Source organism: Sphaerimonospora cavernae (assembly GCF_042435035.1).
GTDB classification, from domain to species: domain Bacteria; phylum Actinomycetota; class Actinomycetes; order Streptosporangiales; family Streptosporangiaceae; genus Sphaerimonospora; species Sphaerimonospora cavernae.
In genome coordinates, this window is record NZ_JBHMQT010000040.1 from 1 (window position 1) to 55,794 (window position 55,794).

Consider the following 55,794-nt stretch of genomic DNA (forward strand, 5'->3'; position numbering starts at 1 on the left):
CGCGCCGCCTGCCGGCCGCCGAACATCCGCACGAACCACGGGAACCGCGCCTCGATCGCCGGTACCTGCACCAGTCCGGTGAGGATCTGGAACGGCGCCAGCAGGAAGATCACCGCGGCGTAGCTCAGCTTCTGCAGCGCGTCGAACGGCTCACCCGGAATCATCGGCGGCAGCCGGAACTCGGTGTAGGTCACGATGTCGCGCCATGCCTCAGGCAAGATGTCCCACGAGGTGGGGAGATAGCGGCGCCACTGGCCGGTGGCGAACAGCAGGACCCAGTACGAGATGCCGAGCAGGAGCCAGCCCATCACGGTGAAGAAGTGCCAGTGCCGGCCCATCCCGAGCTTCCTGTGGCCGGGCAGCGACACGATCGCGGAATACGACTCCTCCTCGTCCAGCGTGTCGTACAGCTTGTCCTTCGGCATGGTCTTGCGGGTGAACCTCGCCCACTCGGTCCCCGGCCTGCTGTGGTCGCGCCAGTAGAGCTTCGGGTGGGCGGCGAGGATCTCGATCCCGCTGCGGATGAGCAGGGTGACGAACAGCACGTTCAGCCAGTGCTCGATCCGCAGCCAGACCGGAAAGTCGTTCTGCATCGTGTGGTGGCCCTCCTGCGCAGACTCCCTTGTGCGGCTTCCACCAGCGGATCCGGCCAGTAGTGCTCTCTGGTTTGACCTGCCGATGCATGGGCAGTGCCCGCATCGAGAAGGGGAAACCATGGTTGAGGACAAGGAACTGCACGACCTGCGACGTCGCGCGCACGAGGCGGGCATCGAGGGCAACTCGAAGATGACCGCCGAGGAGCTCCGCAAGGCGCTCGGCGAGGTCGAGAAGGGCAAGGACCCGCAGGAGGCCAAGGCCCATGCGAAGCAGGCCTCCCACCGCTGAGTGCGGCACCCCACCTTCAGGTCGGCGGCATCGGACCCTGGCCGGACCCTGGTAGGCGATGTGATGGTGCTGAACTCGTTTTCAAAGTTCGTGGTCGTCGTCACCGGCGCGTCCAGCGGGATCGGACGCGCCACAGCGCTCGCGTTCGCGGATCAGGGCAGCGCCGTGGTGGTCGCGGCGCGGCGGAAAGAGCCACTGGACGAGTTGGTCGAGGAATGCCGGCAGCGGGGTACCACGGCGATCGCCGTGCCGACCGACGTCGTCGACGAGGAGGCCGTACGGCAACTCGCCCGCACGGCCGTCGATCGGTTGGGCCGGATCGACGTGTGGGTCAACAACGCCGCGGTGACGCTGTTCGCACGGATCGAGGACGCGCCGATGGACGCCTTCCGTCGCGTCATCGACACCAACCTGTTCGGGTACCTGCACGGTGCCCGGGCCGTACTCCCGATCTTCCGGGAACAGGGCAGCGGGGTGCTGATCAACGTCGGCTCGGTCATGTCGGTGCTGTCCCAGCCGTATGCCGCCGCCTACGTGCTGAGCAAGCACGCGGTCAGGGCGTTGTCGATGGCGCTGCGCCAGGAACTCGCCCTGGACGGAGGCCACGGCATCGACGTGTGCACGGTGATGCCGGCGACGATCGACACCCCGCTTTTCCAGCACGCGGGGAACTTCACCGGGCGGGCGGTCAGGGCGATGCCCCCGGTCCACCCGCCGAAGCAGGTCGCCCGCACCATCGTCAACCTGGCCCGCCTGCCCCGGCGCGAGGTGTACGTCGGCAACGCCGGCCGGTTCCAGGCCTACCAGGCCCGTCTCGCCCCCGGCCTGGTCGAGTCGATGCTCGCGACGCTGGCCGACCGGATGCACCTCGACCGCCTCCGGCCCGCGCCGCCCAGCCCGGGCAACCTGTTCACCCCGATGGCCGAGGGAACCGACACCACCGGCGGCTGGAGCGGCGGATTGTTGACCAGGCTTCGCCGGTCCGCCGAGATCGCCACCGCACTCGGCGTCGGCGCCGCCACCGCTCTGCCCCGGGCCGCGGCGGGCGCGTTCATCCTGGCGCTTCGCGGTCTCACCCGGTGGGCCTGGCAACCCGGGGATCCGGTACGGCCTGGCGTGCATGGCCCCTCCCCTTCGGGGTACGGCGCCGCCCAGGAAGCGAGGGGAAGTGGACCGCGACGACTGTGCGTGAGCCCGGCCGCCGAAGGCCGCGCCGCACGTACGGCACCGCGAGGAGGAGACCATGACCACGGGACCGCAGTACCCGACCTCGAGCCCGGGTGACCGGGACGAGGTGCAATCCCCTACACCGAGCCCATCGAGCGAGCCCATCGAGCAGGGCGGAGAAGAGGTGGAATCCCCATACACCCAGCGCAGCCGGCAAGGCCGGGAGCAGGCCCGGACGCCCACCCACCTCACCCCCACCTGTCAGCTATCCCAGATCGGGTTCGGACTCCTGGGAGCGCAGATCGCCGAGGCCGAACAGGCCCACCAGGGTGCCGTCGGCCTTGGTCACGACCACGTGCTGGAGTTCGGCCCGGTCCATGCGCTTGGTCAGCAGCGCCGCCCCCTCACTCGGACGCACCGTGGGAGCGTCGACGCGCATGGCGTCTTCGGCCGTGGCCGCCGAGTCGGCGCCCTCCAGTTCGGGTGCGCCGACGACCCCCTGGACGACGTCGTCTTCGTCGACCACCACAGCCAGCCCCGCCGGATCCGCGATGATCCTGTCGGCCACCTCCTCCAGCGGGTCGTCCAGGTAGGCGGTCACCGGATCACGCCGCATCCTCCGGACGACCAGGTCGGCGTTCCCCTCATAGGGCAGATCGGCGCTGAGCCAGTCCAGCTTGCCGGCGACGTAGTCGTACGCCTCCCCGAACCCCAGGCGTTCCAGCCGGTGCGCGGCACGCGAGCTCATGTCGCACAGCCAGTCATGGCAGTAGACGATGACCGGACGCGAGCGGTCCAGCCCGGCCGCCGACGTCGCCAACTCCGATAACGGCACGTTGACCGCGCCGGGCAGATGCGCCCACTCGTACTGCTCGGGCGGCAGGACCTCGATCAACTGCGCCTGCCGAGTGGCGTGAAGGTCCTGTACGGCCTCCCGGTCGATGACATGCACCATAGGTCAGCCGTACCCATCTCTCATCGAATATTCCTGGCACCGGCCACCGGTGCCGGCCCCCGCGGCCTGAGGGACCGGTCCCCTTGGTCACCCCAGCGGTCCGCCGATCCCGGGGCCGATCTCCGCGATCAGTTGATCGATGCGGTGGGCCAGCTCGACATCGAGCGCGGTGACAGCTGAGATGGAGGCCGTTTGAACGGTCAACTCCAGGCCGTCCGGCACCTGATGGACCTGCGGCTTGCGGCCGAAGGCCTCCCGGAGCCGGTCGAGCCCTGCTCGCAGCGCCTCGGTGTTGTCGGGAGGGAGGGAGATCGTTCGCCGTAGCGCCGTGCGGTCTCCGGTCCAGTCCGGCAACGTCGACAGCGCCCCGTCGAGCTCCTCCTGGACGAGCGGCGCGGTGCCGCCCGTCGGGCCGGTGACGCCGCCGCCGACGTTCGGCGGCTGGAAGATCCCGTGGAGCTCGCCCGACAGGTGCAGCTCTGCGACCAATTCGGGTTCCTGCTCTTTCAAGGTGGTCAGGACGGCCTGCGTGTGGAGGCGGGCCTGTTCGGGCGGGCGCCGTTCCAGGCGGGACACCTCGGTGACGAAGTCCGCCTCGGTCCGCTGCCGCGGCTCGTCTGTCAGGGGGAAGGCGCCGGGGATCTGCCCGGGAAGCACCTCCAGCAGGCGTCGGCGTTCGGGCTCGTCCAGGGTTCGGGCGAGAACGGCCAGCGTGGCATCCGCCGCGGTCCGCGCCGACTGCGAATCCAGCCCGGTCATTTCACTGATGGACGACAGCATTTCGCTGTAGTGGATGGTCATAGCGATTCACCCCAATGCCTCCCCCGTGCCCAGCTCGTCGGCGTCGACACGTGGATCGGGCACGCGCGCGGGTAGGGATTGCGAAACCGAAACCCCGACCATCGAGATGACCGGAAGCTCCAGGTAGCGGGTCGGAGGCCCGCGCGACGAAAGGCAGACCATGACGTTGACCATGGGCGGCGGGCCGCTGTCGACGACGCCTCCCGCCACCGTGAACTACGAGATCACCGGCCCGGAACACCGCCTGTTCTTCCAGGACTTCCCGCGCCGCGTCCGCGCCGTGCTCGGCGGAGAGGTGATCGTCGACACCGGCGAGGCCAAGCTGCTGCACGAAAGCGAGATGCTGCCCCAGCTGTACGTCCCGGAAAAGGGGCTGCGCACCGAACTGCTCCAGCCGAGCGAGCACACCACCACCTGCCCGTTCAAGGGGCAGGCCCGCTACTGGTCTGTTCGGGCGGGGGACCGGGTGGTCGACAACGCGGCATGGGCCTACGACGAGCTGTGGTGGATGCGCGGGTACGTCGCGATCGCCTGGGAGGCCATGGACGCCTGGTACGACGAGGCCGAGGTGGTCCACGGCCACCTCCGGGATCCGTACCACCGGGTGGACGTACGCGCCTCCAGCCGCCGCGTCCGGGTGCGCCTGGACGGCCAGATCATCGCCGACACCACGGCGCCGATGGTGCTGTCGGAGACCGGGCTGCCCAACCGCCTGTACATCGCGCAGAAGGACATCCGCATGGACGTTTTGGAAGCCAGCCCCACACGGACCTTCTGCCCCTACAAGGGTGAGGCCGCCTACTGGTCGCTCCGCCTGGGCGAGGAGCACCTGGACGACGTCGCCTGGTCCTATCCCGACCCCTTGGAGAACGCCCTGAAGGCGGCACGGCACCTGTGCTTCGCACACGAGCGGCTCACGATCGAGGAGCTCCTCGTATGACCATGGCGGCCTCCTGGATCCCCGCGCCCCGTTTCAGGGCCAGCCGACGGGTGGCGCCGGCGAGGTCGGTGTGATGATGCGGAGCCGTTCGAGCAGCGTGACGAACGTCGACGCGTACGGCGACGGCGCCACGATGGCGGCGACCCGGTCCCAGTCCACCTGCTCCCGCATCGCGCGGATCACCGGCAGCAGCGATCCGTAGTCACAGCTGTGCTCCGACAATGGCAGGATCCAGGAGACCACCAGGTCGGTGGCCTCGAGCACGGGAAGGCTGATCGCCGCGGTGGTGATCGGCTGTGCCCGCGCGATCAGCTCCTCGGTGACCGGCCGCTCGGCGATCGAGAAAATCATGTCGACGAGCACGCCCTCCCCGTTGTAAGCCTTGACCAGCCAGTCCTCTGGCGGCTTGACGATTTGGAAGCCGAGCCCGTCGAGGGCCTTGAGGGCGAGCGGGACGTCCTCCTCCACGAGCGCGAAGTCGACGTCGTGAAGCGACGGCGCGGCGCCTCTGGCATACCCGGCACAGCCTCCCGCCAGGGCGAACCGCACTCCCGCCTCCTTGAGACCGGCGCCGGCACGCTTCAGCGTCTCCAGGATGGCGTCGGTGACCGCATGATTGTGGCTACCCATTTATCACGTTTGCCCTCGCATGTCCGGCGTAAACAATCGTGACGAGTAGGCGATGGACGACAGTCGAGGCGGACCGAGACCTGCCCCACAGTTCAGGGCAGGTCGAACCGGCCCCCGCTTCTCCCCGCCGGCCCCGGGAGTTTGGTGTCCAGCAGAGCCCGCACGCCCGGGATGACGGTCGCACGGAACGCGGCATCCAACTCGGCCGGGGTGGCGGTGATCTCTCCGTCCACCCATGAGCGCACGAGCGCCGCGAACGCCCCGACGACGCAGGTCACCACGAGATCGAGTGAGGCCGAGGCACGTGCGCCGCGGCCGAGCAGCTCGTCGCGGATGACCTCGGCCAGCATCCGCTCCCCGTGCGCCATGACCACCCCGCCGCCGCCACGCCGCCCGACCAGGGCCCGCACCAGCCGGTGCCGCTCCCGCACGTGTTCCAACATCGGCAGGCTGAACGCGAACAGTTCCCCCTCGGCCGTCGGCGCCGGATGTATGAAGGCGAGCTCGTCCAGGAGGCCGAACAGCACCGTCTGCTTGTCCGCGAAGTGCGCGTAGAACGTCGAACGGCCCACATTGGCGCGGTCGATGATGTCGCTGACGGTCACCGCCTGGTAGCCACGCTCCAGGATCAGCTCCGTCAGCGCCTCCTGGATCGCCCGCCGGGTCCGCCGCACCCGTCGATCTCCTGTATTACCGGACAATTTCCCCGATCCTGTTCGATACGGCACAGCCGGGCAGAACTGGTTGTTGACCGGCATCGCCGACCCCTGCAGGCTAGCGTACAGATCATCCGTAAACGAACACTATGTTCAGTAAAGGGAGATAGCGATGGGACTGGGCAAGCTGCTGCACGATCATGCCGAGCATGCTGAGGAGGGCGGGACGATCGATCATCCCCGGGCCTACGATGTCTTCGCGTCCATCGGCTTCGCCGGCCGACGGCGAGAGGTCTTCACCCGCCTGGCAGCCTTGTCAGGCGTCCGCCCTGGTCACAGAATCCTCGACGTCGGCTGCGGCACCGGCTATCTGACCCGGATCCTGGCACCGGTCGTCGGTCCCGCCGGGCAGGTGACCGGCGTCGACCCGGCACAGCCGATGGTCGAGTACGCCCGCCGGCGTGCGCCCAAGAACTGCTTCTATCTGGTCGGTGACGGGCAGACGATGAATCTGCCCGATGAGTCGTTCGACGTGGTGGTCTCCAGCCTGGCGATCCACCACATGCCCGTCGACGCGCGAGGCAGTGCCGTACGGCAGATGTTCCGCGTGCTGCGGCCCGGTGGCCGCCTGCTGATCGCCGAATTCCGACCGCCCACCAATCCGCTGGCGGCCCGCCTGGTCGGCCTGCTGTCCGGCCCCGCGATGCGGCACAGCCCCCGCGAGTTGCTCGGCGACCTGATCCCCGCAGCGGGATTCCAGGTCGTGGACGACGGGACGCTCAAGCCCTTCTTCTACTACGTGCGCGCGGTACGGCCACAGGAGTGAGGCCCGCCTACGCGGACAGATCCTCCCTTGACGGGGGTGGTCGTCTCGGGTCTAATGACGGATTGTGTCGCGTGTCATCGAACAGGTGGACGTCGGTGGCATGGAGGCACCTTTACATCCGGGGAGTGCATTGTGAGTCCACACATCACGCGCCTCGTCTGACACCGCCTTAGGCTGCGTGGCCGTCTCGCCACGCTCTCGGCATCGTCGCTGCTTCCGTTGACGCTCACGCGTCCCCGGGCGCGCCTCCCGTGTTTCTGGTCGCCGCTTCTCGCGCGGATTTCCGTACGTCCGCATGCGGCGCATCGGCGCGCCCGCCACGAAGAGATCCAACAGAGCCGTCGAAGAGACCGTCAGGATCTCGCGTTCGAAACCGTGCGCCAAGGAGAAATCCGGCTTGTCACAGGCCCAGAACCAGCCCAAGGCCCAGCCTCAGAACCCGTACCTGCGGGCCGAACCGCACATCAGTGAGTTCAACCGTCCGATCGTCGAGGAGTTCCGCGCCAACGGCGGACGCGTCGGCGGGCCCTTCGAAGGGGGTGATCTGCTGCTGCTGACCACGGTGGGGGCGAAGTCAGGCCGGGAGCACACGACTCCCCTCGGTTACGTCCGTGAGGGTGACCGGCTGCTCGTCGTCGCCTCGGCCGGCGGCTCACCCCGCCACCCTGCCTGGTATCACAACCTGCTCGAACATCCCATGGTGGAGGTGGAGGTCGGCACCGAGACCTTCGGCGCGATCGCCGTCCCGGCGGAGGGCGCCGAGCGCGACCGGCTGTTCGAGGAGATCGTGCGGGTGGCGCCCGGCTACGCGGACTACCAGGTCGGCGTCGAGCGACGGCTGCCGGTGGTGGCGCTGGAGCGCTCCTTCACCGAGGCCGGTCCCGATGAGATCGCCAACCTCGCCGACAAACTCGTCGAGATCCATCGGTGGCTGCGTGACCAGCTGCGCCGCGTCCGGGCCGAGGCGGATGCGTACTTCGCCGAGAGGGAGGCCGGTGATGTCCGTCCGGTCGGCCTCAACCTCCAGCTCAGGCAGCACTGCCTGGCCTTCTGCGAGTCCCTTCACTTCCACCACACGGGTGAGGACGCGCAGCTGCTGCCCGAGATGGAGCGGCGGCATCCGCACCTGCGTGAGGCGATCGGGCGACTGCGCGCCGAGCATCGCACCGTGGACCGGATCCGGGGCGAGCTCGAGAGACTGCTGGCCGACGTGACCACCGCCGACCCCGACCGGTTCCGGGCCGAGCTGGACCGGATGACCGGCGAGTTGGAGGCGCACCTGGACTTCGAGGAGGAGACGCTCATCCCCGTCCTCGCCGCCATCCCCTTCCCGCCGGAGCCGCCCGGCGTCTGAACCACTCCCCAGGTCTGGGCGCTCAGGTAAAGGGGCGGGCCGCGAGGGCGGGATGCGTGAGAACGGGGGTCTGTCCCCCGACGCGCCGGCGGCGGCCCGTCCCCCTGGACCGCGGCCGGTCGCGTCGAGGATGCGTGTCGTCAGGTCGGCTGGGCCGTACCGCGTTGATCGATGCTCGCGAAGATCAGTGGGTGGAGGGCGGTATGGGCGAGGCGGGCGGCGAACGATGCCGTGATCCCGTGCAGGGCCACCACGACGAGCAGGCCCAGTGCCGCCCCGGTGAGCAGACCGGCCGCCACGTCCAACGGGTAGTGCACGCCGACATAGACGCGGCCGAACGCCATCAGCACGGCCAGCACGGCGGCCAGCACGCCCAGTTTGCGGTCCAGGAGGAACAGCCCGGCGGCGAAGGCCCCGGCGATGACGCTGTGGTCGCTGGGCATCGAGAAATCATGGCCGCAGCGGAGCAGCACCAACGCGTGGTGGACCGCGTTGCATGGGCGGGCCCGTGAGATGAGAGGCGAGATCAGTTCCTGGTTAACCTCGAGGGCGACCACAGTGGACAGACCGGTGAGGACCGTGGTCGCGACCGCGCCAGGCGGGTAGAAGCGCTGCCGGGCTCGCCACCACCCGATGAGCAGGAGCAGCGTGAGCGCGGTCAGCCCACCCCACCAGGCGTAGGCGGACATGGCGCCCTGAAGCCAAGGGGTGGACCGGGCAAATCCGTTGATCTTGAGGTATATCGTCGTATCGACGTCCATGGTTATTGGATTTCCCGCCGTAGCTTCCGGTCTCGCCCCGCCGCGGGCTTCGGGTCGGTCAGGAACTCCTCGAGGTAGGTGCGCCGGGTGATGACGCCGAGGGGTGGGTCGATCGGCATGCGCCGGCCCGTTCCTGACTGTATTTAGGTGCGTGTGTTAGCGTTGGTACATGTCGATGAAGAGGACGAACGTCTACGCCGATCCCGAAGACCTCGCTCTCATCAAGGAAGCCGCCCGACGTCGGGGTGTTTCCGAGGCGGAAATCATCCGTGAGGGGATCCATCTGGCCGCCATGGCGAATCGGGTGTGGGACGAGCCCTTGGAGTGGCCGACTTTCAAGGGAGGTGGCAAGCCGGTCGGCGGTGACGAGGTCACGGCTGTGATCGCCGGAGAGGTTGGGGCCGATGATTGTCATCGGTGACACCTCCGGCATCATCGCCGCGTCTGATGAGGACGCGGCTGAGAGCATCGATTGTCAGCGTGTGCTTCGCGAGGCTGGAACCGTCGTCATCTCTCCCCTGGTGTTGGCAGAAGTCGACCATTTGGCGAAGGCCCGTTTCGGATCAGCGGCGAGGACGCAGATCATCGCGTTCCTCCTTGCCAATGCTCGCCAACTGCGATTTCAGATCCCCGAGCTGACCACGGAGATCCTCGAATCGGCCACGGCGGTGCGGCGACGCTACGACAGTCTGGACTTGGACCTCGCTGACGCGGTGAATGTCGTCTTGGCCGCGGACTACCGTACAGACGCGGTCCTCACTCTCGATCGCCGTGATTTCCGGGTGATCCGGCCCCTCACACCCCACAAGGCGTACCGGCTGTTGCCCGACGATATGTGAGCACGCCCGGTGTGGGTCCCGGGCATGCCCACATCGATGGCGCGTCAGCCCATGGTCTTCTGACCATCGATGGCCTCTCGGAGGATGTCGGCATGCCCAGCGTGCTGGGCGGTCTCCGCGATGATGTGCAGCAGCACCCGGCGCACCGACCAGCTCGCCCCGGGTTCGAACCACGGGGCTTCCGGCAGCGGATGAGCGGCGTCCAGGTCAAAGGTGCGCACCAGTTCGTCGGTGCGCCCGGCGACCTGGTGGGGGAGTCACCTGAACCGGCGCAGCCGGAGGCTGTTGCTGACCACGAAGACGCTGGAGAACGCCATCGCGGCACCGGCGATCATCGGGTTGAGCAGTCCGGCGGCGGCCAGCGGCAGCGCGGCCACGTTGTAGGCGAACGCCCAGAACAGGTTCCCCTTGATCGTCCGTAGCGTGCGGCGAGACAGCCGGATCGCGTCCGCCGCCACCCGCAGGTCACCGCGGACCAGGGTGAGGTCGGCGGCTTGGATCGCGACATCGGTTCCGGTGCCCATGGCCAGCCCGAGATCGGCCTGCGCGAGCGCCGCCGCGTCGTTGATCCCGTCACCGACCATGGCGACCTTCCTGCCCTCGGCCTGTAGCCGCTTGACCACGTCGACCTTGCCGGCGGGCAGCACTTCGGCGATCACCTCGTCGATCCCGACCTCGGCGGCCACCGACCTCGCGGCGGCCTCGTTGTCGCCGGTGAGCAGCACCGGGGTCAGCCCCTGCGCGCGCAGCAACCTGATCGCCTCGGCGCTGGTCGGCTTGACGGTGTCGGCGACCACGAGGATCGCGCGTGCCGCGCCGTCCCAGCCGACCGCGACAGCCGTACGGCCGGCCTCCTGGGCGGCCCGCAGCGCACGCTCCAGGTCGGCGGGCAGGTGCTGGGACCACTCGGCGAGCAGCCGGGGCCGCCCGACCAGCACGGCGTGGCCGTCGACCACACCCTGCACGCCCAGGCCCTCGACGTTGGCGAAGTCCTCCGGTGCGGGCAGGTCTCCCACCCGCTTGGCCGCCGCGCGGGCGATCGCCCTGGCGATCGGGTGTTCGGAGGCGTGCTCCAGCGCGCCGGCCAGGCGCAGCACCTCCTTCTCCGCCACGCCTTCGGCGGTGACGACCTCGACCAGCTTCATCTTGCCCTCGGTGACCGTGCCGGTCTTGTCCAGCACGACCGTGTCGATGCCGTGGGTGGACTCCAGCGCCTCCGGGCCCTTGATGAGGATGCCGAGCTGGGCGCCGCGACCGGTGCCGACCAGCAGTGCGGTCGGCGTGGCCAGTCCGAGTGCGCAGGGGCACGCGATGATCAGTACGGCTACCGCCGCGGTGAAGGCCGCCCCCGCGCCCTGACCGGTGCCGAGCCAGAAGCCCAGCGTGCCGACGGCCAGCGCGATCACGATGGGCACGAAGATCCCGGAGATCCGGTCGGCGAGGCGCTGCACCTGTGCCTTGCCGGTCTGGGCCTCCTCCACGAGGCGGGCCATCTGGGCGAGCTGGGTGTCGGCCCCCACCCGGGTCGCGCGGACCACCAGCCGTCCCCCGGCGTTGACCGTGGCTCCGGTCACCTGGTCGCCGGGCCGTACCTCCACCGGGACCGACTCGCCGGTCAGCATGGAGGCGTCGACCGCGGACGTCCCCTCCTCGACGGCTCCGTCGGTGGCGATCTTCTCGCCGGGCCGTACGACGAACCGGTCTCCCACCGCGAGCCGATCGGTCGGGATCCTGACCTCCCGGCCGTCGCGCAGCACGGCGACCTCCTTGGCGCCCAGCTGCAGCAGGGCCCGCAGCGCGGCGCCGGCGCGGCGCTTGGAGCGGGCCTCGAAGTAGCGCCCGGCAAGGATGAACGCCGTCACTCCGGCGGCGGCCTCCAGGTAGATGTTGCCCGAGCCGTCGGTGCGTTCGATCGTCAGCGCGAACGGGTGGGTCATGCCCGGCGTGCCCGCGGTGCCGAAGAACAGCGCCCACAGCGACCAGCCCAGCGCGGCGATCGTGCCGAGCGAGACGAGCGTGTCCATGGTGGCCGTGCCGTGCCGCAGGTTGGTCCACGCGGCCCGGTGGAACGGCAGGCCGGCGTAGACCACGACGGGGGCGGCGAGCGTGAGCGACAGCCACTGCCAGTTCGTGAACTGCAGCGCCGGGATCATCGCCATCGCGATCACCGGTACGGCGAGCGCCACGGCGGTGATCAGCCGGTTGCGCAGCGGCCCGAGCTCGTCGTCCCGGTCGGCTCCGTCCTCCTGCCCGGATCGGGGGATCGGCGGCGCCTCAGCCGTACGGACCTCGGCCGCGACCGTCTCATCCGGCCTGGCTTTCTCGGGCAGCTTGGCCCGGTAACCGGCCTTCTCCACCTCGGCGACGAGCAGCGCGGGGTCCAGGCCCCCGGGATAGCTGACCTTCGCCTTCTCCGTGGCGTAGTTGACCGTGGCGGTCACGCCCTCCAGCTTGTTCAGCTTGCGCTCGATCCGGTTGGCGCATGAGGCGCAGGTCATGCCGCTGATCGAGAGTTCGACCGTGCCGTCGGCGGGGCCCGTGCCACCGGACCCCGAAGGCCTGCCATCGGTGATGGAAGCCATCACCACTCCTTTCTCGCGTCGTCCCTGCGTCAGTGGCCGTGGCCGTCGGAATCGTGGGCGCCGGAATCGTGGCTCCCGGAGCCCTGCTCCGCGTGGACGGTGAAGGCGGCCGTGTGCACGGTCCCCTCGTGCTTGAAGTCCAGGAACAGACGGTAGCCGCCGGGGCTCGGCGCCTTCGCGTGGAACGCGACTCGCGAGGCGGCCGCGTCGTCTCCGGCGGCCGGCGCCGTACCCTCCGGGTGCACGTGAAGGTAGGCGAGGTCACCCGCGCGCAGCGCGACCAGGTGGCCGAAGGCGCCCAGGTAGGGCTGCAGATCGGTGACGGGCCTGCCGTCCCTGCTCACCTCGAAGTCGAGCGTACCCGCCTCGCCTGAGGCGAGGGTCCCGGTCATCGTGACCGTGTAGCCGTCGACCGTGGCCGTACGGCTCGGCTCGGGCAGCGCCCGCGGTGTCTGATCGCCCGGTGCGAACAGGTCGACGCCGAGCGTCAGTCCGGCCGCTCCCTCCGGGGCGAAGTCGGCGAACGCCCGGTACGCCCCGGGGCGGGGCAGCGTCAGCTTGACCGACCAGATCCCGTCGCCGGCCTCGGCGGGGTGCAGGTGCCGGAACTCACCGAGATCACGCGAGACGACGATCAGGTGCAGCTTCTTCTCGTGCTGGACCTGATAGGCGGTGAGCGGGGAGCCGTCCGGCCCGGTGACGGTGAACCGGAAGTCGACCGGCTCGCCCGGCGTGAGCACGGTGGTTTCGGGGACGAGGGTGTAACCGTTCTGGGACACCTGCAGACCTCCTGGCAGGTCGGCCGCCGCGGGGGTGTCGGCGGCCGTTTGAGCTTGTGTGACGTGGGCGTCGTCGGTGGGGGTGGCGCCATGACCCTTGGGGGACAGGTTTGCGGGGGTCGCATGAGTCACCACCGGGTCGGTGATCGCGTCACCCGCCGCGCTGCCGACGCCCAGGGCCGCGGCGAAGATCACGGTCAGCCCGAGGCCGTACGCGCCCAGCTTCACAAGGGCCTCGTTCATTGGTTCACCACTTCGTAGCCGGCCTCCCGGACGGCGGCCTCGACCGCCGCGTCATCGGCCGGGCCCTCGCCGGCGACCTCCATCAGGCCGGTCTCCAACTCGACCTTCACCCCGGTGACACCGGGGACGGCCTCGACCTCCTCGGTCACCGAGCGGACGCAGTGGCCGCAGGTCATGCCCTTGATGGTGTAGGTGCTGGTAGCCATCTCAATTACTCCTCTTTGTCCGGAAAATTCAGGGTTTAACCCGGCGATGCCCACCCTAACACCCTACCCCCCTAGGGTATTCCGAGGGATGGGAGTCCGGATGGTTTTCCGGACTCTCGGCAGCTCTCCGAACCCTCGGGCCTTTCGGAGGAGCGCTCAGAGGAGGTAGCGCAGCCAGAGGTACGGCACGGCCAGCGCGACGGTGACCAGGGTGACCACCAGGCCGTACTTGGTGAACTGCCAGAAGCTGATCCGCGCGCCGTTGCGCTCGGCGAGGCCGAGGATGACGACGTTGGCCGAGGCGCCGATGGCCGTGGCGTTCCCGCCGAGGTCGGCGCCGAGCGCGAGCGCCCACCACAGCACCTGTGCTCCCCCGTCGGGGAACTGGTGCACGAGGTCGGACACGATCGGGCTCATCGTCGCGACGTAGGGGATGTTGTCCACGATCGCGGACAGGGCCGCCGAGGCCCAGAGCAGGACCATGGTCGTGACACCGAGGTCGCCCCCGGTGGCCTCGGCGGCGGCGGCGGAGAGGCGGCCGATGATCCCCGTCTCCACCAGTGCGCCGACCATGACGAAGAGCCCCGCGAAGAACACCAGCGTGGGCCACTCGACCTCGCGGATGGCGTCCTGGGTCGTCACCTTGGTCACCAGCACCAGCAGTCCGGCGCCGAGCAGCGCCACGATCGACGGCTCGTAGTGCAGCACGGGATGCAGCAGGAAGGCGGCGATCACCAGGCCGAGCACGGCCAGGCTCTGGACGAGCATGACCCGGTCCTCGATGGCCGCCTTCTCGTCGAGTTTCATGATCTCGGCGGCCCGGCCGGGGTCGTACCGGAACGCCTTGCGGAACAGCACCCGGCACAGCCCGATGAAGACCGCCATCAGCACGACGACCAGCGGCGCGAGATGGACGAGGAAGTCGTTGAAGGTCAGGCCGGCCCGGCTGGCGATGATGATGTTCGGGGGATCGCCGACGAGCGTCGCCGTACCACCGATGTTGGACGCCAGGGCCTCGGCGATGAGGAAGGGCGCGACGGGCAGGGCCAGCCGCTCGCACACGAGGAACGTGACCGGGGCGATCAGCAGCACGGTCGTGACGTTGTCAAGCAGCGCCGACGCCACCGCGGTGATCACGAGCAGCAGCACCATGAGCCGGAAGGGCCGCCCCCTGGCGCGTTTGGCCGCCCAGATCGCGAGGTATTCGAACACGCCGGTCTGCCGGAGCACTCCGACGATCACCATCATGCCGAGCAGCAGGAAGATGACGTTCCAGTCCACGCCCGAGTGCTCGGAGAAGAAAGCCGACTTGGCGTCGGTCGCGTGGATGAGCAGCAGGATCCCGCCGCCGACCAGCGCGGCCTTGGTCCGGTGCACCTTCTCGCTGGCGATGAGGATGTACGTGGCGACGAAAACGGCCGCCGCCACCCATGCGGTCAGCGTCATGCGCCGACCAACCGGCTCATCAACGCGTTGAGCGTGACCGCGCCCAGCAGTCGGCCGGCGTCGACGACGGCGACGAGCGGGCTGCGGGTACGCGCCATCAGCGCCGCGACCTCCAGCACCGTGGCGTCCGGATCGGTCACCGGGAGTTCGCGCGGCCGGTCGGGCAGGGCCCGGCGGACGGTGAGGCCGCCGAGGGCGCGTAGGAACTCGTCTGCGTGCGCCTCGTCGATCACCCGGGCCAGCGCGGGGTCGTCCTGGCAGTAGTGCGGCACGGCCAGGCGGAGCACCTGGGTGCCGGGGAGGATCGTGAACGGCCTCCCCAGCTCGTCGAGCACGATCAGCCCGGGCAGGTCCCGCTCGACCATGAGGTGCGCCGCCTCGACGACCGGGGCGTCCACAGCGATGGTGGGAATCTGGGCGACGAGATCACGGGCGCGCATGGTTCACCTGCCCGTGGCATACGGTTGTGCGGGTCACTTTTCGCCTTTTCGACAGTTTCGACACTAAGGACAGAGCTGTTCGCCGACCAGGCTTCCCGGCACACCTGGCTTCACCCTATCGGCCCCCGGTGGTCCGGCGAGACCGGGGCTCGGGTCATCGGCACTCGCTGCCGTCCAGAAGCCGCAGCAGGCGCTCCAGGTACGGCGGCACGTTGCGCAGCCGCACACCTTCCCCGCCCGGGCCCCCGCCCGGGCCCGACTGCCTGAGGCTGGGATGGAGCAACGCGCGGAGCCCCGACAGGTCGATGAAGCGCAGTTCCGCGGCGTCGACGACGATCCCGCGATCGGGATCGCGCACCCGGGCCAGTGCCGAGGCCAGCGCGGCGCTGTTGGAGACGTCGACCTCTCCGCTCAGCACGACCGATGAATCAAGGGGCGACCAGGTGACGTGCAGGTGCCGGTCCGTGTAGAGAACGACCTGTCGAGGGTCGCCGCGTTCCGGGTTCCCGCCGATGTCGGCGGGCGGGCTCGCAGGCGGCGTCACGGCTCCCTCACGCGACCCGATCTCGCGTGGAGAGGGAGATCCCGGTGCGGCGGTGAATGTCGATCCTCGTCACAGCCCTACCTTTCTGAGGGGCAGGATCAGATCAGTAATGCCGAGAGTGGAGTGGAGGCAGATGCGTGTCAATGGCTGGGTGCCATGATGTCGCGCACGTATCCGATCACGTCGGCCGATGAGATGGGGCCCTCAGGTGAGGTCGCGCGGCGTGATGCTCTCCATCCGGGCCTTCCCGCTGGTGAAGCCCGCCCAGACGGCCTTTCCCCGGGGGCGGATCGGCGACCAGCCCCACATCTCACTCACCCCCGCCACGACCTGCAGCCCACGGCCGGTCTCCGCCACGTAATCCGGCTCACGCAGGAGCGGAGGTTCGTCGCTGGGATCGGTGACCACGCAGAGCAGCGCGCGGTGCGAGCCGAACAGCAGCAGCCGAACCGGGCAGGGCGGGACGATCGGTCGGCTGAGCCCATGCCGTACCGCGTTGGTCACCAGTTCGCACACCGCGAGCGCCGCGTCGTCGGCGACCTCCGACATCGACCAGCCGCGTAGAACGGTCGCTGTGAAGTGCCGTGCCGTACGGGCGGCCAGGATCTCACGGTTGAACTCCTGCCCGGCGACCCGTAGCGAGTCGTACCGTTCGGCCTCGGAAGGCTGGTCCTCCAGCGGAAGCCAAGGCCATCGGGTTCCGCGAGGAAAGACCTGCTCAAGGATGGTTTGCCACAGTTTCCAGCCGTCGTTATCGGCTTCTGCGAGGGAAGCGCTGTCTGCCCGATAACCAGTCATTGAGAGCCCTACGAGGTTGCTGTCGGAGATGTGGCTGGATGACTCAGTTAGTCATACTGCTCCCATTGGTGTCAGTGTGCAAGTACGGATGCACGTGCAACCGCACAAACTTTTTGTAACTTGACTGTGTCCACGACGAAGCGAGGCGTTGGATGACCGCGAGCGACAACGGAATGCCCTCCGCCCGGCCGGGGAAACCCGACTGGCGGAAGAGCCGTCACAGCAATCCCAACGGCAACTGCGTGGAACTCGCCGTGCTGCCCGATGGCCGGGTGGGGATGCGCAACTCCCGTTACCCGGCCGGACCGGTGCTTGTTTACGGCATACCGGACATAGGGAGCTTCATCCGGGCGGCCAAGGAGGGTGAGTTCGATGACCTCATCCGTTGATTTGCCAGACACTGGTCCAGTGGCCTGGGAAAACAATTGACAGCTTGCGTGACGGAACGTTCGGGGTATCGTGAACCGGGCCTCTGTGACCGGTGCTCGTAAGGACCTGACCATGATCGCCGCCTCGCCAGAAGGTGCGTCTCCCCTCCCGAACCCCCTGCCCACACAGCAAAGTCAGAGCCCCACCGTCCTGCGGATCATGCTGGGTTCTCAGCTGCGGCGCCTGCGGGAGCGCAGCCACATCACGCTCGAAGAGGCGGGGCGGGCGATCCGCGCATCCCATTCCAAGATCAGCCGGATGGAGCTCGGCCGCGTCGGCTTCCGCATCCGGGACGTCGCCGACCTCCTCACGTTGTACGGCGTACGCGACAGCGGTGAGCGGGACGCGCTGCTGTCGCTGGTCCCCCGGGCGAAGGCCCCCGGCTGGTGGCACAACTACGACGACGTGCTGCCATCGTGGTTCGAGACGTACGTCGGCCTGGAGGAGGCCGCCGGCGGCATACGGAACTACGAGGTCCAGTTCGTTCCCGGGCTGCTGCAGACCGAGGAATACGCCCAGGCGGTGGTACGGCTCGGCAACGCCGACGCGACGGCCGAGGACGTCGAGCGGCGAGTGCGCCTGCGCATGCTGCGGCAGGCGGTGCTGACGCGGCCGGATCCGCCTCATCTGTGGGCCGTTGTGGACGAGGCCGTCGTGCGCCGTCCGCTCGGCGGCCGGGCCGTGATGCGCGCCCAACTCGAGCACCTGCTGGAGTCGGTCGAGTTGCCCAATGTGACGCTCCAGGTCGTGCCGTTCCTCGCGGGCGGCCTCGCGGCGGCGGGCGGGCCGTTCAGCATCCTCCGCTTCGCGGAGGCGTCCCTGCCCGACGTCGTCTACCTGGAACAGCTCACCAGCGCTGTGTACCTGGACAAGCGGGAAGACGTCGACCGCTACCTGCTGGTCATGGACCGGCTGTGCGTCGCGGCCAAGTCGGCTTCCGAGACCAAGGACATGCTGCGCCGGCTCGTCGCCGAGCTCTGACCATCAGCTGTCGTGTTCGGTCATCTGAGATAAGTCGTACCGGAATGTGACGTAAGCGGTACGAGGCAATATGTGTCAGGCGCGAATCTCCGGTAAGTGAACTACTGACCATAAAGGGCGCACCGAGGGAAACCGAGGGGCGGTGGGGGACATTGCCGGGCAGCCTGCTCAGTTTGGAGTTCGACCAGGACTCAGTCACCCGGGTGCGACATCTCGTCGCCAGATCCGCGCGGGACGCAGGCCTGGCCGGCATCACGTTGGAGGACTTCGTCCTGGCGGTGCACGAGGCGGTCACCAATGCGGTCAGGTACGGCATACCACCCCGCGGTATGGCCTTGTGGCGGGAGCCGGAAGCGCTCGTCTGTGAGATCACGGACAGCGGACCGGGAATCCCCCCCGAGGTCTTCCAGCGGGTCGAGCCGGTCAAGCGGTTCGACTACGGGGGACGTGGGTTGTGGCTGATGGACCTCCTGGCCGACCTCGACGTCAGGGGTGGAGCCGACGGAACGATCATCCGGCTGTCCGTTCCGGTTGATCGTTTCCGCTGACAGCGGAGCTTGGGTCGCCCTCCTAGATCTGGCCTGAATCTGGTCGGCAAACGCATTTGCCCTGCTCTGGGATGCTCTGGGGTGAGGATTAACGCCGGTACGACCTGGGCATTTCTGATCTCATCGACCCGAAGTGTGAGTCGTATGGCATGCCCAGCGGGCTACCCGTGACCGGCACATTCAGTTCACCCGATTACCGCGCAATCCGGGTCAGTGGCCGATCACTTGCTAGGCTGCAGGGAGCCGAAGAACCGGGGCGTTGTCTCACCCGGCAGGTGAGACCGTTGAGAAGTGGGGTCACACCGTGAAGAAGCTGCTTGTCCTCGTGCTGGTCGCGGTCGGCGGGTTGCTGGTCTGGCGTAAGGTCCAGGCCGACCGCGCCGAGCTCGACCTGTGGACCGAGGCGACCGGTAGCGAGAACTGACCATCTGGATGGGGCGTGATCGTGGCGGAAGGCGCGGGAATTCCACCCGTGAAGCTGGCCTGCCTCGACCTGGCGGGAACCACGATCGGTGACATCAGCATGGTGGAAAGGGCGTTCGCCGAGGCGATCGCCACGCAGGGCATCGTTCCCGGGACCAGTGCATATGCACGGGCGATGGTGCACGTGCACAGGTCTCGGGGATGTCCCAAGCTCGAGGTGTTCCGCGGGATCTTCCCCGACAACGAGGTGCAGGCTCAGGCGGCGAACCTGACGTTCGAGCGGTCCTACGAGGGCGCCCTCGAACGGACCGGGCTCGTTCCCCTGCCCGGCGCAGTCGAGGCGCTTGAGAAGCTGCGCGACGCGGGAGTGAAGATCGCCCTGATCACCGGCTTCAGCCGGTCCACCCTCGGCCGGGTGCTGAGCGCCCTCGGCTGGACCGACAAGCTGGACCTGGCCCTGTGCCCGGAGGACGCCGGGCGCGGACGGCCCTACCCCGACATGGTTCTCACGGCACTGCTGCGCTGCGGCATCGACGACGTACGGCACGTGGCCGTGGCCGGCGACTCGGAGAGTGACATGCTGTGCGGGCGCCGCGCGGGCGCGTCGATCGTCGCCGGAGTGCTCAGCGGCGTGCACAGCCGGGAACGCCTCCTGGGCGGCGGCGCCACCCACATCCTCGACTCCATCGCCGACTTCCCCTCCCTGGCCCTCGGCACCGACGCCGTCGCCGGGGTAACCACCGCGGGGTAGCCACTCCCGCTGCTCGCCGACACCGCCACTTCCGTCCCGCCGATGGTGAGGACACGGGGTATCGAGTGGCGCCAGGCCGTACGCTGTTGCTACGGTGTACGAGCCGGACGGCTTCGCGATCTATCGGTTTTCTCAGGTCGCAGGTGCGTTCCCCTAGGGGCCTTAGCTCAGCTGGCAGAGCGCCTGCTTTGCAAGCAGGAAGTCAGGGGTTCGAATCCCCTAGGCTCCACCTCGCAAAACACCGCCTCCCTGATCTTGGGAAGCGGTGTCCGGGCCATTAACGGGCCATTAGCTCTCAGCACTGCTCTCCTTCTTGCCGTTGGCCGCCTTCCGGTCGGCCTCCACACGAGCGCTCAGCGCGTCGGCGATTCTCTGGTCGGCGTCGCGTGTGGCGTGCTGATAGATCAGCGCCGCTCGGTCGCTGTCGTGACCCATCCGGGCCTTGAGGTCGGCGAGGCTCGCACCCGACTGCGCGGCGAGCGTGTTCCCCATGTGCCGCAGGTCGTGGAAGTGCAGACCCTTGACGCCCATCTCCTTGAGCGCTTCCGCCCACTTGGCCTCGCGCCGGAAGTTGCCACCGCGCAGGTAACCGGCCCGCTTGCCGAGAAAGACGAACGCCTCGTCGGCCTGGTCGACGAACTCGGCCAGGTGCTCGGTCAGCGCGGGGACGATCGCCGAGGGGATGCTGACGGTGCGCTTGCCGGCCCGCGACTTGGGCGGCGCGAGCACCATGTCTCCGCCATCCAGCTCGATGAGCTGTTCCCGCACTCGTACCGTCCGCGCCTTGAGGTCGATGTCCGACCGCCGCAACGCTATGACCTCACCCCATCGCAGGCTGGCGAACGTGGTCAGCAGGATCAGCGCCCGGAAGCGCCGGTCGGCCATCTTGTCGGCCAGCTCGAAGACCTGGGCGACGGTGAGAATGGGCCGCTCCGGCGTCTGCTCGTTGTCCGCGCCCTTGATGCGGCAGGGGTTCCGGCTGAGCAGCTTGTCCTCTTCGACGGCCGTCATCAGCACGGCCCGCAGCAGGCGGTACGCCTTGGCCGCGGTGGACACCGAGACGCCGTTGTCGATGAGCTTCGCCCGCCACGACCGGATCATCTGCGTCGTCAGCTTGCCCACGGCCACGCCGCCCAGGCCAGGGACGATCTGCCGGTCAAGCAGCCAGGTGTACAGCTCGACCGTCTTGGGCCGCAGGCCCGGTCGCTCCTTGATCCACGTCCGGGCATAGTCGCCGAGCAGGACTTTCCCGCGATCGGGGTCCGTCCACTCCCCTGAGATCATCTGCGCTTCGATCAGGGTCAGCGCGCGATCTGCTTCGGTCCGCGTGGCGTAGGTGATTGGGCCGGTATGCAAGAGTCGCGTCTAATCCACGACATGTTTGGCATGCCAGAGTCGAATCTGCCGAGTTGGTCTTATAGGAATCAAGGGCGGCGCTACGCGCCGCCTCGCGGCCCATCGCCCGCTCGGCGGCCGGGCATGCGGCCTGGGGGCCGGTCCCGGCCGCCAGCGGCTCAGGCCGCTTACACTGATACTCGCTCTACCTCAACAGCATGCGCCGTTGCTTACAGTAGCGTTTGCCGTAAATCGCTTGCACGCATCCCGCCCCTTATTCAGTGTGGGAGGGTCAGTACGGGCGTCGTTGCCGACCTAGGAAATCAAGTCAGGATCTATGCCCTCAACCCGTACCCTCTCGACGAGTAGTGCGAGGGGGTGAAAACCGCCAGCTTCATAAGCAGTAGCGGATAGCATATATAAGTGATCGGCGCCAGTAGAGTCGCCAGATTTCTTGCACCAGTTAGCCTGCTCCACCAAGGCTTCACCCTCAAGGCGTTTGTCCTCAAATTTCCTAGCAGTACTCAGCGCTACTGCTAGGTGAGGCTTCGCTTCGGATATGCTACCGCTGCGCGTTAGGGCTCGCCCTAGCCCAAGATGCGCCACAGCGGAACCATGGGCGTCATGCGCCTTATCATAAAAATTTGCTGCGGCCTTGAAGGCTTCTATTGCCTCACTAAGACGGCCGACGGCTGTGAGAACGATCCCAAGATTCGCGTATCCAGACCCGGTATTACGATTGTCGCGTGAGGCGTGGTGCAGCGGGAGCGCACGCTGGAGTGAATCGATCGCTAGATCATATTGGCGAGCCTCGCGGTATCTCATGCCCAGGTTGGTCAGTGCCGCAGCAATGGCGTGAGGCTCACCCACCTTCATCGCAAGAGCGACTGCCCTCTTCAAGGTCGGAATTGCAGCCTTGGGTCCATTTAGGTGCTGTTGCACAGCGCTCAGGCTGATCAGGACACTAGCTTCGTGATCTGGGTAGTTGCGTCGTTCGGCAATAGCCGAGGCCTTGACCAGGATCTGTCGGGCTTCCAAGAAGCGATTCGCGGCCGTGAGCGCTATACCCAAGTTGTTGAGTGCCCCCACTTGGCGTTCGACGTCCTTGATGAGTTTTGCGGCCTTGACCGCTTGTTCGCAGACATAGACCGCCCGCTCTGCCTGACGGGATTGACCAAGGTATTGGACTGAATTCATCGCTATGACGTAAGCATGCTCAGCGCCTTCATGTCCTAGTGCAATGCCTCGCTCGATCAACTCGACCAATGTGCTCAGCTCTTGATCGAACCATGTAACAGCGGCGCCCACACTTGTGAACGCTGTGCCTCTTGGGACTTCTACGCTGTCTGGCTGCAACTGCCATTTCGCGTTCCCTGTGCGTTCTGCCAGCATCTCCAAGAGTGAGAGCGTTCTAATACTTTTATCCTCAGCCCCCATCGCCTCCAATTGCTCTTCGGCAAAGGCGTAGACTAGGTCATGCATACGCCATCTGCCCGGCGCCTCTGTAGCCTCAATTAAAAGGCTCTCGGCAAGCCTTCGGATATTGATACGAGCAGCCCTTTCGTCGGTTCTCCAGACAGTAGCAGCCGAACTCAATGCAAATTCAGGACTAGGTATCGTCGCTAGAAATGCGAAATCCTCCCGTAGATCGTGAGGGAGTCGTGCGTATGAGGTGACCAGCGCGGCCCTAACAGCAAGATCACCTAAGTGGAGAACATCGAGTCTCGAGCGGCGTGTTGCGAGCTCGACATTAAGGTCAGCTACTGCTAGATGCGCATCTTCGGCAAGGATGCCGACCGCAATCTTAAGCGCCAGTGGCAGATGCCCACATAAATCTGCGAGCTTTAGGAAGTCTTCCTCGACCGGCTCAACTGTGCGCACCGTCCTCTTTTTCGAAAGGGTGTCGTGAATTAGATCTACCGACTCGCCCGGAGTAAGTTCTGATAGTATAAAGTGATGTGCTTCTAGGAAATGACTCAGCTTTTCCCGGGAAGTGATGATTACTCGATGCGTACTGGATGAAGGGATGAGGTCGATCACCTGAGATGCATCGGCGACATTATCGAGAAGGATGAGAACGGGCTTTCCTTCCCGGGCGAGCGCACCGAGATGCGCGTGATACAGGGCAGCTTGTGGGCCATCGCGGTCCGGAATGTCGACAGGGCTTATACCCAGTGCAAGCAGCAGCGTACGGTATGCATCGCGGGCCCGCCCCCTCCTGCCAGCTGCGGCGAATCCGTGCATGTCGATAGCAAGGACCCCTCCGGAGAATTCATCGCTGGCTTCACGTGCAACGGCCCTAGCTAGGGTAGTTTTTCCTGTTCCAGCTATACCGGAAATGACAATGCAAGAGCTGGTGGAGCTGCGAAGTGCCTGTTGAACGGTCCTGTACGAGTCTTGGCGGCCAATCATGTTTGGACTATGATGTAAGTTTTCGTCGAGGTGTTCTGCAATCAACGGCCGACTTGCTCGATCCCAAGTCGCACAGAAATCGATCGCTTCGGCAACGAAGTCTTTGACGGTGGAGCGAGTTAGCTCGTACCTTGTAGTCTTTTCCACCTTGATTGATGAATCCAAAGAAGCGCCTGCCAGATGGTCGCTGATATTAATCCAGTAGGCGCGTTCTTCATCGATATCGAAGACTATCCCGAAGATAGGGACGTTGCAGCCTCGCCAAAACTCCAGATGGTCTCCCACTGGAATTCGATAGCCGTCTTTCCTTTTGTAGCTTGGGCCGCTCTTAACCTGTATCAGTATGAGGTCGCCAGTCCGTGACTGATCGGCAACGAGGTTGACATACAGGTCTTCTCCGTAGTCGTTAGATGAACCTGTTTCTTGTACGATTTGGTCAACCGCCTCGAGGAGCGTCCGCACATAATTTATGCCAGCTCGCTCGGTTGCACGTGTTGCCTTTATGTTTCTCATGCCGCTCCCTGGCCAGCCTACTCATCCAGCCCCAGTGCTATCTTCTACCAGCATCAAACCCGTTATCTGTTCTGTTGACGAACCCACGCGCTAGGCGACCACCCTGAGGCCAGTCTGAGGGCATTGACAGCTCTCCGTCCTCCTCGTTGCTTGAGTGTCCCAGCCGTGCCCGCCGCGTCAAGGGCGCCTACGGCGTCGCTTCGCGATCAACTTCGTTGACCCTTGACACGGCGGTCCCGTCCTGGGGGTCGGCAGCTACGCGGAGGACGGGGGCGCTTCAGGAGACGGGCCGTGCATGGCATGTCGCCGCAGGTCGCGGGTCTGATCGTCGGGCCATTAGCGGGCCATTAAGGGCGGTCAACAGGGGGCACTCACGGTCACTCGCGAGCTGCCTCTCGCCCAGGTCGAGGCCGTTTCCCCTGGTGATCAGGCCGATTTGCAAGCAGGAAGTCAGGGGTTCGAATCCCCTAGGCTCCACCCACTCAAAAGCCCAGATGGGCGCGGTTGCTGTCGCCTGATCCTTGAATGCCACTCGGCCCGCCGTTGCCCGTAGTCCTGGGGGTGAGACGGCGCTGCATCGTTTGTCCTAGCTCTCTGCCCTGCTGGGCACCCGTTCTTGATGGTTGTGACACTTCACCCTCTCGGCGCCTCCCGTGGGTTTAGAATATTCTTGAATTCGACCGGCGGGCAACGAGGGGGTTGCTGTGGACGAGTGGGAGATCTTCTTCACCGATGAGGTGGGAGAGTTCCTTGACTCGCTCTACGAGACCGATCGTGACTCGCACAAGCTGGTCAATTAGGCGATCTTGATTCTGGAACGTAACGGTCCGCCGAAGGTAGGCCGCTGGGGGACACCGTAACCGGCTCCAAGATTCCTAACATGAAGGAGCTGCGGCCCGGTTCGACCGGTCGCAGCGAGATCCGTATCTTTGTTCGTCTTCGACCCCTGGCGGGCGGCGATCTTGCTGGTCGCGGGAGACAAGGCGGGCAACTGGGAACGCTGGTATCGGCAGGCGATTCCACGAGCTGAACACCTGTATGAGATCTACCTGACAGAGCGGTACAAGGAGATGAACCAGTGAGCAGCTATCGCAGGTGGCGCGAGAGCGGTCACTTGGAGCGCGCGGTCGAAACCGCTGGCGGCGTAGAGGTATTCGAAGACGAGGTTCATCACCTGTGTCAGGAGGCACAGGGGTGGCGGCTCGCGGAGATGCGCAAGCGCCGTGGACTTACCCAGACTCAGGTTGCCGAGCGCATGGGCATATCTGTGGCTCGCGTGTCACAGATCGAGAACGGCGATGTGTCCACTCGCGAGGTCCTGGACCGTTACGTTGCCGCGCTCGGTGGCACGCTCAAGCTCGTTGCCGATTTCGGCGACGAGCAACTGAAGGTCAGTTGACGCGTCATCCCCTAAGCTCCACCCCACGTCAAAGGCCATCTCCCGTGATCGGGATGTGGCCTAGCTCGCTTTAGATGTTCCGGGCCGGTCCTATCCGGGAAGCAGGGTGAAAGCGGGCACGTGCACGGGACGGACCACGGAGAAGTCACGGACGTCGGTGGTCATCACTTCGGTGATTCGCATCCGCTCCGCCACGGCAACCACAGAGGCGTCGGCGGCGCCCAACGGGAGATCGTGGTAGCGATCGATGAGGACTGCGATTCGTGAGAGGTCGGACTCCGTGAGATCGACGAGCTGAAACCAGCCGGATTCGAGTAGCCGGAGAAAGGCTGCTTCTGCCTTGGCACCGCCGAGCTTGCCGAGCATGTAGCAGCTCTCACCGGTAACAAAGCTGGGAACGAGCAGCGGCCGGTTGGCGTTCCGGATCCGGATGAACTCCTGTATGCAGCGTTCGTGGGTTCTTGTCGTCCTGGAACGTGGCGGCCACGATCGGGCCGGTGTTCGACTACGATCACGCCTCGTGCCCGTAGCTCTCGGCGAGGATCTCTTCCACCTGTTCGGATTCATCGCTCCTGCCGGCGCGGAAGGCGCCGAAGAGTGTGGGCAGACCATCAGGGCCGAGCTCCCGGCTCCTCTGAACGGGAGTGGACCAACTGGAGGAGCCGCGCACGTTCCTCGCGCACCTGATCCGGCCGGAGCTGATCGACCAGCCTGTGAAGATCTTCCTACTCTTCCAGTGGCGCTGTCATGTCTCCGAGCGTACGTGTCGCAACTGATCGTTTCCGCACCCTGCAGCTATGACCGATCGATCTTCGATGCTACAGCCGTACGCGGTCATGGCCGCTCTGGCCGTCTGCGCGGTTCGCCGCCGCCAAGCTGCGGGACCGCACCGACCGGCGAGCCCCGGCGCCGGTAGCCCCGGGTCAGTCCCCTCCCGCCGATCCCGGACTCATCCCGTTCACCGTTCCCGCGATCAAAACCCTGCTCGCCGACGCGCTGCGACGTCCAACCCTGTCAGGACATCGAGCATGGTGGCTCCACTGGCGACGCCGCCACCAGGCACGATCCAGCTGGTTCCACCAGCGTGCACGGCCTCAACCGGACCTACACCCTGGTCAGCTAGCAATTGGCTGCTGCCGTATTAGCGTGTCTAAAAGGCGGCCATGTCGCCCTGGACCCCGGACAGGAGTGCTTACGTGGGTGTCTTCTATGAGTACTACCGCGCCGCGGACCGTGCTGCGGCGACCGTCCAACTTGAGCATTCCCGCGAGATCGCCGATGCCTCGCGTCGTACATGTTGTCGCTCACCAAGGATCTTGTCGGTCTGGCACGTCGAGCGAGAGAACATGATCAGCAGCTTTATTGCTGGATGTCCCTGTGACGAGCCTGCCAGCCGCCCCCGACCTGCATCTCTGCTGGTCAGGGGCTCTTCGTCCGGCTGGTGGCAGGTCCGGGGTTCGAACCTGGACAGGCTGAGTCGTCGGCTTTTCACATCGTGATTCCTGGTCCTCACGGAAAGCCGAGGCCCTGGGCCGCGTGTGTCACCAGCGGTACCAGCGGCGGCGACCGTCGCCATCAGCGGCACGGAAGAGGAATCCGAGCAGCCAGATTACGAACACCGCGATCGCGACCCACCACAGAGCCTTGAAGACGAATCCGACACCGAAGAGAATCAGGGCCAGCAGCAGTACAAGCAGCAATACAGCCATTTTCTTTTACCTCCCGGCGGGCGACTACCCCGTCTTCGATGCGGTATGCCCGTCGTTGGGCCGAGCGCCGTTAGGAAGCGTGTCGATCGCTTCGGCGGTCTCGTGAGCCCACTTTTCCCGGCGTGGGATCAGCATCTCGAAGCCGGGTCGCCCTGTGCCGGCGTTCGGCGAGGCGACCCCACACCGATGCGGCGGTGATGGAGACGGCGAGCAACACGGCGCTTCCGACAATGTCGAGCACGTAGTGGTTCCCCGTGACGAGCACATTCGCCGCCATGACGAGCGGGAATCCCCACGGCAACAGCGCCAATCGCGAGTGGGAGGCCCGGAGTGCGGACCATGCGGCGTACGCGCACCACGCCGACCATCCCACGTGCAGGCTGGGCATGGCCGAGTAGAGATTCTGGCCGTTCCCGGTCCCTTGTGCGGCATGGCTCCCCAGGATGTCGTGTTCAGCGACGATGTCGACGACACCCGGAAGGGCGAACCGCGGGGGCGACATGGGCAGCGCCCAGAAGACCGGCAGAACGAGGACGAGCATCGCGAGAAGGGCGCGGCGGACCTTGATGTAGATCTCGGCGTGCCGGACGAAAACCCATAACAGCACACCGACGAGCACGACGTAGTACAGGCGGTAGTAGTACACCGCCGGTTGGATCAGGACCGGATGTTCGGTGAGCCACTCGTTCGCCATCTGCTCGATGTCCAGGTGGAGGGCGCGTTCCACGGACTGCAGGGCAAGAGCGTTGGCGGTGGCAGACGCGGTGTCCTTGCCGGCGAGGGCGTGGAAGTGCGTGAAGAGCAGAAACCCGAGCAGCAGAACGATCACTTCGACGAGCACGGCGGGGCGCCCACGCACGCTTCTGAGAAGCGGGCCCGATCGGGCGCTGCGTAGCCGCCGCTTCTTGAGTTCCTTCATCGGCCCGTCCAGCCGCTCACCCGATCACGTTGTCCAGGAAGGAGTGCAGGTTGGCCTGGGTGCGGGCGACCTTCTCCTCCGGGGTGAGGGACTCGTCGATGGCCGCGCCTCCCGCGGCCTTCTTCTTCCCCCGCGCGTAAAGGGAGCAGGCCAGATCGGTGCACAGGTATTGTCCGACCGAGTTGCCCTGGCGGCCGGCCTCGCCGGTTCGGCGCGCGGTCATCAGGGCCACCCCGCCGCTGGTGTGCGTGGTCAGGCACAGTGAGCACATGCTGCGAGAGGTGAAGCCGCGCGACGCGCCGGAGGTCGCTCGCAGCGCGATTCCGACGAGGACGCTCTCGCGTTCGGCGACCAGGTAGGCGCGTTCGGGCGCTCCCGGATCCCGCCATCCCAGGAAGTCGAGGTCTTCCCAGGGAAGGTCTGCGAGATCTTTGGGGACGTCGAGACGCTTGGCCTCGCCCTTGGAACAGTTGACGAAGGACGCGCGGATGTCGCGCTCGGTGATTGGTCTCACGAGTAGGACGCTAGTCGTACCTAATGATATTAGGCAACTAATTAAAGCTTGTAAGCACAGGAGAAGGACGGCACATGGCACGGGTGGGAATCACCGCGGAACGCCTGACGCGGGCGGCGGCGGACCTGGCCGACGAGATCGGCTTTCAGAACGTGACCATCTCGGCGCTCGCGCGCGGATTCGGCGTCAAGCCCGCGGCCCTGTACGCACACATCAAGGACGTACAGGACCTGAGAATCAGGGTGGCGGTGCTGGCGCTGGCGGAGCTCGCCGACAGGGCCGCGGCCGCCCTGGCCGGGCGCGACGGCAAGGACGCGCTGGTGGCATTCGCGAACGCCTACCGGGACTACGCGAAAGAGCATCCCGGCAGGTACGCCGCGACACAGGTCGAGCTTGAGATGGTGGACACCGGCGCGGGGGTCCGGCACTCGGAGATGACGCGGGCACTCCTTCGGGGATACGACCTGCCGGAGCCCGACCAGACGGATGCGGTACGGATTCTGCACAGCACGTTCCACGGATATGTGAGCCTGGAAAGGGTAGGCGGGTTCCGCCGTCACCCCCGCGAAGTGGAGGCCTCGTGGTCCAGAACCCTGGACGCCCTCGACGCCGTCCTCAGAAACTGGCCTCCAGCCTGATGCGCCCTACCGCTGCTCCGGTGGGCGTCGCTGATCCGTACGGCGGGGTGAGCACCCAGATGTAACAGTGATCGCGGCCTTCGTGCCCATCACTCGGATAGCGTCTTGGGCCATGCGGCTTCATGTGGGATGTGCGATGTGGACCCATGCCCGATGGCAGGGGCGCTTCCTACCGCACCCGCTCGCCCCGGGAGAGCGGCTGCGCGCGTACGCGACCTGGTGTAACGCAGTGGAGGGCAACACGACGTTCTACGCGACGCCGACGAGGGACACGGTGGAGTCGTGGGCGCGGCAGACCGCCCCCGACTTCCGCTTCGTGGTGAAGCTGCCCAAGCCGATCACGCATGAGCGCCGCCTCGTCGGCGTCGACGACGAGGTCCGTTCGTTCCTGGACACGATCGAGCCGCTCGGGCCGCGGATCCACGCCCTCTGGATCCAGCTGCCGGGGTCGTTCGGCCCCACCGATGTCGGGGCACTGGCCGGCTTTCTCCGCCGGCTTCCCCGTTCGTACGGCTGTGCCGTCGAGGTCCGGCACCGCGCGTTCTTCGACGATCCCCGATCCGTACGGCTCCTCGAAAAAGTCCTGGCCGAGGCCGAGGCCGAGTGGGTTCCGTTCGACACCGTCGCCTTCTTCCAGAGCCCGCCGACCAGCGACGCCGAACGAGACGCGTGGACGAAGAAGCCGCGGGTGCCGCGCCGGTCGTCGGCGCTCACCGATCGTCCGATCGTCCGTTATCTCGGCCGGGACGACACGGCACGCACGGTCGAGGGCTGGCGGCAGTGGGTGGTCACGGTCGCAGAATGGCTGCGTGAGGGCCGCTCTCCGACGGTTTTCATCCACACCCCCGACAACGCCGAGGCGCTGACGCTCGCCCGTCGTTTTCACGATGACGTACGGGCCGCCCTGCCCGGGCTCGAGCCGCTGCCCGAGCCCATGCCGACCACACCGACAGAGCCGCTGACCCTCTTCTGATCGGTCGAGACTAACCGGCCGTGGGGTGTTTCGACCGGTGGGCGGTGACCAGCAGGTACTCCCAGTCCATGGCGCCGCCGACCGGATCGTGTCGGCGGGCCAGCTCGGCGAGTTCGCGATCCAGTGCGGCGACGCGCTCCGGCTGGTCGGCGATCCCCCGGTATGCGGCGATCGTCGGCCCATAGTGTGACTTGAAGTAGTCGCGGAAGCCTTCCGGTGTGTCGAACAGGCCCACGCGCACCGTCTGCCGGCGCATCGCGAGATCCTCGACGTGTTCACCCAGCAGGGAGCGGACGTGCTCCTCGTCCCCCCACAACGGCGGCGGCCGCACGCCCGGCGGAGGCGGGGCGACGTACGGCTTCATCGCCGCGAACATCTGCCCGACGAAACCCCCGGGGGTCCAGCTCAGCAGCCCGATGACGCCGCCCGGCCGGCATACCCGTACCAGCTCGTCGGCCGCGGCACGGTGATGCGGCGCGAACATGACGCCGACGCACGACATGACGACGTCGAACTCGCCGTCGGCGAACGGCAGTGCCTCGGCGTCGGCCGGCCGCCAGTCGACCTTCACGCCGTGCCGTACGGCCTGCTCGCGTCCGGCCTCGAGCAGTTCCGGCGTCAGGTCGCAGGCGACGACGTCGCCTCCGGCCAGCGCGGCCGGGATCGCCGCGTTACCGGATCCGGTGGCGACGTCGAGCACCCGGGCACCGGGGCTGATCCCGCACGCCTGAACGAGGGTCGCGCCGAGCGTCGGAATGATCTCGCGGGCCAGGGCGGGATAGTCGCCGAGCGCCCACATCGCGCGATGACCGGCCTTCAGGGCATGGTCTCCCTCTGCCGTCTCGTCCGGAGCGTTCACGCCGGTCACCTCCCCGTTCGGCATCCCACGCTTACCGTTCCCGCCCTGGGTATTCCGTATGTGTCTGTCTCGCCCACTTCACGTGAGAGGTCCCGTGGGAAGTACGCCGCCGTCTCCGGGCAGCTGGAGCTCCTTTCGGTTTGCCGCGATTGCCCCGGTAGCCTGGAGTGAGGTGCTTCCACGGAAGGGCCGGGTAGGGGGCCTGCCGTTATGAGTGGAGGTGGTTGCGGTGAGTGACTCCGCGAGTCGATCTCGTAACGTCTCCATGGATCGCTGAAGCGCCGCGCTTTCCCTGGAACAGGCGACCGAGGCGCGACTTTTCCGCTCCCCACATGCCGTAGGCATGCGCGGAACCGTGGTTTTCGCTTGTCGCGATGGGAACCGGTATGACGATCACCCAAGAACCCCGCCAGATCCGTGACCGTATGAGCGCCGGCGACCTCGCGGGTCTCGCCCAGACGCTCAAGGACCTGCCGCCCGTCGAGATCGTCGATCTGCTCGAAGACCTCCCGCCGCGGGAGGCCGCCGTGGCGTTCCGGGTGCTGCCCAAGCAGACCGCCGTCGCGACCTTCGACCAGCTTCGGACGACGACGCAGGCCGACCTCGTCGCCGAACTCGGCCACGGACACGTCGCCGACATATTCGCCGAACTCGACCCTGATGACCAGGTTGGACTGCTCGACGAACTGCCGGCAAGGGTCGCCAAGGAGTTGCTGCGCTCCCTGCACGGCGAGGACCTGCAGGCGGCCATGGTCGTGCTCGGTTATCCACAGGGCTCGGTGGGGCGGCGCATGTCCCCTGAGTACGTGCACGCGCGGCCCGCCGAGACCGCCGCGACCGTGATCACCAGAGCCACGGACCTGGCCTCGGTATCGGAGACGATCTACACCATTCCGGTGATCAGCCGTGACCGGGACCTGCTCGGTGTGGTCAGTCTCCGGGAACTACTCGCCGCCGAAGGCGATCGGGAGGTCGCGGAACTGATGACTCCGGCGGTCGGCGCCCGCGCCACCGAGGATGTCGAGGAGGTGGCACGTAGGTGCCTCGACCACGGCATCCTGGCCATGCCGATCACCGATGACGAGAACCGGCTCGTCGGGCTGTTGACCATTGACGACGCCGCGAGGATCAGCCAGGCCGCGGCCGTGGAAGACCAGGCGCGCGCGGGTGCCTCCGAGCCGCTGCGCCGGCCCTATCTGCTCACCTCGGTGCGCAGCATCACCAGGTCTCGGATCGTCTGGCTGCTCGTGCTCGCCGTCTCGGCGACCCTCACCGTCAACGTGCTGGAGATGTTCGAGGCCACACTCGAACAGCGAGTCGCTCTCGCGCTGTTCATCCCCCTGCTCACCGGGATCGGCGGAAACACCGGATCGCAGGCGGCCACCACCGTGACCCGCGCCCTCGCCATGGGTGACATCCGGGTGAGGGACGTCGTCAGGGTGGCCTCCAAGGAGGCACGGGCCGGGTTGCTCCTCGGTGGTCATCTCGGCCTGCTCGGGCTGTTGGCCGCGTCACCGTTCTACGGCATGCAACTCGGCGCCGTCATCGCTGTGACGCTGCTGACGGTATGCCCGCTGGCCGCGACCGTCGGGGGAGTCATGCCGCTGGTCGCCAAGGCGTGCCGGGTGGATCCGGCCGTCTTCTCCACCCCCTTCATCTCCACGTTCTGCGATGCCACCGGTCTGCTCGTGTATTTCACCGTCGCCACACTCGTTCTCGGACTGTGACGCGCACTGCTGCTCGGCATTTTCATCGTCGCGATGCTCACCCCCAGCGGATCGGGCAGGCTGCGGATCGTACGCCGCCACTTCCTTCCGCATCTGGCACCCCATGTCGCGCTCGCGGCGGTGCTCATGATGCCGCACGCGATCTGGCACGAAACCGCGCTCAGCTTCCTCGGACTCGGACTGCCTCCCCACCTCGCGTCGCTCGGGAACATGATCAATGACGGATCCAGGTCGCTTCTCGCGGGCAACTGGTGGGCCTCGCTCGTTCCGGGGCTGTCCGGCTGGAGACCGGCGGAGCCGAGCCCGTGGACCTGGTCGGGGCACCGGAAGACGTCCTGGCCCGCCGGGTGCGCGGCCGCATGATCGGCCTCGTCCCGCAGAGCCCGGCCACGCACCTCACCCCGGTCCGTACGGCTCGCGCCCAGCTCGCCGAGACCCTCCGAGAGCTCGGCAACCCGGCCGGGCCGGACGATCTGGCCGCCCTGGCCCGGAGGGTCGGGCTCCGGCCGGCCGACCTCGACCTCTATCCCCATCAACTTTCCGGCGGGATGGCGCAACGGGTGGCGAACGCCCTGGCGCTGGCCGGAGATCCCTGGTTGATCATCGCGGACGAGCCCACCACCGGCCTCGACCGGCCTCTCGTCGAGACCACCATGTCCGAGCTGCGGCGGCTGACCGGCGAGGGCCGGGCCGTCCTGCTCATCACCCATGACCTGCGCGCCGCCGAGCAGGTCGCCGACCGGGTCGCCGTGATGTACGCCGGCCGGATCGTCTCGCTCACCTCCGCCGACGAATTCTTCACCCGGCCTCGCCATCCGTACGCCGCCGGACTGCTGGACGCGCTGCCCTCACGTCGTTTCACGGCCATCCCCGGCCATCCGCCCGAGCTCACCCTGCTCCCTGACGGATGTGCGTTCCGGCCACGCTGCGACCGGGCGACCGCGGCCTGCGAACGGATTCCCGAACTCAACGAGGTCGCCTGCCATCACCCACTGGAGCACCATGCTGTCCGCTGAAGGGCTGTCCGCTGAAGGTGTCACCGTCGTCTACGATCGTCGCCGCGTGCTGGACGGAGCATCGATGACCGTGCGCCCGGGGATCGTGACCGGGCTCTCCGGGCCCAGCGGGTGCGGCAAATCCACGCTCACCAGAGTCCTCGCGATGCTCCTGCGCCCGGCGGCCGGCCGCCTCACCATCGACGGGACGGAAGTCCGCCGCTGGCTGTGGCGCGGGCGCTGGCGTTGCGGCCGCGCTACGTGATCTGTGACGAGATGACCACCATGCTCGACGCCTCCACGCAGGCCCACCTCGTCGCACGCCTGGAGAGCTATCGACAGGAGACCGGCGCGGGCGTGCTGGCCGTGACCCACGACATCGATCTCCTCGAGCGTTGGTGCCGACCGGATGCCGTTCATCATCTGCCGGGATCCGGCGATCATGGTTGAGGGGATGCCCGCGTGCGTGACGAAGCAAGTGGCGAGGCCGGTCAGGAATCGAGAAGCCCCGGCCGCCACGCAGCCCCTAGCGTGATGGTCATGGCAACCACCACTTCCACCGCGGCCCACACGTCCCTCGCGTCCGTCACCCTTGAGGTGGCCGACGTCGAGGCCGCCCGCCTCTTCTACAGCGCCTTCGGCGTGGACACGTACATACGCCTGCGGGCATCCGAGGCCCACTCCACCGGATTCCGCGGCTTCACCCTGGCTCTCACGGTGTCCGGGCCGGCCACTGTTGACGGGTTCCTCAGCGCCGCCGTCGATGCCGGAGCCACGGTGCTGAAGCCCGCTGCGAAGTCGCTGTGGGGTTACGGCGGCGTCGTCCAGGCCCCGGACGGGACGATCTGGAAGATCGCGACCTCGGAGAAGAAGGACACCGGCCCCGCCACCCGCGAGATCGACGAGGTCGTCCTGCTGCTCGGTGTCGAGGGCGTGAAGGCCACCAAGCAGTTCTACGTCAGCCGGGGACTGACCGTGGCCAAGAGCTTCGGCGGCAAGTACGTCGAGTTCGCCCCCGGCGCCTCCAGCGCCGTCAAGTTGGCGCTGTACAAGCGCCGCGCCCTGGCCAAGGACCTCGGCGTCCCCGCCGACGGCACGGGCTCGCACCGCATCGTCCTCGGCAGCACCGCCGACGCCTTCACCGACCTGGACGGGTTCGCCTGGGAGGCCGCCGCGTAGCTCGCCCTACGCCGTCCTGATTTCCGACCATGCACTCCCGCAGGAGCAGGAGAAGACGGCGGCGTGGCGCGGTTTGTCCCGGGCGGAGAAGGAGTCGGCAGCGGAGCAGGATCTACCGGAATGCGGGCCAGTGCTCCGGCGTTCACGCCGGGGGTGAAGGCCCGCGCGGGAGTGCCCTCTGGGGCGCGAGCGTGCCTGAACGGTAAACAGCTTGAGGCAGCTCAACCACGTACGGTAGGTTTTCCGTGCTCGGCGATAATAACCAAACCACCGAGCGTGCTCGGAACGCCGCAGGAACTGCGGTGTCAGCGCGTGGAGCCTTCGCCGTTAGGGGGGCTGTGAAGCGCGAACCCCCGCACCTCGGTGACGGGAAGAATCTCCGGCATTCATGCTGGAGAGGAGTTCAAGACGCGCGTGTCCACGCGCCGTGGCCCGGCCAGACCGGGATCTGGCCGGGCGGACGGCAGGCTGGTGAGAACGGGGCAGGTCAGAAGGGGTACTGTGCGGGTTCGCCGCGCATGGTGATCCAGCGGGTCTCGGTGAAGGCCTCGATGTTGGCGGCCGCGCCGCCGAAGCGGGACCCGGTGCCGGAGGCCCGTACGCCGCCGAAGGGGGCGTTGGCCTCGTCGTTCACGGTCTGGTCGTTGATGTGCACGATCCCGGTGGGGATCTGCTCGGCGACGGCGAGCCCGTGCATGACGTCGCGGGTCACGATGCCGAGCGAGAGTCCGTACTCACTGGCCCCGGCCAGTTCCACGGCCTCCGCCACCGACGACACCCGGGTGACCGGCGCGACGGGACCGAACACCTCCTCGGCGAAGGCGGGCGCGGTGAGGGGAATGTCAGCCAGCACCGTGGGCCGGTAGAAGAGGTTCTCGTACGACCCACCGGCGGCGATCCGCGCGCCCTGGTCGGCGCTGGCCGTGACCATGCCGTGGATCTTGTCGCGCTGTCCCGCGTCGATGACCGGACCCAGCGAGACCTCGCCGGTCGCCGGATCGCCGACCGTGAGCTTGCCCGCCTTCTCGGCGAGCCGCGCCACGAAGTCGTCGTACAGGCGGTCGGCGACGAGGTGACGGCCGGTGGTCATGCAGATCTGGCCCTGGTGGAAGAACGACCCCCACGCGGCCAGGTTGACCGCGGCGTCGACGTCCGCGTCGTCGAGCACGAGCAGCGCGGAGTTGCCGCCCAGCTCGAGGTGTGCGCGCTTGAGGTGCTTGCCCGCGAGCTCGCCGATCCGGCGGCCCACGGCCGTCGAGCCGGTGAACGAGATGACCCGGATGTTCGGGTCGGTGACCATGGCCTCGCCGACGTCGGCGCCGCCGGGCAGCATCTGCAGCACACCCGGGGGCAGGCCGGCCTCCTCGAACACGCGGGCCATCAGCGTGCCGCCGGTGACGGCGGTGCGGGGGTCGGGCTTGAGGATGACCGCGTTGCCGAGCGCGAGAGCCGGGGCGACCGACCGGATGCCGAGGATGATCGGCACGTTGAACGGCGCGATCACCCCGACCACGCCCGCCGGCATCCGCCGCGCCAGGGACAGCCGGGGCTCCCCCGACGGGAGGATCTCGCCGACGGCCCGGCTGGGCAGCGAGGCCGCCTCGTAGCATTCCTCGGCGGCGACGTGCAGTGCGAACCCGGCCATTCCGGGGACCGCGCCGACCTCGCGGATGTTCCAGCCGCTGATCTCCTCGGCGTGCCGCTGCCACAGGTCTCCGGCCCGGCGGAGCACGGCCGCCCGCTCGGTGTGCGGCATCGCCGCCCATTCCTTCTGGGCCTTGACGGCGGTGACCGCGGCTTCGGCGACGTCCTCGGGGGTCGCCCGCCCCATCCGGCCGAGCTCGCTCCCGGTGGCCGGCTCGATGACCGCGTAGTCGCCGCCGTGTGCGGCGGTCCACTCGCCGTTCTTGAAGATGTTCCCCTGCCAGTCGGCACCGTCGAGAAGTCCCACAGCGGACACCCGTCCTTCCTCTTTCCTTGGGGTTTCAGCGGTTCTGTTCAGCAGTCAGGTCGGGCGCGGGGATGGCCGGTCGGGGCAGCGGCGGGCACAGGCGCTCGACGAGGCGGGCAGCGTCGAGCACGACGTCGTCCCGCATGGCGGCGCCCGCGAGCTGCAACCCCACCGGCAGACCGTCGGCGAGCGCGACGGGTATGGAGATCGCGGGCAGCCCGGCCGCGTTGTACGCCGACGTGAGCCGGGTCAGCACCAGCTCGACGGGCCACTCCTGGCCGTCGACGTCGAGGACCATCGCCCCGATCGGGGGTGCCGTCACGGGCATGGTGGCACTGGCCAGCACGTCGTACGACGCGAGCGCCCCGTGTGACTCGAGAGCACGGTGCAGCGCGGCCGTTCGCCGCCGGATCGCCGCCTCGTTCCGCTCGACCTGTTCGGCATCGAGCGGAGCCATCCGCATCAGGTCGGCGAGGTCCGGCCCGAACCGGGCGGGATCCCGTTCGAATGCCTCCCGGTGGAAGGCGCCGGCCTCGGCGACGATCCTGGCGAGCACGGCCTCGGGCAGCAGCGGGTCGTCGGGGATGACGACGTCCTCGACGCGCACGCCGCTGTCTTCGAGCAGCGCCCGGGTGGCCGCCATCGCCTCGCGCACCTCGGGGGCGAGCACCGCGTCGTACCAGCCGCCCAGCCAGCCCACCCGGAGCGCCCGCGATGGTACGGCGGCAGGCACAGGTGCGGCCAGTCCGGACATCAGCAGCGCCGCGTCGTCCACGGTGCGCGCCAGCACGCCGAGGTGGTCGAGCGACGGCGCAAGCGGCAGCACGCCGTCGAGCGGGATCCGGCCGCGGGTCGGCTTGAACCCGACGCAGCCGCTGAGCGCGGCCGGAATGCGGACGCTGCCGGCCGTGTCCGAGCCGAGCGCGCCCAGGCAGCTCCCGGCGGCGACGGAGGCCGCCGAGCCGCCGGAGGAGCCGCCGGGGATGTGCCCGTGGCGATAGGGGTTGTGGGTGGGACCGAAGAACGCGCTGTCCGTGCGCCCGCCCCAGGCGAGCTCGTGCGTGGTGTGCTTGCCGAGGATCACGGCTCCGGCGTCTCGCAGCGCGCGCACCGCGCTCGCGTCCCGCGCGGGAATGTGGTCGGCGAACCTGGGCGACCCGTAGCTCGTACGGACCCCCGCGGTGTCGATCAGGTCCTTGATCCCGATGGGGATGCCGTGCAGTGGGCCGTGCCGTACGCCGCCTGTCAGTGCGACCGCCCGGGCGCGGGCCTCGTCGGCGGTCACCGTGGCGTAGGCGTTCAGGTGCGGCTCGGTGGCCTCGATCCTGGCCAGCATCCGCTCGACCAGCTCCACGGGGGAGATCTCGCCGTCGGCGATGGCGGCCGCGGCAGCCGTGGCGGTGTCGACAGATGTGATGATCACGCGCCGCGCCCCCGCACGAAGTAGCCGACGGGGAACAGGCTCAGCCCGGTCCGGTCGCGCATCAGGCCCCACAGTCCGCGCGGCAGCCAGAGCGCGGTCGCGATGCCGACGGCGCCGAGGAGCACGAGATACCACGAGCCGTAGTCGGCCAGCAGCTGCTGCAGCCCGAAGAAGATCACCGCGCCGAGCAGCGGGCCCTCGATGTAGCCGATGCCGCCGATCACCACGATGAAAATCATGTAAGCGGACCACTGCACGCTGAAGATGGCATCGGGGTTGACGCTGAGCGAGCTCACGGTTATCATTCCGCCCGCGGCGCCGCACCCGGCGGCCGACACGAGGTAGACCACGCGCTTGGCCCGCCGTACGTCGATCCCGACCGAGCTCGCCGCGGTCTCCTCGTCGCGAACCGCCATGAGCGACAGGCCGAGCCGGCCGCGCAGCAGCAGGTAGCACGCGGCGATCGTGGCCAGCGCCAGCGCGAGCGCGACCCAGTAGGTGAGCGCGCCGCGCAGGGTCTGGTCGAGGCCGGACATGCCGGCCAGGCCCTTGCCGCTGCCGCCGCCGACGCTGTCGATCCGTACGACCAGGAGGCGGTAGACCTCGGCGATCACCCAGGTCCCGACGGCGAAGTAGTCGCCGCGCAGCCGGAACGCGAGCCACGAGGTGGGCACCGCGAAGATCACGCAGGTGACGGCCGCGAGCGGGACCGCCAGGTACGGCTGCACGCCCTGGTCGGCGAAGGCGATCACACTGTAGGCGCCGATCCCGATGTAGGCCTGCTGCCCGACCGAGACCAGGCCGCCGAAGCCGGCCAGCAGGTTCCACATGCTCGCCAGCGCGATCAACACGAACAGGTTGACCAGCGTGTCGGTGACGTTGCTGAACACCGCGAACGGCAGCGCCGCGAGGACCGCGACCGCGGCGAGCATGACGACGGCCGACAGCTTCGACGACCGGGCGGCGCGGCTCACGTCCAGCGCGGCGGCCGCGCGGGAGGTCACCATCTGGGAGATCGTCATGCGGTCCGTCCTGCGATCAGGCCCTGCGGCCGGAAGGCCAGCACGGCGAGGAAGACGAGATGGCCGGCGAGCAGGGTCAGCGCGGGATCGATCTGCGCGCCCAGCGACTGGGTGACGCCGAGGACCATGCCGCCTAGCAGCGTCCCCCACAGCGACCCGAGCCCGCCGATGACGACCGCCTCGAAGGCGAAGATCAGCCGCGAGGGGCCGGTGGCGGGGTCGAACGACGAGCGCATCGCGAACATCAGGCCGGCCAGCGCCACGGTGGCGAACGCGATGGCGGTCGCGATGCCGTACACGTGCCGGCTGTCGGCGCCCACGAGGTTCGCGGTCTCGCGGTCGTCGGAGGACGCGCGCAGCATCCGGCCGAGACCGGTGCGCGACAGGAACAGCTGGATGCCGGCCAGTGCGGCACAGGCCAACAGGAACGTCGCCAGCGACAGGTAGCCGATCGAGATCGAGCCGTTGAGCTCGAACGAGCCGGTGCCGAACGATCCCCCGTCGAGGGTGCGGGTGTCGGCCGAGAAGACCTCGAGCAGCACGTTCTGCAGCACGATCGACAGGCCGAACGTGACCAGCAGGGTGGCCAGCGGCCCGGACGACAGGCTGCGTTGCAGCAGGACCCGCTGGGTCAGGTAGCCGAGCACCGCGAACAGCGGCACGGTCACCACCAGCACGATCCACAGCGGCAGCCCGGTGCCGCTGACCAGGGCGAGCGCCAGGAACGACGCCACCACGGCGAGGTCACCGTGCGCCAGGTTGACGATCCGCATGACGCCGAACATCAGCGAGAGCCCGGTCGCGAACAGCGCGTAGAGGCCGCCGAGCAGCAGTCCTTGGATGACGGCGTTGAGCCAGCCCATGTCAGTCGTGTCCCTCTCGGGCGCTTCCGGCGGGGAGCGCCTGTCCGATGCCGAAGTACGCGTGCTCGACCTGCTCGGCGGTCAGGTCCCGCGGCCGCCCTTCGAGTACGGACCGTCCCTCCAGCAGGCAGTGCACGCGGTCGGCCACCCGCATCGCCTGGGAGACGTCCTGCTCGACGATCAGCGCGGTGGTGCCGGCGCCGACGATGCCGGGGAGGACCTCGTAGATGCGGCGTACGATCACCGGCGCGAGGCCCAGCGACAACTCGTCGATGAGCAGCAGGTCGGGGTTGGCGAGCAGCGCCCTGCCGATCGCCACCGACTGCTGCTCGCCGCCCGACAGCTGCGAGGCGTTCTGCCTGCGCCGGTCGGACATCCACGGGAACAGCTCGTAGACGCGGGTGACCGTCCAGGGGCCGGGGCGTCTGCGGTAGGCGCCGGTGAGCAGGTTCTCCTCGACCGTGAGGGAGTGGAACAGCCGCCGTCCCTCCGGCACGAGGGCGATCCCCTCCGACACCCGCTTGTACGCCGGGAGCCGGGTGATGTCCCGGCCGCAGAGGCGGATGGATCCCGAGGTCGGCGGGTTGAGCCCGGCCAGGGCACGCAGCAGCGTGGACTTGCCCGCACCGTTGGCGCCGATGATCGCGAGCACCTCGCCCTTCTCGAGGTCGAGGTTGAGGCCGTCCACCGCGCGCAACTGCCCGTGGTGCACGGTCAGGTCGCTGATCGACAGCAGCGTCACGAGTCCTCCCCGTCGGTCAGGCCCTCCTCGTCGGCCAGGCCGGTCTCCGGGCCGCCGCCCAGGTAGAGCTCACGCACCTTCGGGTCGGCGAGCACCCGCATCGGCTCGCCGTCCGCGATGACGTCGCCGCCGGCCAGGCAGACCATCCGGCCGACGGCCTCGACCAGCGCGTGCACGACGTGCTCGATCCAGACGATGCCGAGACCCTCGGCGTGCAGCTGCTTCACGACCTCGACGAGTTCGAGCACCTCCGGCTCGGTCAGGCCGCCGGCGACCTCGTCGAGCAGCAGCAGCCGCGGCCCCGTGCCCAGGGCCCGCGCCACCTCGAGGCGCTTGCGCTGGAGCAGCGCGAGCCGCCCGGCGGGAGTGTTGGCCAGTTCGGCCAGGCCCGTACGCTCGAGCACCTCCATCGCGTGCGTCCAGGCCTGCCTGCCCTTGAGCGCGGCGCCCTGGTGCGCGCAGACCAGCACGTTCTCGAACACGGTCAGGTGCTCGAAGGGCCGGGGCACCTGGTAGGTGCGGCCGATCCCGGCACGGGTGCGGGTGTGGGGCGGGACTTCGGTGACCTCCCGCCCCTGGAACCACACCGCACCGCTGTCCGGGCGGAGATCACCGGAGATCATCGCGAACAGGCTGGACTTGCCGGCGCCGTTCGGACCCACGATCCCGAGCGCCTCACCCGGCCGGACCGACAGCGTCAGATCCTTGGCGACCGTCACCCTGCCGAACCTTTTGGTGATCTCGTCGAGGTGCAGCAGCGCTTGTTCTGTCATCAGCCGTTGGTGGGCCGCAGGTCGCCGCCGACCGGCACGGCCTTGTTCGGCGTGTTGTCCACGATCACGACATCCCAGGGGAACTTCTCCCCCTTGCGCCACTGACCGCCGACCGGATGCTGGATCGCGATGCCCGGCTCGGGACCCGCCGTGAAGTCCAGGTCGCCGCTCATGCAGCTGAGCTTCATGCCGCGCAGCCTGGCCGCGACCTCGTCACGGTCCTTGGGGTCACCGGCCTCCTTGAACGCCTGGATCGCGATCTCGAACAGCGAGTAGACCGAGCCCAGGGCCTGGGTCCACTGCTTGCCCGTCTCCGCGGCGAAGTCGTCGGCGAGCTGCTGGGCGCTCTTGCCGTCCAGGATCGACTTGTACGGGTGCGCCGGGCTCCACCAGAAGTCGGTGGCGATGTTGTCGGTCAGCGCGCCGAGCGCCTCGGCCTCCGACGGGAACAGCATGACCTTCGCGACCGTGGCCAGCTTCGGCTTGAAGCCCTGCTGCTGCGCCTGCTTCCAGAAGGTCTGGAAGTCCGGGGGGATTGGGGTGCAGGTGAACAGCTCGGCACCCGACTCCTTGAACTTCGCGATCTGCGCGCTGAAGTCGGTCGCGCCGTTCTGGTAGGCGCCACCGTCGATCGGGGAGTAGCCGGCCTTCTCCATCATCGGGCCGAGGCCCTGGCGGAACGCGTTGGCGTCGGTGTCGTTGGGCCACAGCGCCGCGACGTTCTTGTTGGAGACGTCCATGCGCTCCCACATCGGGAAGAAGCAGTCGGCGAACTCCTTCATGCCGAAGAAGAACAGCGTCGTGTACTTGAAACCCTCACCCGGCTTGCCGTTCCGGCCGTGGAACCACGCCTCCCAGGGGGCGATCGTGGTGACGTTGGGGATCCCGTTGGCCTCGCACTGGTCGGCCACGGGGTTGGTGGTGTCGGGTGTGGAGGAACCGACGATCAGGTCCACCTTGTCGCTGTTGATGAGCTGCCGGGTGACCTCGGTGGCGCGGTTCGGGTTGGACTGCGTGTCCTTGATGATGATCTCGATGGTGCGCTTCTTGCCGCCGGCGGTGAAGCCGCTCCGCATCGCCTCCTGGATCTGCTTGACCACGAAATTGTCGGCGGTGGCGAAGCCGGCCAGCGGACCCGTCTGGGGACTGACGTAGCCGATCTTGAGTACGTCCGAGGACGAACCGCCGGTGCCCTTCAGCCCGCCGCAGGCGCTCAGCAGGGATGTGCCGCCGAGGGCGGCGGCGCCGAGACCGACCGCGCTGAGGAAGGAACGGCGGTCCATCCCGCCGCCCATGGAAGCGTCGCTCACGCCAGGCTCCTTGCGTAAACGGTGTCCGCGCGCGGGGGCGCCGCATGGAACACCGGGAGTTGTTCTTTAAGGGATCAGGTGAGTCGTCCGAGACCACTCGACCGGTTCGTGACGGGGAGGGACGCCGGACCGTTGAATGCCGGGGGACATCAGGGAATTCGGGATGCGGGGGGAGTTCCGAATGGGGGGGGTTCCGAATGTGGGGGAGTTCGGGATGTGGGGAATTCGTGAGTCGCGGAAGTTGCCCCGACCGTACGAGCCCCCTCGGGCACGAGCAACAGAGCGTTCCAAAATTTCGAACGCGAATTGCTCTCTTGAAACACGATCTAAGAGATGGGGCGGTGGCCGAGGCGGCGGGAGATCTCGGCGGCCGTACGGCGGAGGGCCGGCTCGACGCGTCCCGCCAGCGCGTCGACGGAGGTCGGCGCGATGGTCAGGTGGACGGCGATGTTCACCGCCGCGACGACCTCCCCGGTACGGTCGTGGACCGGCGCGGCGAACGACCGCAGACCCGGGGCGAGCTCCTCGTCGTTGACCGCGATGCCGCTCTGGCGCACCTTGGCGAGGGCCGCCATGAGCTGCTCGCGGTTGGTGATCGTCTTGGGTCCTCGACGCGCCAGATCGGTGCGGTCGAGGATCTGCCGCAGCGTCGCCTGGTCCTTGTACGCCAGCAGGACCTTGCCCATCGACGTGCAGTAGGCGGGCAGCCGGGAACCCGCGTGCAGGTTGAGGTCCATGGCGAGGGAGCTGCGGCGGTTGCTGCGCCGCCGGTCCACGTAGACGACGTCCGGCCCGTCGCTCAGGCCCATGCTGACCGTGAACCCCGTCTCGTCGGCGAGGGCCTGCAGCAGCGGCGCGGCGACCCGCGGGAGCTCCATCGAGTCGATCGCCGCGAAGCCTAGGTCCACCACCCGGGGGCCGAGGAAATACTTCCTGGTCTCCGGGTCCTGCTGGACGTACTCCAGCTTGGTCAGCGTGGCGACGTACCGGTAGGTGGTGCTCTTGTTGAGGCCGACGGTCCGGGCGAGGTCGGCGATCCCGAGCGTGGAGCGGTCGCCAGCGAAGGCTGACAGGATGCGCAGGCCGCGCTCCAGCGACACCGAGAAGGAGGCGGAGGGCTCGGTACGGCCACGGGGGCGCGGGGCGTTCTCTGCGGTCATGGGCGTCAGGATACGGACAGAAACGGACAGGATACGGACAGAGCGTTTTACGTACTCGAACGATGGCTTGACCGCCGGGCCGTTCACGTGAACGCTTCTCGTTCGGGCGCGTCGCGGCCTCCAAGGACAGAGAATCCGATGCGAGTGAGGAGATCGAGGCAGATGGCACCGGGGGAACGCATCGGACACTTCATCGGTGGAGAGTGGGTGACCTCCGAGTCCGGCCGCTCGTACCGGAAGCGCTCTCCCTGGTCCGGTGAGGTTCTCGCCGAGGTGGCCGCCGGCGACGGTGAGGACGCGCGGCGGGCGATCGTCGCCGCCCACGAGGCGTTCGAGGGCTGGGCCGGGGCGCTGCCCTGGCGACGGCAGCAGATCTTCCTGTGTGCGGCCGACATCCTCGAACGCCGCCGCGACGAGGTGCTGGGCGCTCTCGCCGTCGAGACCGGGTGCGGCCGTGTCTTCGGCGAGGTCCAGGTCGGCTTCGCGCTCAAACTGCTCCGGCAGGCCGCTCAGCTGGGCTATCGGCCGGCCGGGGAGTTGCTCCCCTCGGATGTGGAGGGCACGCGTGCGGCGGCCGTCCGGCGTCCGGTGGGCGTGGTCGGGGCGATAGCGCCGTGGAACGCCTCGCTCACGCTGGCGGGCCGGGCGGTCGTCGGGCCGCTCGCCCTCGGCAACACTGTGGTGCTGAAACCCTCGGAGGAGTCTCCGTACACGGGTGGTGCCCTTTGGGCGGAGATCCTCCAGGAGGCCGGACTGCCGGCCGGGACGTTCAACGTCGTCACCCACGCCCCGGGGGAGGCCGGAGCGGTGGGCGACGCGATGCTCGCGAGCCCCCTCGTCAAGCGGATCAACTTCACCGGGTCGACGCCGACGGGCAGGCGGCTCGCCGAGAAGGCCGGGACGTACCTGAAGCGCGTCGTGCTTCAGCTCAGCGGCCAGAACCCGCTCATCGTCGCGGCCGACGCCGATGTCGGGTACGCGGTGGACGCGGCGGCCTACGGCGCCTTCGTGCATCAGGGGCAGGTGTGCATGTGCGCGCGACGCGTCTATGTCGAACGGCCGCTGGCCGAGGAGTTCACCACCCGGTTCGCGGCGAAGGTGGCGACGCTGCCGACCGGAGATCCGTCCGATCCGGCGACGGTCGTCGGCCCGGTCATCAACGAGTGGGCCCTGGCCCTTCTGGAGCGCCGGGTCAACGAGGCCGTAGAGCTCGGCGCCCGCGTCCTGGCCGGGGGCGTCCCCGCGCCGCCGTGCTATCCGGCCACGGTCCTCGCCGACGTCCCCGACGAAGCCGAGATCGCCCAGGGTGAGACCTTCGGACCGGTGGTGATCGTGGAGGCCGTCGACTCGGCGGAGGAGGCGGTCGCCCGGGCCAACGCCTCGGACCTCGGGCTGGCCGCCTCGATCATCACCGGGGACACCCGCCGCGGCCTGCGTCTGGCGTCCACCTTGGAGGTCGGCATCGTCCACGTGAACGACCAGCCCGTCAACGACGAGCCGCAGATGCCGTTCGGCGGGGTCAGGGACAGCGGCTGGGGACGGTTCGGCCTCGGGTTCGCCGCCGAGGAGTTCTGCGAGCTCCGATGGGTCACCGTACGCGACCAGGACCGCGAGTTCCCCTTCTGACAGTGGGGAACGCGCTGGTCGTTCCGACGGGCTCCGGCATTTGACGTAGAGGGTGCATGGCGGATCGGCTCAGTCAGGTGGCGTCGGTTTGCCGATTCCGTGAGTGATCTCCTCCGGGAGCATCGGAGTCGTACTCCCCTCCTGTCGCGCCCCACCAGGGCCGAGCTGGAACCACTCGGAAAGTGAGGTGCCCCTTGGCGCCCCCCACCTCAACCCTCCTCGACGTGGCTGCCCGTACCGTGGACACGGTAAAGGTGTACGGGCGCGACGAGTCCGTCGTCCGTGCGCTGGACGGTGTGACCATCGACTTCACCCGTGGCGCGTTCACGGCGATCATGGGCCCGTCCGGGTCCGGAAAGTCGACCCTGCTGCATTGCCTCGCCGGGCTGGACACCGTGACCTCCGGAGAGGTCTACATCGGTGATACGGCGATCGCGGGGCTGTCCGACAGCGACCTGACGTTGTTGCGGCGCGACCGGCTCGGGTTCGTGTTCCAGACCTACAACCTGGTCCCCACGTTGACCGCCGCGGAGAACATCGAGCTGCCGCTCCGTCTGGCTGGCCGGCGTGCCGACCCGGCGTGGCTGGAGACCGTCGTCGCCGCCGTGGGACTCGCGGATCGGCTGGGACACCGGCCGGCGGAGCTGTCCGGCGGACAGCAGCAGCGGGTCGCCGCGGCCAGGGCGCTGGTCACCCGGCCGGAGATCCTCTTCGCGGACGAGCCGACGGGCGCGTTGGACTCGCGCTCCAGCGCGGAGCTGCTGGCCTTCCTGCGCCGCGCGGTGGACGAGTTCGGCCAGACGATCGTCATGGTGACCCACGACCCGATGGCCGCCGCCCGGGCGGACCGGGTGGTGTTCCTGGCCGACGGCCGCATCGTCAACGAGATGAGCGCGCCCACCGCGGGCGACATCCTGGACGCGATGAAGAAGCTGGGTGGCTAGATGTTCATCGTCGCTCTCAAGGGACTGGCCGCCCGCAAGCTGCGGCTGTTGCTGACCGCCGTCTCCATCGCCCTGGGCGTGTCGTTCGTCACCGGGACTTTCGTGCTCGGCGACACGATGACCGCCACGTTCGACAAGCTGTACGCCGACATGGGGGCGGGAACGGACGTCACCGTCCGGGCCCGGCCCTCCTTCACCGACACCAGCACCCTGGGCTCGACCCGTCCCATGCCCGTCGACCTGGTGGACCGGGTCCGGGAGGTGCCCGGGGTCGCGGCCGCTGAGGGCGGCGTCACCGGCTACGCCCTCATGCTGGACAAGTCCGGCGAACCGATCCAGCCGGGCGGCGCCCCCACGCTCGGTGTGAGCCACGCCGCGGACGAGAAGCTCGGCGGCAGCATCAGCCTGCGGGCGGGGCGGGCGCCGGCCGGGCCGAACGAGGTGGCCATCGACGCGGCGACCGCACGCAAGCACGGCTACGCCCCGGGCGACCGCATCCGGATCGTCTTCGAGTCCGGCAAGCCGGCCGACTTCGCGCTGGTCGGCGTCATCGGGTTCGGCGACGCCGACAATCTGGCCGGCGCGACCCTCGCCGCGTTCGACCTGTCGACCGCGCAACGGGTGCTTGGCCGTCCCGGCCAGGTGGACGAGATCGCGGTCCGGGCCGTCGACGGGATCGGCCCGGACGAACTGCGGACTCGTGTGGCGGCCGTACTGCCGGCCGATATGGAGGCCGTGACCCGCGCGACCGTGGCCGGCGAGGCCAGCCGGGCGGTGCGCGAGGGCCTGTCCTTCTTCACCACCGCGTTCCTCGGTTTCGCGGCGGTCTCCCTGCTCGTCGGCGGCTTCCTCATCTGGAACACGTTCTCGATCCTGGTGGCGCAGCGCGGCCGGGAGCACGCCCTGTTGCGCGCGATCGGCGCCCGACGCCGGCAACTGCTCGCCGCGGTCCTGATCGAGGCGGTCGGGACCGGTCTGCTGGCGTCGGCACTCGGGCTCGGCCTGGGTCTGGTCGTCGCGGGCGGGCTGCGCGGCCTGCTCGCCTCGGTCGGCATCGAGGTGCCGACGACGACGCTGCAGATCGAGTCGCGTACGGTCGTCGCCGCGCTGGCGGTCGGCCTCGGCGTGACCCTGGTCGCGGCGCTGGTGCCGGCCTGGCGGGCCACGCGCGTACCACCGATCGCGGCGCTGCGGGAGGCCGCCACGCCGGCCCACACGTTGCCGAAGGCCCGGATCGTTCTGGGCGGGGTTCTCCTCGCGGCCGGCCTGCCCGCACTCTCCTGGGCGATCGCCGGTGCGTCCCGTGCCGGTGCGGCGACGCTCGGCTCGCTGGCCACCTTCGTCGGGTTTCTCCTGCTCGCTCCCGCGCTGGTCCGCCCCCTGGTCGCGGTGCTCGGGGCGCCGATCGCCCGGCTCGGTATGGCAGGGGCGCTGGCCCGGCAGAACGCGGGCCGGACACCGCGGCGCACCGCGTCGACCGCCGCCGCGCTCACCATCGGGCTCACCCTCGTGGTGGCGATGACGGTCGTGGCGACCTCCATGAAGGCTTCGGTCGCCGATGTGCTGGTCCGCGCCAACCGTGCAGACCTGATATTGAAGGCCGGCAGCCAGATGGCTCCCGGCATCCCGGCGGCCGCAGCGGACAAGCTGCGCGTGCTCCCCGAGGTGGGGGTGGTCTCGCCGATGCGGTTCGGCCGGATCCAGGTCGCCGGTCAGACCAACTCGGTCGCGGCCGTCGATCCCGGAACGGCGGAGCAGGTGGCCGACATCGGGGTCGCGTCCGGCTCGCTGTCGGCGCTCGCCGACGGTGAGTTCATGGCGACGGTGGACGAGGCGAAGGCGCATGGCTGGCAGGCTGGCGACCAGGTGACGCTGCGCTTCCCGCACACGGGGGACCACACGCTGCGGCTCGCCGGCACCTACACCGACACCACCTTGCTCGGCGCCGGCTATCTGATCACAATTCCGACGTACGAGGAGAACTTCAGCGAGCGACTGGACGTCGCCGTGCTCGTCACCGCCGCCGGGGGCGTCGCCGCGGATGCCCTGAAGCGGTCCGTGCAGCAGGCGCTGGCCGACTACCCCAACGTCGCGGTCCAGGACACCGCCGAGTTCAACGCCACCCAGGGCGCCACCGTCGACCAACTGCTCGGCCTGGTCAACGTGCTGCTCGGCCTGGCCGTACTCATCGCGCTGCTCGGCGTGGTGAACACGCTGGCGCTGTCCGTGCTCGAACGCACCCGCGAACTGGGCCTGCTGCGCGCGGTGGGCATGACCCGGCGACAGGTGCGCGCCTGCATCCGCTGGGAGGCGGTGCTCGTCGCCGCGATCGGGTCCGTGCTGGGGACGGTGCTCGGGCTCGTCATCGGCATGGCCGCGGCCCGGGCCCTGGCCGGCGAGGGGATCACCGTGCTTCAGGTGCCGATCGCCCAGCCCCTGGTGTACGCCGTGGTGGGCGCGGCCGCCGGGATCCTCGCCGCGATCACCCCGGCCCGGAAGGCGGCGAAGGTGGACGTCCTGCGGGCCGTCGTCGCCGAGTGATCGGGTTCGGTTCAAGAACCCGACTGTGACCCCCGGGGCCGGGACCGCACTCGCGTTCCCGGCCTCGGTCAAGAGTTCTCCTGCTGACGCGGCGGAGATCAAGCTGGATATGCTCTGTATATCGCCCGCTCGTCGTGCCTGCCGCCCGCAGGCGTACCGAACAGGTAGCGGAAGGGGCGAGGTCGTGAGCATCACCGTCTGCCGGGACTCCTGGGGGATCCCGCACCTTCGGGCGGACGGCGAGCGGGAGCTCGCCTTCGCCCAGGGACGCGTCACCGCGCTGGACCGCGCCTGGCAGATCGAGGTCGAACGGCACCGGGCCGCCGGGACGAGCGCCGCCTTCCTCGGCCCCGCCGCGGTCGGCTGGGATCGGTTCGCCCGGCAGGTCCGGCTGGCGGACACCGCCAGGCGCTGCTTCGACGACCTCGACGCCGACACCGCCGCCTGGGTGCGCGCGTACGTGGACGGGGTCGACGCCGGTCTGGCCGAGGGCGCCCGCCGGGCGCCGGAGTTCGCGGCGGTCGGGCTTCGGCCGGGGCGGTGGCGGCCCTGGACGCCGCTGGCCATCTGGCTGTCCCACCACATCCTCTTCGCCGGCTTCCCCGCCAAGCTGTGGCGCGAGGAGGTCGCCCGGCGGCTCGGCGTCGAGGCGATCGGGCTGTTCGCCTCCGATGGGGCGGCCGTCTCCGGCAGCAACGGCTGGCTCGTGCCCGGTGATCGCACCACCACCGGGCACGCCATCATCGCGGGCGATCCGCACCGGTTCATCGAGGACCCCGGCGTCTACCAGCAGATCCACCTCGCCTGCCCCGAGTACGACGTGGTGGGGCTGGCCGTGCCCGGCGTCCCCGGCATCCCCCATTTCGGGCACACCGGCACGGTGGCCTGGGCGATCACCAACGCCATGGCCGACTACCAGGATCTCTACCGTGAACGGCTCAGGCGCAGCGGAACGCGGATCGAGGCGCTCGGCCCGGGCGGGTGGCGGCCCGCCGCGGCCCACGTCGAGACCATCGAGGTCGCCGGCGCCTCCGAGCCCGTCGAGGTCGAGGTCATCGAGACCGAGCGCGGCCCGGTCGTGATGGCCGAGCCATACGAACCGGGTGCCGCCGATGCCGCCTGGGAGGCGATCAGTCTCCGCTATCCGCCGCGGGTGCGCGGAGAGCTGGGGTTCGAGGCGCTGCCCGCTCTGCTCAGGGCGGTGACCGTCGCCGATGTGGACCGGGCGCTCGACCGGTGGGCCGAGCCCGTCAACGTCGTGCTGGCGGCGGACATCCGCGGCGGGACCCTGCACCGCGTGGCGGGCGTGGTGCCGGTCCGGCATCCGGACAACGGCCTGCGCGTCGTGCCGGCCTGGGACTCGGCGTACGAGTGGCACGGCCGGCACGTGCCGATGCCGCGCCGTGTGGTCGACGGCATCACGGTGATGGCGAACCAGCGGGACCTGTCCGAGCCGCTCGGCGTCGAGTTCGCCGCGCCGCATCGCGCCGACCGGATCTGCCACCTGCTCGAAAGCTCGCCCGGCCTCTGGGCCGTCGAGGGCATGGCGGCCGTGCACACCGACACCCACCTGGCCTCGGCGGCAGCGCTGCTGGATCTGCTGGCCGGACTCGACGGGCTGGGCCTGGCCGCCGTACGGCTACGCGACCGGCTGATGAGCTGGGACCGTCGGATGGACGCCGACAGCGCCGATGCCCTGGCCTACGCCGAGCTGCGGTCGGCGGTGGTACGGCGGCTCGCGGCCCACCCCGCGCTCGCCGCGCTGATAGATCATGATGGGCCGGTGTACCCGGAGGTCTTCCTGCCGTGGCTCTCCCCGGCCCCCCGTGTCGCGCACGGACTGGGGACGTTGCTCACCACCGACCCCCTGCCCGACCTGTTGCCCGGGCTGGAACGGACAGAGCTGGTCGAACTGGTGCGGGCGGCCCTCGAGAAGGTGGCATCCCGCGAGACTGCGAGCAGCTGGGGGGATGCCCACCGGCTCGCGCCCCGGCGGGCGCTGCCCGAAGGCTCCTCCGAGGATCCGCCGGAACGGCCCGGGCTGTCCGGCGACCACGACTGCGTGCTGGCGACGTCGAGCATCCCCGGTGTCACCCACCACTGCGCCCGTGGGCCGGCCGCGCGCTATGTGTGGGATCTGGCGCGACGTGACGACAGCCGGTGGGTGGTCCCGCTCGGCGCCTCCGGCGTACCCGGCGATCCCCACCGGCGCGACCAGCTGCCGCTGTGGCTGCGCGGCGAACTCGTCCCCGTGATCACCGACTGGCGTCATCTCACCGAGGAGCGAACGTGACCACCGAGTCCCGCGCAGTGCCGTTGCTCGACACCCTTTCGAAGCATCTGGAGAGCCTCGCGGCCGAGCGCGGAGGCGTGCTGGGTGTGCTGCCGGGGCTGGTCTCGGACGACTCCCCGGACTGGATCCGCGTCGCGGATCTGGTGCGTGAGCCGTACGACGGGCTGCGCGTGTTCGTGGAGGAGACCGCGGGCCGGTGGGGCGCGCCGCCTCACGTGGGGGCGGCGCTGCTGTGGAAGACGTACGGCTACTGGCACACGCTGCCGATGGTTCTCGGGTGGGCGCTTGGGCGTCGGGTGCCGCTGATGCGCCTCGACGACACGCTGGTGAGGTCGTCGGCGGCGGGTGTGACGGTCGCGGCGACCGGGGTGACCGTCGCGGTCCTTCCCGACGATCCGCTGGCCGGCGCGCCCGGCGCGGTGGTCGTAGAGGACCTGGCGGCGGCCATCCGTGAGTCGCTCATGGAAGGTCAACTGCCGGTCATCAAGGCGTTGAACGCGCTGACCAAGGTGGGCGAGCGCACGCTGTGGGGCTCCACGGCCGAGGCGATCGTCCATCCGTTCACGCTGCTCGGCTCGTACGGCGAGGCGCGTCGGTTACTGGACGAGATCGGGCCGCCGGTGGCCGGACTGGTCGTCCCGGAGGGTGACGGGTTCCGCCGGCGCACCTGCTGCCTGTGGATCACCCTCCAGCCCTCCGACCCCTGCTCCACCTGCTGCATCCGCCGGTGAGGCGCCCTCCTCGGGCATCCTCGTAATGGTGAGCCGCACGCTGCCCTGGTTGTTCCCGTAGCAGCCCCACGCGTCGTTGGCGAAGGCGTACAGGTACCCGCTCCTGGCCACCCGGTGGCGGGTGCCGGCGCCCACGGCGATGCGCTCGTGGGCCCTGGTCGTACCGCCGACGGACATCGCGTCGTTGGCGACGACGGCGACCAGTGACATCCACGGCATGTCCTCCTCCCGGCGCGCGCCGACGAAGTCCGCCACCCTGTTCCGTGTCACAAGCCGGAACAGCTTTTCGCCTCGGCCGAGCAACGTGCCCACGAGCCGGCCCTTCTCGACGAGAGGGTTGAAGCGGCGAAGGCCCGTGGTTCCGGCGGGTCCGGACAGGATGTCGGCGTCCCGCCAATGGCCCGTGGCGGTGAAGCGGTAGTCACCGGGCTCGAGGTAGAGCCCCGTCTCGTTCCACGGCAGGTGGGCGAAGACCTCGACCGTCTTGCTCTGTCCTGCGGCGAGCACCTGGGTGGGCCGGTACGGCCCGCTGGTGATGGGCGGGTTCCGGTACCGGTCGTACGCCGACTGGTGGATCAGCGGGCTCACCGTGTTCGGGTCGATCTCGGGTACGGCACGCGGCCGTGGCTGAAGGAAGATCGCGAACACCGGCTTGAGCGACGGGTAGAGCAATGGCTCGAACACGCCGAGCAGGTCGCGGTTGTCGTCGTGCAGGATGTCGAGCGGATCGGGGTTGATCTGGTCTTCCACGACCTTCTTGTGGAAGCCGAGCTCGACCGCCTCGCGGGCTTCGTCGATCATCCACCGCAGTGCGCAGTCGCTCAGCCCTCGCTGAAGATGACCGCCGCCCACGTCCTGGTGGCTGCCGGGGAACCACACCTGCTTGACGACCTGTTCCGCCCCGTACGGTTCGGACCACAGCGCGGGCGTGTACGGACGGCGGCGTTCGTCCAGGGCCACGGCGTGGCGGCCGTGCCTGATATGCGGGTTGAGCCGCAGGTCGTGGAAGTCGTACCGGTGCAGCGGGTCCAGGAGATTGAGCCAGCCCAGGTAGTCCGGAATGCCGAGTGCGCCGACGGTCTCCCACACTCCGATGAAATGAACCGGGATCCGTTCGGCGTCATCGGGGTCCCAGCGGAAATTGAGATCGCGACGCCATTCACGGCTTCGAGTTTCTCGCCCCCTTCGCCGGTACCCACGGTCGTACAGATCCTTGACCCGAGGCCACAGCGTTTCCTCATCCCCCGGCCCGAAATCGACCAACCCGCACGCCGATATCATTCCGGCGAGGCTGCGCACGGTATAGGCGCCGCGACTGAAACCGAAAAGCGATATGTCATCCCCCGGCGCATATCGCGTGGTCAGCCAGAGATAGGCGTCCATCACGTTGTCGGACAGCCCGAGCCCGACGGCTCCTCCCAGCAGCCTGTTCCGCAGCGTGCCCACGCCGGGCTGGTAATAAGCCAATTGACGGACGTCGTCTCCACCCGTCTCGGTCAGCGCGTTGTACAGCCGGCACACGTTGGTGACCGACTGGATCTCCGGGCTACTCCAGGTACCGTCGCAGCACACGATGAGATGGGTCATGATTCCCCCGTGGTTTCCCCGTGATCCGCCGACCTCGTGGGAGGCGTGATCAAACGATTCCCGAGGGGTGTCCCACGGAAACTCGCCCTCGTATGTTTCGGGACCGCCCTGTGGATATCTGAGCTGAAATCCCGATTGATTCGATTGTCGGTTCGCTGTCGGTTCGCGCCTATTGGGCGGCCGGGGTGAGGGTGAGCGTGTCGGCCGCGTCCGCGCGGACGGCCTTCTCGGAGGAGCGCATCGGGGTCGTCTGCCCGTCGGCCCACAGCTCGGCCTGATCGTCGTAGTTGGTGTGGAAGGCGTGGCCGGAGGCGCCGGTCAGGTTGATCCAGCGTGAACGGTCGAAGTCGGCCAGGTCGATGACCATGCGCATCGACGGCACCCAGGTCACCTCGTAGCCGTCCGGGGCGTGCCAGCCGGTCGCGTCCACGGTGTCCTGGCCGCCCTGGGTGCGCAGCGGGCCGCGGTTGAACAGCCACTCGATCGGCCCGATGCCCGAGCTGCCGAGCGTCTCATGGGTGAGCTCCAGCGTGTGCAGGTCGCCCCAACGCCAGGCGGACGGGTCGTCGCCGAGCAACTCGGTGAGCTCCGCCCTGGCGTCCGCCAGGGCGGCGGTGAGCATGTCGTCCCTGGTCTCGGTCCGGTCCGTGGTGCTCACGTCGTCCCACCACGGGTCGTCCGGCCGGTCCAGCAGAACTCTGATCACCTCGTACCACCGGTCGCCGCCACCGGGCCGGGCGAAATCGGACAGCTCGTCGTCGAATGTCCGCCGCAGCAGGTGCCGCCAGACCGCGTTGAAGTAGGCGGCCCCGGCCGACTCGCGGTCCTGGTCGAAGTCCCAGCCCCGCAGCGGCTCCCCGGCGCCGACGCGCAGCAGGTGCGGCACGAGCAGGGGCGCGAGGCCGTTGCGGGCGTCACGCTGGATGTCCCGCAAGGTCTCGGCCGAGACCTTGCCCTTGGCGATGGCCTGCTCCAGAAGGTCGACGACGCGCTGGGAGCGGTAGCCGTACGACCAGTCATCGGTCAGGAACGGACCGCCCTTCTCCTGACGGATCACCGCGTTGTTGGCGGTGACGATGTATCCCGCCGGCGGGTTGTAGACATATGGCAGCTTCTCGAACGGGATGAAGCCCTGCCACTCGTACTCGCCGGTCCAGCCCGGCGCGGGCCAGCGGCCGTCGCCCTTGGCGCGGACCGGGATCCGGCCCGGGGCCTGATATCCGATGTTGCCGTCCACGTCGGCGTAGATCAGGTTCTGTGCCGGGACCTCGAAGGCCGCCGCGGCCGCGCGGAAGTCTTCGAAGTCGTCTGCCTTGTTCAACAGGAGGATCGCGTCGGCCGTGCGGCCCGGGTCCAGCGCGGTCCAGCGCAGCGCGACCTCCACTCCCTGCGACAGGCCCTGCGGCAGGTCCTGCGACAGGTCCGGTGGCTGCTCGCCCAGCTTGGCGGCGGCGCCCGGTACGGCTCTGCCCGCGTCGGCGAGCACCTCGGAGATGATCGGGCCATGGCCGGTCGAGCGTACGGTGAGGCTCACCGGCGTGCCGCCCGCGACCTTGATCTGCTCGACGCGGGTCTCCATGGCCCGCCACTCGCCCTTGAACTGGTAGGTGTCGCCCTTGGTCCGCTCCAGGTAGAGGTCGGTGACGTCCGGACCGAGGTTGGTGAAGCCCCA

The 55,794-nt window shown here is 68.4% G+C and carries 56 protein-coding genes, 1 tRNA gene and 2 pseudogenes (1 of these 59 only partly in view); 28 read left to right on the plus strand and 31 right to left on the minus strand.

The window, feature by feature from the left end; genetic code table 11:
* Positions 1–593, minus strand: a 593-nt coding sequence (locus ACFHYQ_RS18665; RefSeq protein WP_394302442.1) for a cytochrome b/b6 domain-containing protein, incomplete at its 3' end; no start/stop codon positions are given.
* 121 nt (positions 594–714) lie between these two features.
* Here ACFHYQ_RS18665 and ACFHYQ_RS18670 point away from each other — a divergent pair.
* Positions 715–885 (plus strand): hypothetical protein, encoded by a 171-nt coding sequence (locus ACFHYQ_RS18670; protein ID WP_394302443.1) that lies wholly within the window; start codon positions 715–717, stop codon positions 883–885.
* A 63-nt stretch (positions 886–948) separates the two neighbouring features.
* Positions 949–2,169: an SDR family oxidoreductase gene (locus ACFHYQ_RS18675; RefSeq protein WP_394302444.1), complete on the plus strand. Its 1,221-nt coding sequence runs from the start codon at positions 949–951 to the stop codon at positions 2,167–2,169.
* A 148-nt stretch (positions 2,170–2,317) separates the two neighbouring features.
* Here ACFHYQ_RS18675 and ACFHYQ_RS18680 read toward each other — a convergent pair whose 3' ends face one another.
* Positions 2,318–3,007 (minus strand): rhodanese-like domain-containing protein, encoded by a 690-nt coding sequence (locus ACFHYQ_RS18680; protein ID WP_394302445.1) that lies wholly within the window; start codon positions 3,005–3,007, stop codon positions 2,318–2,320.
* 87 nt (positions 3,008–3,094) lie between these two features.
* On the minus strand, positions 3,095–3,808 hold the full coding sequence (locus ACFHYQ_RS18685; protein WP_394302446.1) for a DUF2267 domain-containing protein: 714 nt from the start codon (positions 3,806–3,808) through the stop codon (positions 3,095–3,097).
* Between the two features lie 160 nt (positions 3,809–3,968).
* Between ACFHYQ_RS18685 and ACFHYQ_RS18690 the strand changes: the two genes are divergently transcribed.
* Complete coding sequence (locus tag ACFHYQ_RS18690; RefSeq protein ID WP_394302447.1) at positions 3,969–4,748, plus strand: DUF427 domain-containing protein; 780 nt, start codon at positions 3,969–3,971, stop codon at positions 4,746–4,748.
* A 33-nt stretch (positions 4,749–4,781) separates the two neighbouring features.
* Here the strand turns inward: ACFHYQ_RS18690 and ACFHYQ_RS18695 are convergent, their stop codons facing one another.
* Both ACFHYQ_RS18695 and ACFHYQ_RS18700 read right to left on the minus strand, forming a co-directional pair.
* A complete protein-coding gene (locus tag ACFHYQ_RS18695; RefSeq protein WP_394302448.1) occupies positions 4,782–5,378 on the minus strand; it encodes a nucleotidyltransferase family protein in 597 nt (198 codons plus the stop codon).
* 92 nt (positions 5,379–5,470) lie between these two features.
* The gene (locus tag ACFHYQ_RS18700; protein ID WP_394302449.1) at positions 5,471–6,052 is read right to left on the minus strand and encodes a TetR/AcrR family transcriptional regulator; all 582 of its coding nucleotides are present in this window, start codon (positions 6,050–6,052) and stop codon (positions 5,471–5,473) included.
* A 154-nt stretch (positions 6,053–6,206) separates the two neighbouring features.
* Here ACFHYQ_RS18700 and ACFHYQ_RS18705 point away from each other — a divergent pair, with 154 nt between their 5' ends.
* Positions 6,207–6,860: a class I SAM-dependent methyltransferase gene (locus ACFHYQ_RS18705; protein ID WP_394302450.1), complete on the plus strand. Its 654-nt coding sequence runs from the start codon at positions 6,207–6,209 to the stop codon at positions 6,858–6,860.
* A 397-nt stretch (positions 6,861–7,257) separates the two neighbouring features.
* Positions 7,258–8,214, plus strand: a complete 957-nt coding sequence (locus tag ACFHYQ_RS18710; protein WP_394302451.1) for a nitroreductase/quinone reductase family protein — start codon at positions 7,258–7,260, stop codon at positions 8,212–8,214.
* A gap of 140 nt (positions 8,215–8,354) precedes the next feature.
* On the opposite strand, the gene ACFHYQ_RS18715 is transcribed toward ACFHYQ_RS18710, so the two are convergent.
* Positions 8,355–8,975 (minus strand): phosphatase PAP2 family protein, encoded by a 621-nt coding sequence (locus tag ACFHYQ_RS18715; protein WP_394302452.1) that lies wholly within the window; start codon positions 8,973–8,975, stop codon positions 8,355–8,357.
* A gap of 169 nt (positions 8,976–9,144) precedes the next feature.
* On the opposite strand from ACFHYQ_RS18715, the gene ACFHYQ_RS18720 reads away from it, so the two are divergent.
* Positions 9,145–9,396, plus strand: coding sequence for a ribbon-helix-helix domain-containing protein (locus ACFHYQ_RS18720; protein WP_204019094.1), 252 nt, complete (start codon positions 9,145–9,147; stop codon positions 9,394–9,396).
* Positions 9,380–9,814, plus strand: coding sequence for a PIN domain-containing protein (locus tag ACFHYQ_RS18725; protein WP_204019095.1), 435 nt, complete (start codon positions 9,380–9,382; stop codon positions 9,812–9,814). Before ACFHYQ_RS18720 ends, ACFHYQ_RS18725 begins: the two co-directional genes overlap by 17 nt.
* Positions 9,815–9,858: 44 nt before the next feature.
* On the opposite strand, the pseudogene ACFHYQ_RS18730 reads toward ACFHYQ_RS18725, so the two are convergent.
* The 8 genes and pseudogenes from ACFHYQ_RS18730 to ACFHYQ_RS18765 all read right to left on the minus strand — a co-directional run.
* Positions 9,859–10,050 (minus strand): annotated as a pseudogene (locus ACFHYQ_RS18730) (mycothiol transferase); the annotation flags it as partial.
* A 21-nt stretch (positions 10,051–10,071) separates the two neighbouring features.
* A complete protein-coding gene (locus ACFHYQ_RS18735; protein ID WP_394302453.1) occupies positions 10,072–12,396 on the minus strand; it encodes a heavy metal translocating P-type ATPase in 2,325 nt (774 codons plus the stop codon).
* A gap of 29 nt (positions 12,397–12,425) precedes the next feature.
* On the minus strand, positions 12,426–13,418 hold the full coding sequence (locus ACFHYQ_RS18740; RefSeq protein WP_394302454.1) for a DUF8832 domain-containing protein: 993 nt from the start codon (positions 13,416–13,418) through the stop codon (positions 12,426–12,428).
* The gene (locus tag ACFHYQ_RS18745) at positions 13,415–13,624 is read right to left on the minus strand and encodes a heavy-metal-associated domain-containing protein (RefSeq protein WP_394302455.1); all 210 of its coding nucleotides are present in this window, start codon (positions 13,622–13,624) and stop codon (positions 13,415–13,417) included. Before ACFHYQ_RS18745 ends, ACFHYQ_RS18740 begins: the two co-directional genes overlap by 4 nt.
* Positions 13,625–13,780: 156 nt before the next feature.
* Entirely contained in the window at positions 13,781–15,070 is a 1,290-nt protein-coding gene (locus tag ACFHYQ_RS18750; RefSeq protein ID WP_394302456.1) for an ArsB/NhaD family transporter, read from the minus strand.
* Positions 15,067–15,510 (minus strand): CBS domain-containing protein, encoded by a 444-nt coding sequence (locus ACFHYQ_RS18755; protein ID WP_394302457.1) that lies wholly within the window; start codon positions 15,508–15,510, stop codon positions 15,067–15,069. Before ACFHYQ_RS18755 ends, ACFHYQ_RS18750 begins: the two co-directional genes overlap by 4 nt.
* 154 nt (positions 15,511–15,664) lie before the next feature.
* Complete coding sequence (locus ACFHYQ_RS18760) at positions 15,665–16,054, minus strand: STAS domain-containing protein (RefSeq protein WP_394302458.1); 390 nt, start codon at positions 16,052–16,054, stop codon at positions 15,665–15,667.
* Between the two features lie 204 nt (positions 16,055–16,258).
* Positions 16,259–16,852, minus strand: coding sequence for an ATP-binding protein (locus ACFHYQ_RS18765; protein WP_394302459.1), 594 nt, complete (start codon positions 16,850–16,852; stop codon positions 16,259–16,261).
* Between the two features lie 152 nt (positions 16,853–17,004).
* On the opposite strand from ACFHYQ_RS18765, the gene ACFHYQ_RS18770 reads away from it, so the two are divergent.
* From ACFHYQ_RS18770 to ACFHYQ_RS18795, 6 genes are all read left to right on the plus strand, one after another.
* Positions 17,005–17,241: a DUF397 domain-containing protein gene (locus tag ACFHYQ_RS18770; RefSeq protein WP_394302460.1), complete on the plus strand. Its 237-nt coding sequence runs from the start codon at positions 17,005–17,007 to the stop codon at positions 17,239–17,241.
* 199 nt (positions 17,242–17,440) lie between these two features.
* Complete coding sequence (locus tag ACFHYQ_RS18775) at positions 17,441–18,262, plus strand: Sco1979 family transcriptional regulator (RefSeq protein WP_394302461.1); 822 nt, start codon at positions 17,441–17,443, stop codon at positions 18,260–18,262.
* A 173-nt stretch (positions 18,263–18,435) separates the two neighbouring features.
* Positions 18,436–18,810, plus strand: a complete 375-nt coding sequence (locus tag ACFHYQ_RS18780; protein WP_394302462.1) for an ATP-binding protein — start codon at positions 18,436–18,438, stop codon at positions 18,808–18,810.
* A gap of 304 nt (positions 18,811–19,114) precedes the next feature.
* Positions 19,115–19,234, plus strand: coding sequence for a DLW-39 family protein (locus tag ACFHYQ_RS18785; RefSeq protein ID WP_239090066.1), 120 nt, complete (start codon positions 19,115–19,117; stop codon positions 19,232–19,234).
* Between the two features lie 15 nt (positions 19,235–19,249).
* Positions 19,250–19,984: an HAD-IA family hydrolase gene (locus ACFHYQ_RS18790; RefSeq protein ID WP_394302463.1), complete on the plus strand. Its 735-nt coding sequence runs from the start codon at positions 19,250–19,252 to the stop codon at positions 19,982–19,984.
* A gap of 156 nt (positions 19,985–20,140) precedes the next feature.
* Positions 20,141–20,213, plus strand: a tRNA-Ala gene (locus ACFHYQ_RS18795).
* A gap of 59 nt (positions 20,214–20,272) precedes the next feature.
* Here the strand turns inward: ACFHYQ_RS18795 and ACFHYQ_RS18800 are convergent.
* Positions 20,273–21,340 (minus strand): site-specific integrase, encoded by a 1,068-nt coding sequence (locus ACFHYQ_RS18800; protein ID WP_394302464.1) that lies wholly within the window; start codon positions 21,338–21,340, stop codon positions 20,273–20,275.
* 294 nt (positions 21,341–21,634) lie between these two features.
* Positions 21,635–24,244, minus strand: a complete 2,610-nt coding sequence (locus ACFHYQ_RS18805) for a tetratricopeptide repeat protein (protein ID WP_394302465.1) — start codon at positions 24,242–24,244, stop codon at positions 21,635–21,637.
* A 929-nt stretch (positions 24,245–25,173) separates the two neighbouring features.
* On the opposite strand from ACFHYQ_RS18805, the gene ACFHYQ_RS18810 reads away from it, so the two are divergent.
* On the plus strand, positions 25,174–25,326 hold the full coding sequence (locus ACFHYQ_RS18810) for a type II toxin-antitoxin system RelE/ParE family toxin (RefSeq protein WP_394302466.1): 153 nt from the start codon (positions 25,174–25,176) through the stop codon (positions 25,324–25,326).
* Complete coding sequence (locus ACFHYQ_RS18815; RefSeq protein WP_394302467.1) at positions 25,323–25,643, plus strand: helix-turn-helix domain-containing protein; 321 nt, start codon at positions 25,323–25,325, stop codon at positions 25,641–25,643. The genes ACFHYQ_RS18810 and ACFHYQ_RS18815 overlap by 4 nt, the downstream gene beginning before the upstream one ends.
* A gap of 90 nt (positions 25,644–25,733) precedes the next feature.
* On the opposite strand, the gene ACFHYQ_RS18820 is transcribed toward ACFHYQ_RS18815, so the two are convergent.
* Positions 25,734–26,009, minus strand: coding sequence for a PIN domain-containing protein (locus ACFHYQ_RS18820; RefSeq protein ID WP_394302468.1), 276 nt, complete (start codon positions 26,007–26,009; stop codon positions 25,734–25,736).
* A 467-nt stretch (positions 26,010–26,476) separates the two neighbouring features.
* Between ACFHYQ_RS18820 and ACFHYQ_RS29390 the strand changes: the two are divergent.
* Positions 26,477–26,766 (plus strand): annotated as a pseudogene (locus ACFHYQ_RS29390) (IS701 family transposase); the annotation flags it as partial.
* Positions 26,767–27,184: 418 nt separating this feature from the next.
* Here the strand turns inward: ACFHYQ_RS29390 and ACFHYQ_RS18825 are convergent.
* The 3 genes from ACFHYQ_RS18825 to ACFHYQ_RS18835 all read right to left on the minus strand — a co-directional run bounded on the left by ACFHYQ_RS18825 (position 27,185) and on the right by ACFHYQ_RS18835 (position 28,785).
* Positions 27,185–27,352, minus strand: a complete 168-nt coding sequence (locus ACFHYQ_RS18825; RefSeq protein ID WP_394302469.1) for a hydrophobic protein — start codon at positions 27,350–27,352, stop codon at positions 27,185–27,187.
* A 70-nt stretch (positions 27,353–27,422) separates the two neighbouring features.
* A complete protein-coding gene (locus ACFHYQ_RS18830; RefSeq protein WP_394302470.1) occupies positions 27,423–28,271 on the minus strand; it encodes a phosphatase PAP2 family protein in 849 nt (282 codons plus the stop codon).
* A 16-nt stretch (positions 28,272–28,287) separates the two neighbouring features.
* On the minus strand, positions 28,288–28,785 hold the full coding sequence (locus ACFHYQ_RS18835; RefSeq protein WP_394302471.1) for an FBP domain-containing protein: 498 nt from the start codon (positions 28,783–28,785) through the stop codon (positions 28,288–28,290).
* 74 nt (positions 28,786–28,859) lie between these two features.
* Between ACFHYQ_RS18835 and ACFHYQ_RS18840 the strand changes: the two genes are divergently transcribed.
* The gene (locus ACFHYQ_RS18840) at positions 28,860–29,423 is read left to right on the plus strand and encodes a TetR/AcrR family transcriptional regulator (RefSeq protein ID WP_394302472.1); all 564 of its coding nucleotides are present in this window, start codon (positions 28,860–28,862) and stop codon (positions 29,421–29,423) included.
* A 112-nt stretch (positions 29,424–29,535) separates the two neighbouring features.
* The gene (locus tag ACFHYQ_RS18845; RefSeq protein WP_394302473.1) at positions 29,536–30,396 is read left to right on the plus strand and encodes a DUF72 domain-containing protein; all 861 of its coding nucleotides are present in this window, start codon (positions 29,536–29,538) and stop codon (positions 30,394–30,396) included.
* Positions 30,397–30,406: 10 nt separating this feature from the next.
* Here the strand turns inward: ACFHYQ_RS18845 and ACFHYQ_RS18850 are convergent, their stop codons facing one another.
* Positions 30,407–31,255, minus strand: a complete 849-nt coding sequence (locus ACFHYQ_RS18850) for a class I SAM-dependent methyltransferase (RefSeq protein WP_394302474.1) — start codon at positions 31,253–31,255, stop codon at positions 30,407–30,409.
* A gap of 386 nt (positions 31,256–31,641) precedes the next feature.
* On the opposite strand from ACFHYQ_RS18850, the gene mgtE reads away from it, so the two are divergent.
* The 6 genes from mgtE to ACFHYQ_RS18880 all read left to right on the plus strand — a co-directional run bounded on the left by mgtE (position 31,642) and on the right by ACFHYQ_RS18880 (position 35,156).
* Entirely contained in the window at positions 31,642–32,982 is a 1,341-nt protein-coding gene (mgtE, locus tag ACFHYQ_RS18855) for a magnesium transporter (RefSeq protein WP_394302475.1), read from the plus strand.
* A gap of 33 nt (positions 32,983–33,015) precedes the next feature.
* Complete coding sequence (locus ACFHYQ_RS18860) at positions 33,016–33,345, plus strand: ABC transporter permease subunit (RefSeq protein ID WP_394302476.1); 330 nt, start codon at positions 33,016–33,018, stop codon at positions 33,343–33,345.
* Complete coding sequence (locus tag ACFHYQ_RS18865) at positions 33,288–33,998, plus strand: oligopeptide/dipeptide ABC transporter ATP-binding protein (RefSeq protein ID WP_394302477.1); 711 nt, start codon at positions 33,288–33,290, stop codon at positions 33,996–33,998. The genes ACFHYQ_RS18860 and ACFHYQ_RS18865 overlap by 58 nt, the downstream gene beginning before the upstream one ends.
* On the plus strand, positions 33,985–34,242 hold the full coding sequence (locus ACFHYQ_RS18870) for an ATP-binding cassette domain-containing protein (protein ID WP_394302478.1): 258 nt from the start codon (positions 33,985–33,987) through the stop codon (positions 34,240–34,242). Before ACFHYQ_RS18865 ends, ACFHYQ_RS18870 begins: the two co-directional genes overlap by 14 nt.
* A gap of 11 nt (positions 34,243–34,253) precedes the next feature.
* Positions 34,254–34,427, plus strand: a complete 174-nt coding sequence (locus ACFHYQ_RS18875; RefSeq protein ID WP_394302479.1) for a hypothetical protein — start codon at positions 34,254–34,256, stop codon at positions 34,425–34,427.
* A gap of 90 nt (positions 34,428–34,517) precedes the next feature.
* Complete coding sequence (locus tag ACFHYQ_RS18880; protein WP_394302480.1) at positions 34,518–35,156, plus strand: glyoxalase; 639 nt, start codon at positions 34,518–34,520, stop codon at positions 35,154–35,156.
* A gap of 487 nt (positions 35,157–35,643) precedes the next feature.
* Here ACFHYQ_RS18880 and ACFHYQ_RS18885 read toward each other — a convergent pair whose 3' ends face one another.
* The 8 genes from ACFHYQ_RS18885 to ACFHYQ_RS18920 form a co-directional block, all read right to left on the minus strand.
* Positions 35,644–37,107, minus strand: coding sequence for a benzaldehyde dehydrogenase (locus ACFHYQ_RS18885; RefSeq protein ID WP_394302495.1), 1,464 nt, complete (start codon positions 37,105–37,107; stop codon positions 35,644–35,646).
* 34 nt (positions 37,108–37,141) lie between these two features.
* Entirely contained in the window at positions 37,142–38,530 is a 1,389-nt protein-coding gene (locus ACFHYQ_RS18890; RefSeq protein ID WP_394302481.1) for an amidase, read from the minus strand.
* Positions 38,527–39,552 carry a branched-chain amino acid ABC transporter permease gene (locus tag ACFHYQ_RS18895; RefSeq protein ID WP_394302482.1) on the minus strand — a complete coding sequence of 342 codons (1,026 nt, stop codon included), beginning with the start codon at positions 39,550–39,552 and terminating at the stop codon, positions 38,527–38,529. The genes ACFHYQ_RS18890 and ACFHYQ_RS18895 overlap by 4 nt, the downstream gene beginning before the upstream one ends.
* Complete coding sequence (locus ACFHYQ_RS18900; RefSeq protein WP_394302483.1) at positions 39,549–40,415, minus strand: branched-chain amino acid ABC transporter permease; 867 nt, start codon at positions 40,413–40,415, stop codon at positions 39,549–39,551. The genes ACFHYQ_RS18895 and ACFHYQ_RS18900 overlap by 4 nt, the downstream gene beginning before the upstream one ends.
* Position 40,416: 1 nt before the next feature.
* Positions 40,417–41,157, minus strand: a complete 741-nt coding sequence (locus ACFHYQ_RS18905; protein WP_394302484.1) for an ABC transporter ATP-binding protein — start codon at positions 41,155–41,157, stop codon at positions 40,417–40,419.
* Positions 41,154–41,930 carry an ABC transporter ATP-binding protein gene (locus ACFHYQ_RS18910; protein ID WP_394302485.1) on the minus strand — a complete coding sequence of 259 codons (777 nt, stop codon included), beginning with the start codon at positions 41,928–41,930 and terminating at the stop codon, positions 41,154–41,156. The genes ACFHYQ_RS18905 and ACFHYQ_RS18910 overlap by 4 nt, the downstream gene beginning before the upstream one ends.
* A complete protein-coding gene (locus ACFHYQ_RS18915; protein WP_394302486.1) occupies positions 41,930–43,240 on the minus strand; it encodes an ABC transporter substrate-binding protein in 1,311 nt (436 codons plus the stop codon). Before ACFHYQ_RS18915 ends, ACFHYQ_RS18910 begins: the two co-directional genes overlap by 1 nt.
* A 326-nt stretch (positions 43,241–43,566) precedes the next feature.
* Positions 43,567–44,400, minus strand: a complete 834-nt coding sequence (locus ACFHYQ_RS18920; RefSeq protein ID WP_394302487.1) for an IclR family transcriptional regulator — start codon at positions 44,398–44,400, stop codon at positions 43,567–43,569.
* A 162-nt stretch (positions 44,401–44,562) separates the two neighbouring features.
* Between ACFHYQ_RS18920 and ACFHYQ_RS18925 the strand changes: the two genes are divergently transcribed.
* The 4 genes from ACFHYQ_RS18925 to ACFHYQ_RS18940 all read left to right on the plus strand — a co-directional run bounded on the left by ACFHYQ_RS18925 (position 44,563) and on the right by ACFHYQ_RS18940 (position 51,804).
* Positions 44,563–46,026: an aldehyde dehydrogenase family protein gene (locus tag ACFHYQ_RS18925; RefSeq protein WP_394302488.1), complete on the plus strand. Its 1,464-nt coding sequence runs from the start codon at positions 44,563–44,565 to the stop codon at positions 46,024–46,026.
* Between the two features lie 224 nt (positions 46,027–46,250).
* Positions 46,251–46,970 (plus strand): ABC transporter ATP-binding protein, encoded by a 720-nt coding sequence (locus tag ACFHYQ_RS18930; RefSeq protein ID WP_394302489.1) that lies wholly within the window; start codon positions 46,251–46,253, stop codon positions 46,968–46,970.
* A complete protein-coding gene (locus ACFHYQ_RS18935; RefSeq protein ID WP_394302490.1) occupies positions 46,971–49,511 on the plus strand; it encodes an ABC transporter permease in 2,541 nt (846 codons plus the stop codon).
* A gap of 184 nt (positions 49,512–49,695) precedes the next feature.
* The gene (locus ACFHYQ_RS18940; RefSeq protein ID WP_394302491.1) at positions 49,696–51,804 is read left to right on the plus strand and encodes a penicillin acylase family protein; all 2,109 of its coding nucleotides are present in this window, start codon (positions 49,696–49,698) and stop codon (positions 51,802–51,804) included.
* A gap of 596 nt (positions 51,805–52,400) precedes the next feature.
* On the opposite strand, the gene ACFHYQ_RS18945 is transcribed toward ACFHYQ_RS18940, so the two are convergent.
* Together ACFHYQ_RS18945 and ACFHYQ_RS18950 are read right to left on the minus strand one after the other, a co-directional pair.
* Positions 52,401–54,122 (minus strand): T6SS phospholipase effector Tle1-like catalytic domain-containing protein, encoded by a 1,722-nt coding sequence (locus ACFHYQ_RS18945; RefSeq protein ID WP_394302492.1) that lies wholly within the window; start codon positions 54,120–54,122, stop codon positions 52,401–52,403.
* A gap of 169 nt (positions 54,123–54,291) precedes the next feature.
* On the minus strand, positions 54,292–55,794 hold the 3' portion of the coding sequence (locus tag ACFHYQ_RS18950; protein ID WP_394302493.1) for a penicillin acylase family protein. It continues 1,095 nt past the right edge of the window; the window shows 1,503 of its 2,598 coding nt (coding positions 1,096–2,598); its start codon lies off the right edge, out of view; the stop codon is at positions 54,292–54,294.

Coding starts and splice junctions, on each gene's coding strand:
- ACFHYQ_RS18670 (WP_394302443.1), top strand. CDS start 715: ATGGTTGAGGACAAGGAACTGCACGACCTGCGACGTCGCGCGCACGAG.
- ACFHYQ_RS18675 (WP_394302444.1), top strand. CDS start 949: ATGGTGCTGAACTCGTTTTCAAAGTTCGTGGTCGTCGTCACCGGCGCG.
- ACFHYQ_RS18680 (WP_394302445.1), bottom strand. CDS start 3,007: ATGGTGCATGTCATCGACCGGGAGGCCGTACAGGACCTTCACGCCACT.
- ACFHYQ_RS18685 (WP_394302446.1), bottom strand. CDS start 3,808: ATGACCATCCACTACAGCGAAATGCTGTCGTCCATCAGTGAAATGACC.
- ACFHYQ_RS18690 (WP_394302447.1), top strand. CDS start 3,969: ATGACGTTGACCATGGGCGGCGGGCCGCTGTCGACGACGCCTCCCGCC.
- ACFHYQ_RS18695 (WP_394302448.1), bottom strand. CDS start 5,378: ATGGGTAGCCACAATCATGCGGTCACCGACGCCATCCTGGAGACGCTG.
- ACFHYQ_RS18705 (WP_394302450.1), top strand. CDS start 6,207: ATGGGACTGGGCAAGCTGCTGCACGATCATGCCGAGCATGCTGAGGAG.
- ACFHYQ_RS18715 (WP_394302452.1), bottom strand. CDS start 8,975: ATGGACGTCGATACGACGATATACCTCAAGATCAACGGATTTGCCCGG.
- ACFHYQ_RS18720 (WP_204019094.1), top strand. CDS start 9,145: ATGTCGATGAAGAGGACGAACGTCTACGCCGATCCCGAAGACCTCGCT.
- ACFHYQ_RS18725 (WP_204019095.1), top strand. CDS start 9,380: ATGATTGTCATCGGTGACACCTCCGGCATCATCGCCGCGTCTGATGAG.
- ACFHYQ_RS18735 (WP_394302453.1), bottom strand. CDS start 12,396: ATGGCTTCCATCACCGATGGCAGGCCTTCGGGGTCCGGTGGCACGGGC.
- ACFHYQ_RS18740 (WP_394302454.1), bottom strand. CDS start 13,418: ATGAACGAGGCCCTTGTGAAGCTGGGCGCGTACGGCCTCGGGCTGACC.
- ACFHYQ_RS18745 (WP_394302455.1), bottom strand. CDS start 13,624: ATGGCTACCAGCACCTACACCATCAAGGGCATGACCTGCGGCCACTGC.
- ACFHYQ_RS18750 (WP_394302456.1), bottom strand. CDS start 15,070: ATGACGCTGACCGCATGGGTGGCGGCGGCCGTTTTCGTCGCCACGTAC.
- ACFHYQ_RS18755 (WP_394302457.1), bottom strand. CDS start 15,510: ATGCGCGCCCGTGATCTCGTCGCCCAGATTCCCACCATCGCTGTGGAC.
- ACFHYQ_RS18765 (WP_394302459.1), bottom strand. CDS start 16,852: ATGACTGGTTATCGGGCAGACAGCGCTTCCCTCGCAGAAGCCGATAAC.
- ACFHYQ_RS18770 (WP_394302460.1), top strand. CDS start 17,005: ATGACCGCGAGCGACAACGGAATGCCCTCCGCCCGGCCGGGGAAACCC.
- ACFHYQ_RS18775 (WP_394302461.1), top strand. CDS start 17,441: ATGCTGGGTTCTCAGCTGCGGCGCCTGCGGGAGCGCAGCCACATCACG.
- ACFHYQ_RS18805 (WP_394302465.1), bottom strand. CDS start 24,244: ATGAGAAACATAAAGGCAACACGTGCAACCGAGCGAGCTGGCATAAAT.
- ACFHYQ_RS18820 (WP_394302468.1), bottom strand. CDS start 26,009: ATGCTCGGCAAGCTCGGCGGTGCCAAGGCAGAAGCAGCCTTTCTCCGG.
- ACFHYQ_RS18825 (WP_394302469.1), bottom strand. CDS start 27,352: ATGGCTGTATTGCTGCTTGTACTGCTGCTGGCCCTGATTCTCTTCGGT.
- ACFHYQ_RS18830 (WP_394302470.1), bottom strand. CDS start 28,271: ATGAAGGAACTCAAGAAGCGGCGGCTACGCAGCGCCCGATCGGGCCCG.
- ACFHYQ_RS18840 (WP_394302472.1), top strand. CDS start 28,860: ATGGCACGGGTGGGAATCACCGCGGAACGCCTGACGCGGGCGGCGGCG.
- ACFHYQ_RS18845 (WP_394302473.1), top strand. CDS start 29,536: ATGCGGCTTCATGTGGGATGTGCGATGTGGACCCATGCCCGATGGCAG.
- mgtE (WP_394302475.1), top strand. CDS start 31,642: ATGACGATCACCCAAGAACCCCGCCAGATCCGTGACCGTATGAGCGCC.
- ACFHYQ_RS18860 (WP_394302476.1), top strand. CDS start 33,016: ATGCTCACCCCCAGCGGATCGGGCAGGCTGCGGATCGTACGCCGCCAC.
- ACFHYQ_RS18870 (WP_394302478.1), top strand. CDS start 33,985: ATGCTGTCCGCTGAAGGGCTGTCCGCTGAAGGTGTCACCGTCGTCTAC.
- ACFHYQ_RS18875 (WP_394302479.1), top strand. CDS start 34,254: ATGACCACCATGCTCGACGCCTCCACGCAGGCCCACCTCGTCGCACGC.
- ACFHYQ_RS18880 (WP_394302480.1), top strand. CDS start 34,518: ATGGCAACCACCACTTCCACCGCGGCCCACACGTCCCTCGCGTCCGTC.
- ACFHYQ_RS18895 (WP_394302482.1), bottom strand. CDS start 39,552: ATGACGATCTCCCAGATGGTGACCTCCCGCGCGGCCGCCGCGCTGGAC.
- ACFHYQ_RS18900 (WP_394302483.1), bottom strand. CDS start 40,415: ATGGGCTGGCTCAACGCCGTCATCCAAGGACTGCTGCTCGGCGGCCTC.
- ACFHYQ_RS18910 (WP_394302485.1), bottom strand. CDS start 41,930: ATGACAGAACAAGCGCTGCTGCACCTCGACGAGATCACCAAAAGGTTC.
- ACFHYQ_RS18920 (WP_394302487.1), bottom strand. CDS start 44,400: ATGACCGCAGAGAACGCCCCGCGCCCCCGTGGCCGTACCGAGCCCTCC.
- ACFHYQ_RS18925 (WP_394302488.1), top strand. CDS start 44,563: ATGGCACCGGGGGAACGCATCGGACACTTCATCGGTGGAGAGTGGGTG.
- ACFHYQ_RS18935 (WP_394302490.1), top strand. CDS start 46,971: ATGTTCATCGTCGCTCTCAAGGGACTGGCCGCCCGCAAGCTGCGGCTG.
- ACFHYQ_RS18945 (WP_394302492.1), bottom strand. CDS start 54,122: ATGACCCATCTCATCGTGTGCTGCGACGGTACCTGGAGTAGCCCGGAG.